We start from the raw sequence: 57,671 nt of genomic DNA, 5'->3' as shown, positions 1-57,671 counted from the left end.
AGCACACGAGCTCGCATTGCGCTGTGGACCCGCATGCGCCCGCGCTCAATCCGGCGCTGTGGGATGCGAGCGATACCGTGCCGAGCGACGAGCTGCGGGCGCGCATCAATGCCGGGGCCGCCGCGGTGGGTCTGGGCGAGCTCGAGCCGCTCGACATCAACGACGCTCCTGCCGGTGCGGGCCCTGCGCGCTATTGGCACTTTCCGGGCGCGGTGGGAACGGTCGGCTTTATTAGCGCCATGTCTAACCATTTTTGTGCGAATTGCAACCGTCTGCGCCTGACGGCCGATGGCAACGTGCGTCCGTGCCTGTTCAGCGATGCCGAGTATTCGGTGCGCGACGCCCTGCGCCGTGGTGATGATATGCAGGTACTTTCGATTTGGCGCGATGCCGTCGCCCACAAACCGCAGGAACACGCGATAATTGAGGGCACGCAACGATTTATGTCCCAAATCGGAGGATGATCATATGGCCAAGAGCAGGTACGCCGATGCCACCAAGGCCGCTCGCAGGGCCGCGATGTCTGCCCGCAAAGTCACGGCTGCGGCTGGCGATGCTGTCACTGCCGCACAGCCGACTTCCAGCGCTGCAGCCGAGCCCACCCGTGATGCCCGTCGCGACGAGCTGACGCACGTGGACGCCAAGGGCGAGGTACGCATGGTCGACGTGTCCGACAAGGCCGAGACCCATCGTATCGCCATCGCCGAGGGCACCATCCTCATGCATCCCGAGACGCAAGCCATGGTGCTGCAGGACCGCGCCAAAAAGGGCGACGTGCTTGCCTGCGCGCGCGTGGCGGGCATCATGGCCATCAAGCGCACGAGCGACATCATCCCCATGTGCCATCCGTTGCTCATTACCAAGAGTAAGTGCGACATTGCGCCCATCGCGCCGGCGGGGACGCCCGTCGAGGACGTGCCCGAGGGCTGGGCGCCGTCGCGCGCGGACGGGCAGGTCGGCTTTCATGTGCTGGTCACAGCCGGCGTGACGGGCAAGACCGGTATTGAGATGGAGGCCCTGACCGGCGCGAGCGCCGCGTGCCTGACCATCTATGACATGTGCAAGGCCGTCGATCGCGGCATGGAGATTGTCGACGTGCGCCTGTTGCACAAGGAAGGTGGCCGCTCGGGCGTGTGGGATCGTTCAGAGCGTCAGGCCGCTGCTGCTGAGGCCGTGGCCGCTGACGGTGCCGCGATCGCGAGCGCACCCGTCGCCGTCGCGCCTGCGGCCCTGACCCCGGCCGTCCCCGCGATCGCGTTTATCGGCTACCAAAACTCGGGCAAGACCACGCTCGTCGAGAAGGTCATTGCCGAGCTCACCCGCCGCGGCCTGCGCGTGGGTTCGCTCAAGCATCACGGGCACCACGGCTTTGATATCGACGTGCCCGCTAAGGACACCTGGCGCCATCACCAGGCCGGATCCAAGCACGTGGGCCTCATCTGCGCCACGCGCTGGGCGGAGTACGCCGACACGCGCGAGGAGGACGAGATGCCCGCGCGCGAGCTGCTGTCACGCTACAACGATGTCGACGTGGTGATCATCGAGGGCTACAAGACCGAGGGCTTCGACAACATCGTCGTCGCGCGCTCCGGTGTCGACCGTCTGCGCGGCAAGAGCTCGCTCGACCTGGTCGACGGTCACACGCTAGCCCTTGCCTGCAACGAAGCCCTGGCACGTCAGGCCTTCGACGCCGGCTTTGCGACCCGAGCCATCAACATCAACGACGCCCGAGCCATCTGCGATCTTATCCAAGACCACCTTTAAGGCTTGACGCTGCGCCGGCCCCAAGCACTCCATCTCGCCCCTCAAGCCGTCGCTCGCGTACCAAAGTACGCGTCGCTCCTCTTTCGGGGCGACCTGGGGCACTTGGAACCGGCTCGCTGCGCTGCCATAACATGCCAAAAAGGGACAGGTTTATTTTGGCAGGTTTTATCTGGGCAAACGTCATTTCCACCACAAAGGGGCCAGGCACCTTTGTGGTGGTTTTTGCTTTGGTAGATGTGTGGGACATGCCTTACAATCTACCAAGTAGTTCATGACGGGCGAAAAACGGAGAAAAGGGGCTTGATGTGTCCTTAACGTTTCATGCGGATAGATTGATTTGACAGACGGTGGCGAATGCCCACCGCCCGTATTCGTATGAAACAAGGAGTCTCCATGCTCGCATCTCTTTTCTCAAAGCCTCAATCGTCGCTGTCCGTGCAGGCCAAGCGCCTGGTGGCAATGCGCTTCCTCATCTACACCGGTTTTCAGACCAGCTACTTTATCGGCGTCATCGGAACGCTCACCTATGCAGACGATGCCTCAGTCGTGGCGACATCGCTGGCCGTCCTGTTTATGAATGTATTTGTGATCCTGGGGTCCTTTGCGGGCGGCGCGGCGTTCGACGCCTGGGGTCCGCGCCGCCATTTCTTGCTGAGCATCATCGGCGCTCTTGCAACTGGCGCGGCAATCATCGCCTTTGGTAGCGCGACCGGCGTCGTCCTGCTCGGCGCGGTGTTTCTGGGCTTTACGATGGGATTCGCCCAGCCCATCGCCACGTCCTATCCGGCCTACCTCACCGACGATCCTGTCGAGCTCAAAGACATCAACTCCGCCATCGCCATGTTTTCAAACGTGAGTATCATCGTTGGCCCCACGCTGGGCGGCTTTGTCGCGGCGGCTGCGTCGTCGCGCGCGGTGTTCGTGCTTATGATGCTCTTTACCGTGCTGGCGTTCGTCGTCGGTTGGGGCTTTAGGCCGCAGACCAGCCATATCGTCGGGCATGCGGATACCGATTCGACAGAGGAAGGGGAGCGTGCGGGACGAAGCTCCAACCCTAGCACGCCCGCCCGCGCCACCTTCGCAGCCAGCATCAAGACGGTCTTCACCAACAGCGTCCTCGCGCTACTTTTCTGCATCATTTTTCTTTCGAACTTTGGCTACGGTGCCTTCGATCCGCTCGAGTCGTTTTTCTATCGCGATGTTCTGCACGTTGGCGTTGAGTGGATGGGCTGGCTCTCGTCTGCCTGCGGTGTCGGCGCGGTGCTGGGTGCCGTGCTCGCGCTCCGCTTGCCGCCGCACCTGGTCAACCTTAAAACGCTGCTCGTGGCGCTTATGTCCGTGGGCCTGGGAAGTCTGCTCTATGTGGGGACACCGTACGTGGGCGTGGCCCTTGTCGGCCAGATCGCCCTGGGTATAGCTTGGGGTGTCGTCAACCCGCTCCACAACACCATTGTGCAGACGACGGCTCCGCTCGAGCAGCTTGGTCGCGTCAATTCGGTCATGGGCTTTGGCAATATGTTCGCTGGTGTGGCCCCTCTGGCGATTGCCCCGTGGCTGGCGGCAACATTTGGCGTACAACGGACACTCGTGGGGGCAGGCATGGTCGTGACGGCGGTTCCCGCGGCACTGCTGCTGTTTGGACGCAATCACTTGGAACGTGCCGTAAAGCAGTAAGAAACCATCACAACATTCGGTAAAAATCGCGATTCTGCCGAAAAACGTCGAATGTTGTGATGGTTTGGCCCGTAGACGCCGCGATCACCACAAAGGGGCCAGGCGCCTTTGTGGTGGTTTTTGCTTTGACAGGCCGCGCCTGCGCCTTGGTATACCATGTACACCATTTCTGACCTCATCCAGCACCGCCGCACAACTCAGAAAGGCTCCCATGGACACCACCTTCAGCCACATCAAAGCCGTGTTCTGCGATATCGACGGTACGCTGCTCACGAGCCAGCACACGGTGTCCCCGCGCACCGTGGCGGCGATCCGCGCCCTGCGCGAGCGCGGCGTGCTCTTTGGCCTGTGCACCGGGCGCGACGCCCACGCGACCGAGGCCATGTACGAGCTCTGGGGCATCGAAGGCCTGGTGGACGTGCTGGTGGGCTGCGGTGGCGCCGAGGTCATCGACCGCGCGCACGACATCAACGAGCTGAGCTATCCGCTGCCGGGCGAGACCATCGCGCGCATCTGCAAGCACATGGCGGACCTTCCGGCAACACCCGTCTGCCCCCGAGACGGCGTGTTCTACGTGCCCGAGAGCAACGCGTGCGTCGAGCACCTGTCGCGCGTCGACGGCGTGCCCTACCAGGTGGTCGATTTTGCCGAGTTCTTGCGCGAGCCGCAGCCCAAGGTGATGTTTACCATGGCGCCCGAGGTGATGCCGCGGGTGATTGAACGGGCGTCGACGTTTGCAGATAACACTGTTAAGGCGGCGGCCCTGCAGACCACGCAGCGGCTCTACGAGTTCATGGATCCGCGCGTGTCCAAGACGCGCGGCCTTGGGCGCGTGGCGGAGCTCAACGATATGGAGCTCCAGGACATCTGCGTGTTTGGCGATGCGGACAACGACACCTGCATGGTGGCCGACGCCGGCGTGGGCGTGGCTATGGCAAACGGCAGCGACGCCACCCGTACCGCCGCGGACTTTGTAACCGCGAGCAACGACGAGGACGGCATCGCGATCTTTATCGAGGAACATCTGCTGTAGCGCCGGGGGGCAGCCACAAAGAGGGCAGAGCGCCTTTGTGGTGGTTTTCCAAGCGTCCCAACAGTCGATTGTTGGGACGCTTTTTTGTAGCGAGGAGATTTGCGGCCGGTAACATGCGATGCCATTCAAGTGTCGATGTATGAACATATCGGCACACGCTAGTTGTGCAGTAATTGACCAATTAGCTCATAACTAATATTTCCAGGTAGATATACTGCCATTCACGGCGCAATTTTGACCGTTCACAGATTGAGCGGGTTAAAACAAAGTGTTGTACAAACAATGATAAAGTGTCATTTATCTAGATTTGCTAACGAGTTTACCAGCGTCTTTCCGAAATTTAACCCTCGAAAAACAATGCATAGTTTGAATAATTGTCAAGAAGTTAAGGCAACGTAAAGCAAAACTGACATTGTTAGGCTTGCGCTGTTTAAACAAAGAGTAATAATATGCATATCGAGCGCGAGCAATTATAGGTTGCGCGCCCAAGTTTGATGGTGAAAGAGCAAGATCGCGGTCTCTTGGGGAGGAGACATCGATGAAAGCGAATTCGGATAAATCTAAGCAGAGTAATAAAGCGACGCGCCGTGTGCTGGCAGGCGTTTTGTGCGGAGCCTCCGTTTTGAGCCTGGTACTGTCGCTCGTCATGCCTCCGATCTCGCAGGCCATTGCCAACGATGCCCAGACGGTTTCTACCGAGGAAACTGTGATGGGGGGGGGGTTCCTCAAGTGAGTCTACTGATGTAGGCAACACCAACAACGGGGATACCGAAAACCAGAATAGTGACGATGCTGCGGGCGACGACGAAATCCAGCAGGAGGAGCAGCCCAAGGACGAGTCGCAGGCAGAAGAAAATGAAGCGATCGACGATGGCGCTGGTTCGTCAGCCGAGGAGGCTGTGGCGAGCGAAGAGACAGCCACGGACATCAAGAATGCCGGTGACTTGCAGGGAAAGCTTCTAGGCGTTGAGGAAAATCAAACCGCCAGCTTTACGCTTGCGGCTGATATTGACTTTCCTGGTGAAATCACACTTAACAAAGGCGGCAGCAATATCACCCTTGACCTAAGTGGTCATAAGATTAAGCACTCGAGCGCCGACAAGCCGTTATTCAATGTTGCCGGTGGTGCGTCACTTACAATTAGGGATTCTGCACAGGTGGGTGAGACGGTCAGCGAGGGCCAGCAGCTAGCTGATCAGGGGCAGAGCCTGAATGCCGATAATTATGACAAGAATGCCGCCAATTATGGCAAGAATGCCGAACTGACTTACGATAACGATAACATTCCATCTAATCTTACCTACTACGTGACCGAATCGTCCCCGAGCGGAACAGGCACAACCGAGACACTTGTCAAACATGACGTTGAGATTAAAGGCGCCATCGTGGCGTGCGGCGGCAACGCAAATCTAAAGCTCATCAATCTATATAACAACAACGGCAAGGGCGGCACGTTTAACCTTGTGAGCGGCGTGATCACGCAAAAACAAGGCGGCAGCGTTAGCAGCTTGGTCTATGCCGAGAACGGCTCTACCGTCAACATGCGCGGCGGCTATGTGTGTGGAGCTTCTGGCTCGGGTGCGGGCGGCGGAATTGAAATACACGGTAATTCGACCCTCGAGGTTTCCGGTGGCGTAATTGCCGGCAACAGTGCTCCTAGTGGCGGTGGTGTGTATGCTAAAGACTCCACGGTCAACATAACTAATGGCGTAATCTCCGGCAACAGCACGCTTGCTACTGGTGTTGGTTTCGGCGGCGGCATCATGGCCGAAGGCGGCAGCGTTACTGTTTCTGGTGGCTACATTACTAACAATAAATATGCCAATTACTGTGGTAACGATGGTAATGGCGATCATGGCGGTGCTGGACTTGCCGCTAAAAACGGTACTCATGTCACCATTTCGGGCGGCCAGATCACGGGCAACTATTCTGAGGAAGCCGGCGGCGGCGTCTATGTGACCGACATCGAACACCAAGGGGCGAGCTCGCGCAAGACAATGGCATGGCTCAACATTACGGGGGGAACTATTGCCTCTAACGTGAGTTTTCGCTCTGAGGGTGCCGGCATTCGCGTGGGCCAGATGGTTGACGCGATGATAAAAGGAACGTCAAATTCAAATCCAGTCTATATCACTAATAACCACTGCATGTCTCGCTTTGACTGGGGTGGAGGCGGCATCTTCGTCCAGGGCGATTCTAAGGTCGCGTCTAATGCTGGTAGGCTATTTGTCTATAACTCCTATATAAGCAGCAATGAGGCCGGTGGCTACGGTGGCGGCGTTGCGGTTTGCCCGACGGGTAAGACTTTGGTGACAGGCACCGACGGCACGGCGATTTTCGGTAATACTTCTGCCGGAAATGAGCAAAACGCGAACGACTACGAATCCGTGAGTAATACAGGCAATAACGGCACCCCCCATCTTTCCGGCGGTGGTCACGGTAAGGACCAGGACTCCGACGCCTACAATGCCGAAGTGTTTCGCGAAAACGGCCACGCGGACTTCTTCCTTGCGGCGGAGGGTCATACGACTCCGATCGCGGCGGTGATTGGCAAAATGCTTGGCGGCGGCGATGCTAAGTATCGGGGAAGCTTAGAGCTTCAGAAAGCCATTACTGTCCCCGCTAACGGTGGCGTGCAGGTATATAACAGCATCGGCCTGAGTTCGAATGTTAAGGCTCAAGACCCCGAGGCGATCAATGCGCGAAAGGCTGCGCTAGAGGCGGGCGCGACGTTTATCACGGGCAATTATTCCTGGAACCATGGCGGCGGCATCATGTCGAACGGCGACCTGTACATGGGCGCGCCTGAGGACACGTATGTCTATCCGAGCCTCAAGCTCAAGGCGACCAAGAAGCTGGAAGGCCGCAAGCTCAATGATGGGGAGTTCTCCTTTACGGTGTATCGCAAGGATTCAGACGACCCTTTGGCTGGCACGACAGCTGGCACGACATTCAATCGCGACGTTTGCACCGAGGTTGGAACAGCAGCAAATGATGCAGAAGGCAGCATTACGTTTGACCTTGGTGAACAATTCGCATCGAGTGGCGCGGGTAACGAAATCACATACTACTTGGTCGAAGATCCCGGTGGTGATTCTGGCATCACGTACGACTCCAGCGTGTATAAGATTGTGGTGACGGCCGAAGATACCAAGACCTTGCTCATGTCTGTTCCGAGTAAAGAAAACTCAAGCCAACTGAAGGATCTTTACATCCATAACTACACGATTAAAAACGTCGGTGTAACCAAGTACGAATTCCGCGAGTCGTCTGGGAAGTGGGAGAACGTAAAAGCGAGGAGCAAGGTGCAGAAGAGTGGAGACTATTATCCAATTATCTGTGAGGGTGACTCCACGACTTTCACTAACAAGTTCACTCCGTACGACTCGAAGGGCTCCTGGACGCCTATGGCGACTAAGGTCGTTGAGGGTGGCGAGATGAAGGAGTTCACGCTCCAGCTTGCGACCGACACAGATTTTACGGATATCGTTAGCAGCAAGTCCACCACTGCCGACGGCGACAAGTCCCAGACCCTGAGCTTCGACAAGATTGATTACAAACTCGATCAACTCGACCAGCTCGCGTCTGGCCCCACTGGCCGTGGTGCTTCCAAGACCTTCACGTACTACGTGCGCGAGAAAGACGACGGTTCGCTGTTCTCGCACTATACGTACGACAAGTCGGTCTATCAGATTACGGTTAACGCGACTGACGACTCTAACCACCATATCGACGTCACTGCGACCTACAAGCAGATTCAGGATCGTGATGGCAATGAAGTGACCACTGACACGCCCCACGACCTCACCGGCAAGTCCACTCCCACCTTCACCAACACCTACTCCACCTCTTTGCCCCTTTCTGGTATGTCGGGCGTCACTCTGACGTACCTTGCCGGCGCGGCGGTGCTTTGCGCTGCTGCGGCCTGGATGCACATTCGTCGCAAGGCGAATGCGAAGGGAGGTGAGCGTCGTGAATAAGAAAGTTTGCTCCTTCCCGATCTTGTTTGCGCTGCTTGCCCTCCTGATCGGCATCTGCGCGGTTGTGTTCCCCGCATCCGCGCAGGCCGCGCCGACCTCGACCGGTTCCATCACGGTGAGCGGCGCCGTGGCGAGCAACTACGACGCCTACCAGATCTTTAGCGCCAACGTCGTCGACGGCGACGGCGACGCCAAGACCTTTACCGACCTCGCTTGGGCAAGCGACGCCGCGCGCGACGCTGTCCTGCCTGTGCTGCACAGCGCCGGCATGCCCGATTCCCAGACCACCGCGCAGGAAGCTGCCGAGTGGCTCAACACCGATTCCCACCTTACGAGCGCGCTGAGCGCACAGCTCGCTCGTTCCCTCCAGAGCTCTGGCGCCGTGCCCGTGGCCCTTAACGCGGGCACGGCGGCCGAGCTGCCCTGCGGCTACTGGCTCATCGTCGCCAGAGACGACGCCATCGCCCAGGGCGAGGCCGGCACCGCGCCGATCATGGCGCTGGTGGGCGGCAACGCCGTCACCGTCAAGCCCAAGGCCGCGACGCCCAAGGTCGCCAAGCACGTGCTGGAGGACAACACCGCCGCATGGCAGAAGGCCGCCGACGCCACGGTCGCCGACGACCTGTACTGGCGCCTCTCGGCCACGGTTCCCGCGGGCCTTTCCGCCTATGACACCTACGCGGTGCAGTTCGTCGACACCATGAGCGCGGGGCTCGACCCCTCCAAGGTGGCCGCGAGCATGCGTGTGTACGTGGCGGCGGGCGCGGATGGCACCTTCGACGCCGTCTCGAACGGTAAGGACGGGCGCGCCGGCACCGAGCCCGCGCAGGGCTGGACCGACATCACGGCCCAGTGCGCCACCAAGGTGGCGGCGGACGGGACCTTCACTGTGCGCACCGGCGACCTGATCGCCGCGCTCGGCGGGGCCGACGCCTTCGCCGCGGGCGCCCGCGTGGTCGCCGTGTACAACGCGCCGCTCAACAGCGCGTGCAACCGCGGCATCGCGAAGGGCAACCCCAACGAGGTCTATCTGCGCTACCCGCGCTCTCCCTTTGCCGACCAGTCCGGCGATGCCGGCTTCACCCGCACGCCGAGCGACGATGCGTGCGCCTACACTTGGGATCTCGCGCTCACCAAGCGCGGCAGCGACGGCGACAAGCCGCTTGCCGGGGCGGTCCTGAGCATCGCCGACGACCGCGGCCGCACGCTGGCGGCCGACGGCACGTGGGATGCGGAGGGCAAGGCCACCGTCACCACGGGCGAGGACGGCCGTGTGACCGTCTCGGGCGTGGACTCGGGCAAGCTGGAGGTCCGCGAGCTCAAGGCGCCCAAGGGCTACACCGCCTTTGAGGGCACGCGCTCCGTGACGGTCAAGGCTGAGGGCCTGGACGTCGACCAGGTGGCGGCCGCCAAGCCTAAGGTGACCGTATCGGCCGAAAGCCCTCTGCGAGTTGATGCCGCCGATGCCGGGAAGGGTTTAGTCGAGTTGTCGGTGCTTAACACCCCAAGTAACGAAGTGAGTCGAGGCTTTATGCCCTCGACGGGAGATAGAACGTTGGTGTTGGTAACGGCTTTGGCCGTCATCGGAGTAGTGGCTATTGTCGTCGCGCTCGTCATCAAGCGGGGAGGAGGTCGCCATGATAAATAATTGTCCCCCCCCCCCTGCTCAATGGCGTACTGCCTCCGTAGCGATTAGAGCGCAGGGAAATGAGCCTGCTGACTTTTGGTGATGACGAGAATTAAAGCAACCTCCAAGAAAGAGGTCCCAACATGAAAACAACCAAGAACATCGCACGCCTGGCAGTAACCGCCGGCCTCACCGCAGCCCTGAGCTTCGGCGGCGTTATGGCGACAGTCACGATGGCGTTTGCTGCGGAGGGTGCTGCCCCCAGCTATTCGCTCACGATTAACAAGTCCGTGGACAATGACTCCACTTCGTTCAAGGCGTATCAGATTTTTAAGGCTGACGTTATTGACGGAAAGTCCGGTAAGGTTGCGTCCAACATTGAGTGGCCGAGTGATGACGCAGAGACTGCGGTCCTGAAGGTGCTTGTTGATAATAATGTCCCAGGGATTACCTTAGACTCGACCGCTTCTGACGTTGCCGACTACCTTTCCAAGATCACTGATACCACTGATACCACGAGTCTGCCGCAGAGCAGCATCCTTAACAAGATTGCCTTGGCTGTAGAGAAGAGTGTTACCGCTACGGGCGATTCCTTTGCCGCCGGTCGCGCTTTCACCACTACGAGCGCTGGCTACTACCTGTTCATGACCGATACCGACTCGCTCAGTGCGAATGAGAAGCAGACCGGTACCTCGCCGATCTTTGCAGTCGTGGGCGGCAACGCAGTGGTCGTTACCGAGAAGACGAGCATCCCGACCGTGACGAAGCAGGTCAAGGACGATGGTGCGGACAACGACTGGAAGTACAAGGCGGACTCCCAGATGGGTCAGACCGTTCAGTACAAGCTGACCGGCACGGTTGCAAGCAATGTCGACACGTTCAACACCTACTATTATGAGTTCCACGATGAGCTGTCTGCCGGTTTGACTGTTGATAAGTCCACTGTCAAGGCCGTGATTGGTGAGACTCAGATCACGCCTACTTCTGTGACCATGTCTGATCCCGATTCAAATGGCAGAACGGTCTTGAGCGTAAAGTTTGACGATCTTAAGGCTGCCGCCACGGCGGCCGGCGTCACTGTCGGCGAGCATACAAGGGTCGTTGTCACGTACAGCGCCAAGCTCGACCCGAATAAGTCCCAGCATGTCGTTGTCGGTGGCACGGGCAACTCCAACACCGTCAAGCTCATCTACTCCAACAACCCTGGCCACGATTCCCGGGGTGAGTCTGTGCCCGACACCGTGCGCGACTACACCTATGCGCTCAAGCTCGTCAAGAAGGACGCGACGGATGAGAATAAGATACTTAAGGGCGTAAAGTTCACCATCCGTGCCACTGATCCCGACGATATTGCATCCAAGGACATGTATGTCCAGGAGAATGGCTCCCTCGGTACTGAGGCTTCTGAGTTCACGACCACCGACTCCGGCGAGATTAACGTCAAGGGCCTCGATGCCGGCACCTACACCGTCAAGGAGACCCATACGCTCGCCGGCTATAACACCATCCCCGAGTTCACCTTCACCATCAAAGCCATTGGATTCAACCAAGCAGAGGGAGAGGGAGAAAACAAGATTACGGTCAAGACGAGCACCAGGGGTTCCAATTTGGTCGAGGTTGACACGACTAACACGGACAACGGTACTGCTGCCTTGATCGTCAAAAACAAGCAGGGTTCCGGCCTCCCGCTCACCGGCCTTAACGGCGTGACGTTCACTTGGATCGCTGGTGGCGCGGTGCTGTGCATCGGCGTGGCTCATCTCATCCGCAGCCGTAAGCAGGCTGAGGAGTCCGAGCAGGAGTAACGCTCGCTCACCCATCCCTTTGGCAGGTGGGATGTGATGGCCATGAGACTTGCGGACACTTTTCTCGTCCATCCACGTTCTTGCTTTGTCATTTTCTTTTCGGGGCAGACTCCGCACTGGATTCTGCCCCGTTTTTTGGGATAACGCAGCCAGCCTCCACCGTCCGATGCGGGTACGTTCGTCATCGCGTTTCTTGACTCGTATGAGGTTCGGTTTAAGGTCCGTAGGCGCACGCGCGGTGCGGACGGTGGACGGCATTTGCGCCGCAAGCGCAAATAAGAATGCCCGGGGGTCGGATCCCGGGCATTTAACAAAACCAGAAAACTAGGCCGCCCGCGCTCCCAAACATTTACGCGGGATGCGTCGTTTTCTATTGACATTGTATCCCGAATCGCCCAGCCGATCTGGGACATTTTGAAAACTCAAATGCTGGCTTATCCTCGACTGGACGGTGCAGTCTAGCTGCGTTGTTCGGCGCGGAAGCTCGCTAATCGGCTATTATTTGTTTAGACAACTTGAGTTGTAGAGGAGTGACCGGCGATGGTGCAGGGCGCCAAACATATGAAGGGCAATAACGCCGCGGACAACGGCGGCTCAAGCCCTCAGCCCAAACCTCAACCAAAGCCCAAGCGCCGTCGCAAGCGGCTGCCGCGCTGGGCCGATCGGCTCATCACCATCGTCATCATTCTTATTGGCGTGGGCCTTATGACCTGGCCGTGGATCTTGGACCGGCTCGAGGCCTCGGGCGTGTTCAACCAGATCAGCACCGTGTCCAGCACCGTGGACGCGCTGTCTGCCGAGGAGCGCGAGCGCATCCTGCTCCAGGCGCGCTCCTATAACGAGCAACTTGCCGGCGAGGCCACCGAGCTTCCCGCCGACCAGATCGAGCCCTACGCCCAGCAGCTCATCTTTGACCGCGACCCCATGATGAGCTGGGTCGAGATCCCCTCCATCGACGTGAGCATGCCCATCTACCACGGCACGAGCGAGGAGGTCCTCATGGCGGGCGTCGGCCACCTGGAGGGCACGAGCCTGCCGGTGGGCGGCACCTCGACGCATTGCGTGCTCACCGCGCACTCGGGCATGCGCAACCTGAGCATGTTTGACGACATCCATTCGCTGGAGCCCGGCGACCTGGTGCTGCTGCACACCATGAACAAAACGCTCGCCTACAAGATGGTGGACTCCGAGGTGGTGCTGCCCGAGGAGATGGAGTCGCTGACCATCGAGCCCGGCGCCGACAAGGTGACGCTCGTCACCTGCACGCCCTACGGCGTGAACGACCATCGCCTGCTGGTGCATTGCGTGCGCACCAAGTACAACAAGAAGGACGTCGACAAGCAAAAGTCGCTGGCCGGCCGCCACTGGGGCAAGCGTGAGTTTGCCGTGCTCATTGTGGTCGTGGCCATTGTGCTGTTGCTGCTGGACATCGTGATCCACGCGGTCCGCAAGCGCCGCAAGGCCAAAGCCTCGGCATAAGACATCGTTCAGAACCACCACAATGAGGACAGGCACCTTTGTGGTGGTCGGGGCTTCCAAACCATCACAACATTCGATGAAAATCGCGATTTTGGCGAAAAGCGTCGAATGTTGTGATGCTTTTCATTGCGGGCGGGACGGTTTTGCATTGTGACGATGCAGATTTTGCTGCATAACCGCCGGGACGCATCCGCCGCCCTCGTTACGTTTTCGCTGCATTTGGGTAAAGCACCTGCTCCAAGTGGCGTTGCCTTGTATACTAGAGCGGTTTATCTGTTATGCGGAAGGGAGCGCCTATGGCACTCAGCGAGAAAGACGTGCGCGGCATCGCCGAGTACGCAAAGATCGCACTGACCGATGACGAGCTTACCCAGATGACGTCCTACATGAACGACGCCGTCCAAATGCTCGAGCCCGTCTTGCAATATGACTTGCCCGACGTGGAGCCCACGTTCCATCCCATCGGAAGCCTGTCCAACGTGATGGGCGATGACCTGCGCGAGCCCGAGCGCGACCTGCCGCTCGACGTTGCGCTCGAAAACGCCGGCAGCGCGCGCGACCGCTACTTCCGCGTGCCGTCCATTTTGGGAGAGGGGGAGAGCGAGTAATGGCGCAGAGCTTCGATTCCCTTACCGCCGCCCAGATCGCCGCGGGCGTTGCCGCCGGCGACTTTACCGCTACCGAGGTGGCCCAGGCCTCCCTTGCTGCCATCGAGGCGCGCGAGGGCGGGGTCCAGGCATTCCTGCAGGTGGCGCCCGAGCTCGCGCTCGAGGCCGCCGCGCGCGTGGATGCCGACCGCGCCGCAGGCAAGCCGCTGCCCCCGCTCGCGGGCGTGCCGCTGGCCATCAAGGACAACATGAACCTCGTGGGAACGCGCACCACCTGCGCTTCCCGCATGCTCGAGAGCTACCAGAGCGTCTACACCGCCACCTGCGTCCAGCGCATGCTCGACGCCGGCTGCCTGCCCATGGGCAAGGCCAACATGGACGAGTTTGCCTTTGGCAGCTCTACCGAGAGCTCGGCGTTTCACCGCACCAACAACCCCTGGGATACCGAGCGCGTGCCCGGCGGTTCCTCGGGTGGCTCCGCTGCAGCCGTCGCCGCGGGCGAGGTCGCGCTCTCGCTGGGCTCGGACACCGGCGGCTCCATTCGCCAGCCGGCGAGCCTCTGCGGCGTGGTGGGCTTTAAGCCCACGTATGGCGCCGTGAGCCGCTACGGCGTGGTTGCCTTTGGCTCGTCGCTCGACCAGGTGGGCCCCTTTGGCCGCACGGTCGAGGATGTCGCACTGGCCATGAACGCGCTTACCGGCGCGGGCCACGATCCGTACGACTGCACCAACCAGGATTGCGCCGTCGACTTTACCGAGCACCTCAACGACAACATCGAGGGCAAGCGCGTGGGCATCATCCCCGCGTTTATGGAGGCCGAGGGCCTGACGCCCGAGGTTAAAGCCGCTGTTCAGCGCGCCGCCCAGGAGCTGCAGAACCAGGGTGCCGAGCTCGTGGAGGTCGACCTGCCGCACCTGGACGCCGCCATCGCCGCCTACTACGTCATCGGCCCGGCCGAGGCATTCTCCAACCTGGCCCGTTTCGACGGCATTCGCTACGGCTACCAGGAGGAGGGCTGCGCCAACCTGTCCGACCAGAGCTCGCTTTCGCGCGCCCACGGCTTTGGTGCCGAGGCCAAGCGCCGTCAGATGCTCGGCGCCTACTTGCTGAGCTCGGGCGTGTACGACAAGTACTACTACGCCGCACAGAAGGCTCGCACACTCATCACGCAGGACTACGACGCCGCGTATGCCAAGGTGGACACCATCCTCATGCCCGCCTCGCCGCGCACGGCCTTTAAGTTTGGCGAGATCAGCGACCCCACGCAGATGTACCTCTCCGACCTGTACACCATTTCGCTCAACATTTGCGGCAACGGCGGTATCTCGGTGCCGCTGGGCCTGGGCGAGGATACTCAGCTGCCCGTTTCTGCCCAGCTGGTGGGGCCTGCCTTTAAGGACCGTCAACTGCTCACGTTTGCCCGCGCCCTGGAGCGCGGCTTTGCCGATGCCGCCACGGGTGCGCCCGCGCTTTCCGTCGCGCCCGCTTTTGCCGGGAAGGGAGGCGAGCTGTAATGAAGGAGCTTTCCGAGGTCCTGCAGGATTGGGAGGCCGTGATCGGCCTGGAGATCCATACCGAGCTCACCGCACTCGATACCAAGATGTTCTGTAACTGCAAGCTCAGCCACGATGACGAGCCCAACGCCAACGTGTGCCCGGTGTGCCTGGGCCTGCCCGGTGCCCTGCCGGTGCCCAACAAACGCGCCATCGAGAGCATCGTCAAGGCCGGTCTTGCCACCAACTGCGAGATCCAGCGCCACTCGATGTTCTACCGCAAGCACTACTTCTATCCCGATATGGCCAAGAACTTCCAGACCACGCAGGGTCCGGTCGCCTTTGCCATGTACGGTCACCTGGACCTGGACGTGACCGGTCGCGGTGCCGCCGAGCGCCCCGATTGCGCGTTTGGCGAGGCCGAGGCTCAGAGTCTGGCGAGCGCCTCGGCCAACGCCGAGGGCCTGTCCACGTCCATGACGTCGACCATGCGCGAGGGCAACCAGCGCGCCGGCCACCTGGCCAGCTATGACGCGTCCAACCTGCAGATGCCCGAGCGTCGCGAGGACGGTTCCTACATGGTGCCCATCCGCATCCTGCGCATCCACATGGAGGAGGACGCCGCCAAGATGGTTCACGTGGGCGGTGCCGAGGGTCGTATTACCGCTGCGGCCGAGTCGCTCGTCGACTACAACCGCTGCGGCACGCCGCTCATCGAGCTCGTCACCGAGCCCGACCTGCGCACGCCCGAGGAGGCGCGCCTGTTTATGGAAAAGCTCCGTCGCATCTTTGTGACGCTGGGCATTTCCGACTGCTCCATGGAGAAGGGCTCCATGCGCTGCGACGGCAATGTGTCGCTGCGCCGCCGCGGCGAGACCAAGCTGGGCACCAAGACCGAGCTCAAGAACCTCAACTCGTTTAAGAGCTTGCACGATGGCCTTGCCTACGAGATCTGCCGTCAGGCCGAGGTGCTCGAGGAGGGCGGCATCATCTATCAGGAGACCCGCCACTGGGAGCCCAGCCGCAAGCGCACCGTGGTCATGCGTGTGAAGGAGACGGCCGACGACTATCGCCTGTTCCCCGATCCCGACTTGGCGCCGTTCGATCTGGACGACGAGTTTATCGACCGTTGCCGTGGCGAGATCCCCGAGCTGCCCGATGCCAAGCGCGCCCGCTTTGAGGCCGATTTTGGCATTAAGACGGCCGACGCCGAGCAGATTGCCGGCGACCCCGAGTTTGCCGACTTCTTTGAGGCTGCCGCTGCCGGTATGGCTGGCAAAGAGGCCCAGACGGTCGCAAACCTGCTGGTCAACGAGATGATCGCCTACCTTAAGGGCGCGGGCGTGTCGCTCGCCGAGTCCGGCATCGCGCCGGCTCAGGTGGCGGCACTCGCCAAGCTGCTGGCGACCGATGCCATCAGCTCCAACCAGGCTCACGAGGTTTTTGAGGCCATGGCCCAGACCGGTGACGACCCCAACAAGATCGTCGACGAGCGCGGTATGCGTCAGGTGAGCGATGCCGGCGCGCTGCAGCCGATTGTGGACGAGGTGCTGGCTAACTGTGCCGAGCAAGCGCAGCAGTATCGTGACGGCAACCAGAAGGTCATCGGCTTTTTGGTGGGCCAGTGCATGAAGGCGAGCCGCGGCAAGGGCAACCCGAAGCTCTTCAACGAGTTGCTGAGAACGTCGCTCTCGTAGCTGCGAGGCCGGGGAAGCCCCGAGTCGCCGGGGTATTTCCTCCAAATTTCAAACAGTCCTATGCAAGACGAAGGCCACATTTAGTGGCCTTCTTTGCATGCGGAACTCATTTGGAGCAAACACCCCGGCGACTCGGGGCTTCCCCGGCCAGACGACTCGGCCTTTCGGGTCAGGTGGGCTGAATGGAATTTGGTGAATGGGTGCGCCGTCGGCGCACCCATTTTTGTAGATGTGACAAAGGGACTTTCCCTTTGTCACACTGGCCCTCTGCCGTCTCTTTATTGATGCTGGGAACGCCAGGCGGTGGGGGTGGTGCCGGTGTGTTGCTTGAAGGCTTGGGCGAAGGCGGCCTGCTGAGGGTAGCCTAGACGCTCTGCGACCTGCGCTATCGTGAGCGAGCTATCGGCCAAAAGGTCCTGTGCTCGCTCCATACGGCGTCTGCGAATGTAGGCACCCAGGGACTCGCCGGTTTGGGCCTTAAAGGTGGCGCATAGCTTGGAGCGGCTTGTGTAGAGCCTCTCGGCTACCTCGTTGATACCCACACGTCTGCCTTTGTCGAGCGCGCGCTCAATCATTGCCGTTGCTTCTTCGGCAATGGTTATGCTGGCGCGTGTGTCTGCCGCCCGCCGCGCCTGCTTGTGGGCCGCGCGCGAACAGGCGAGCTCCGCGACCATGGTCTCCACGATGCCTTGCATATAGACGTGTCCGCCTACGGTGCGGGCGCGGTCCTCGTTAATCCGGCGCAGCGTGTGGCAGATGGCAGACGTCGCCTCCTCGTGCCACGACTCGGCAAACGCCTCAAAGACTCCCGCGAACTCAGTGGGATACCGATGCTCCAGCTCGTCAAAATACCCGGGCAAAAAGAGCACCGAGCGCGAGTGATAAAGCTGCCCTGCAAACAGCGGACTTAGTTCCTCGCCGCAGCTATCTTGGATAAAGCTGCACACCGCGCTGTTCGGCCACGGTCCATGCAAGGGTTTAAGGTTCGCAGGCGTTATGCCAGCCTCGGGCATGCATATAAGTGTGGGCGCGCTGACCTCGCTCACGCAGGCGTACGGTTCGGGTGTGTATTCGGCCAGGTACATATCGTGCATCGGGGTAATGAAATGCTCCATAACGATGCAGGCGGGGGAGAGAGGCATGATCCATGCGCGTCCGTGCGCCCGATCGTTTGCCACCTCGCCGGTAAAGACGGCGCCCTTGCCGGTAAGCTCCAGGCCAAACTGCTCAAACTGCGGTGCGTAGAGCTCGGTTATGTCGGTCGCTGCCCGCCGTATTTGCAAAAGCGTCCCTTTCCTTTGCAGAAACGTCCACGCCTGGCTCGATTGTGAGCCATGGCTAACACATCAATGATAAGTTCATTACGGTTAACTCTCAAGCCGTTAGAAAGGAATCTCATGGCAAAGGGATCAAAAAAGGAAGGCGGCGGTATCGGCGAGCTGCTTGCATATGCCGGCGACCGTAAATTCCTAACATATTTGGGCATGGCCCTCTCGGCGCTCTCGCAGCTGCTGAGCTTTGGCCCGTACGTGTGCATTTGGCTTGTCGCGCGCGATCTGATCGCCGTGGCACCTAACTGGAGCGAAGCCTGCGATATCGCGATGTATGGTTGGTGGGCCGTCGGTTTTGCCCTGGTGAGCATCGTGATTTATTTCGTGGGGCTCATGTGCACACACCTATCCGCGTTTCGTTGCGCGTCCAATATCCGCAAGGCTACGAGCGAGCATCTGCTTAAGCTGCCGCTCGGCTACTTTGACACGCACGCCACCGGTGAGCTGCGCCGTATCGTAGACGGATGCGCCGCCTCAACCGAGACACTGCTCGCGCACATGCTGCCCGATATCGCCGGCGCCACCGCCATGGTCGCAGGTCTGCTCGTGCTGCTTTTCGCCCTCGATTGGCGCTTGGGCGCGGCATGCCTCATCTCGGTGGCCATTTCGCTTGGCGCCATGGCCACCATGATGAGCGGCAAGGGTGCCGAGTTTATGAAGGCCTACATGGGCGCGCTGGTCAAGATGAACAAGACCGGCACCGAATACGTTCGCGGTATCCCCGTGGTCAAGGTGTTCCAGCAGACGGTCTACTCCTTTAAGGCGTTCCACGATGCAATCGCCGAATACGCCGACATGGCGCAAAACTATGCGGGTACATTCTGCCGAGGCCCGCAGGTGCTCAACCTTACCGCGCTCAATGGCCTCGTGGCATTTCTTTTGCCCGTGGCGTTGCTGTTGGCGCCGGGTGAGACGGACTTCGCGCATTTTATGACCAACTTCACGTTTTACGCGATCTTTTCGGCCGTGGTGCCGACGGCCATGACCAAGCTTATGTTTGTGGGCGAGGCGTCTCAGATGAGTGCCGATTCGCTGGCGCGTATCCGAAGCGTTATGGATTCCAAGCAGCTCTCCGTGCCTGCCCAGCCCAAGCATCCTGTTGGTAGCGATGTGCGCTTTGAGGACGTGAGCTTTACCTACGAGGGTGCCGAAGCGCCTGCCGTCGATCATGTGAGCTTTAGCGTTCCCGCAGGTAGCACCCTTGCGTTGGTTGGTCCCTCGGGCGGCGGTAAGTCAACCTGCGCAAGCCTGATCCCGCGTTTTTGGGATGTTTCCGCGGGTCGCGTGCTCGTAGGCGGCGTAGACGTTCGCGACATGGATCCCCACGAGCTTATGGACCAGGTTGCCTTCGTGTTCCAGACCAACCAGCTGTTCCGACAAACACTTGCCGACAACGTGCGCGCCTCCAAGCCTGGAGCCACTGACGACGAAGTGCGCGCGGCCCTCTCCGCGGCCCAGTGCGACGATATCGTGGCCAAGCTCCCGCAGGGCATCGACACCATGCTCGGCGCCGGCGGGGCGTACCTTTCGGGTGGCGAGGTCCAGCGCGTGGCACTTGCCCGCGCGATCCTTAAAGACGCGCCTATCGTGGTGCTCGATGAGGCCACGGCGTTTGCGGATCCCGAGAACGAGGCGCTCATCCAGCGCGCCTTTAGCAAGCTGGCGGCGGGTCGCACGGTCATTATGATCGCGCACCGGCTTTCGACCGTGGTGGGGGCCGACAAGATCGTGGTGCTCAATCAAGGTAGCGTGCAGGAGGCCGGCACCCATGCCGAGTTGCTGTCCCAAGAGGGTCTGTATGCCAAGATGTGGGCCGAATACGAACAGGCCGCGAGCTGGAAAATCACTGCAGCGACCGCGGATGCCGCCGTTACGAAGGGAGGCGAGGCCTAAATGTTCGCCTCATTCCAAAAGAAGTATTTCCTATCCGATAAAGGCGTCGCCGGCGTAAAACGCGGCATTTTCTGGACCGCGCTCACCAATCTCATTACCATGGCCGGCATGGGCTTATTGTTCCTGGTCATGGCCGGTTTTGTCGAACATCTCGCCACCGGTGCCGACCTGCCGGATGCCCTGCCGATTGTGGGCGGCCTCCTGGTCTTTTTCGTGTTGCTCTTTGCCTCTAACTGGCAGCAGTATTACTACACCTACTGCATCTTTTACGAGGAGTGCGGCAAGCAGCGTATGGAGATTGCCGAGCGCTTGCGCAAGCTGCCGCTGTCGTTTTTTGGCCGTCGTGATCTGGCCGATTTAACCGAGACCATCATGGGCGACGTCCAGGCCATGGAGCACGCCTACAGCCACGTGCTGGGAGAGCTTTGGGGTGCCATCATCGCAAGCGCCATTGTGTTCGTGGCGTCGCTGTTCTTTTGCTGGCAGCTGGCGATCGCGGCGTTTTGGAGCGTGCCCGTGGCCTTTGCCGTGCTGTATCTGACACGCGGCCCCATGACCCCGGTGTTCGACCATGTGCGTGCCGAGAAGGTCAAGGTTACCGAGGCGATCCAGGAGACGCTCGACTGCGTGCGCGAGATCCGCGCCACCAACCAGGAGGCTCATTATCTTGAGGGGCTCAACGCCGTGATCGATGCCGAGGAGCGCGAGACCACCAAGGGCGAGCTCGCCAATGGGCTTTTGGTCAACTCCGCCTTTGCCATCCTGCGCCTGGGGATTGCCACCACGTTGGTCACGGGCGCTGCGATGGTCGCCTCCGGCCAGGTCGACTTTTTGATGATGTTTGCCTTCCTGCTTATGGTGAGCCGCATCTATGCGCCCTTTGATCAGGCGCTGATGCTGATGTCCGAGCTGTTTGCCGCCGAGTCGTCGGCCAAGCGCATGCGTTCCATCATGGAAGAGCCCGTGGCGCGGGGCAGCGAGCAGTTTGAGCCCGTAGGCCACGATGTGGTGTTCGATCACGTGGCATTTGGCTATGGTGCGGGCGAGGACGGCCGCGCCGGCGAGAAAGTTCTTACCGATGTGAGCTTTACCGCCAAGGAAGGCGAGGTCACGGCACTGGTCGGTCCTTCGGGCTCCGGTAAGTCCACGGTGAGCCGCCTGGCCGCGCGCTTTTGGGACGCCACCGAAGGCACGGTCACCGTGGGCGGCGTGGATGTTGCGAGCGTGGATCCCGAGGCGCTGCTGCGCGACTACGCCATTGTGTTCCAAGACGTGCTGCTCTTTGACGACACGGTGATGGGAAACATCCGTCTTGGTCGTCGCGATGCCACCGATGAGAAAGTGCTTGCTGCCGCGCGTGCCGCCAACTGCGACGAGTTTGTGAGCCGCATGCCGCAGGGCTATGACACCATGATCGGCGAGAACGGCTCCAAGCTGTCCGGCGGTGAGCGCCAGCGCATCTCTATCGCCCGTGCGCTGCTCAAAGACGCGCCTATCGTGCTGTTGGACGAGGCGACGGCGAGCTTGGATGTGGAGAACGAGACCGTGGTTCAGCAGGCGCTCTCCCGTCTGCTTGCAGGTAAGACGGTTATCGTTATTGCCCACCGTATGCGCACGGTGGAAAATGCCGATAAGATCGTTGTACTCAAGGATGGTGTGGTTGCCGAGCAGGGCACTCCGGCGCAGCTCAAGGCGGCAGGTGGAGAATTCGCCCGCATGGTGGCGCTGCAAAAGGAAGCAGCTACCTGGCAGTTGTAAGAAGGGGCAAAGGGACAGTCCCTTTCTCACATTGACAATCGGTTACTCCGCATCGTTAATTTTCAAAAGGTTAGCCATGGCTGACCTAGATAGTTAGATAAAATTGAGATATTTCAAAAGCGTGCTCGAGCAAACTTGTTTACTCGGGTGCTGAAGCACCATGCCGCGTCCAATGCGGCAAAAAGGAGAAGCAACATGAAGAAGTCGACGTTCAATACCCTGCTTGTCGGTGGCGGTTTTCTGCTTGGCACGGCCGGCATCAAGCTGCTTACCAGCGCTCCGGTAAAGAGCGCCTGCGTGCAGGGTATCGCGTGCGGCATGCGCATCAAGAACGTTTACCAGGACATGGTCGAGCAGGCCAAGGCTAATGTCGACGACATGGTTGCCGAGGCTGCTTACATCACCCAGAGCGAGGCCGCTGCTGACGAGGCAGCCGAGTAACGCTCCCAGGCACAAACTATGAGATTCTCGATTATTAGCGAGATCCCCGGCAGGACCCGTCTTCAATTGGCGGGTCCTGTGCCAGAGAGCGATCTCGATGCACTTCTTAAGCTTGGCGGCGACATCGACGGCGTGCACAAGGTGCGCGTCTACGGCCGCATCGGCCAGATGGCACTCGAATACGACGAGTCGCGCCGCGATGCCGTGCTGGCCGCCGTCGGTGCGCTCGACGCTCAGGTCATCGCCGACGCAAAGACGGGTTACGTGATGCAGCTTGAGCCACGCAAGCACAAGCTCGTCATGGATCTTGCCACACTTATCGGCGCCCACTACGCGCGCCGCTGGTTCTTGCCGACGCCTCTGCGTGCTGTGTTTGTCGTGGCCGGTTACATGGCATTTTTGCGCGCCGCCCTCCGTGAGCTCGCGCAGCCGCGCCTGACCGTTCCCGTGCTCGATGCTTCGGCCATTGGTATCTCGTTTGTCAAACGCGACGTCGATACCGCCGGCCAGACGATGTTCCTGCTCAACGTGGGCGAATTGCTCGAGGACTACACGCGCGCCATGAGCGAAAACGAGCTCATCAACTCGCTGCTCGACGTGCCCGATAAGGCACAAAAAGTGGTCGGTGACACCGAGGTAAGCGTTGCCGCCACCGAGCTCGAGCCCGGCGACTTGGTAGCCGTGCGCACTGGCATGTCCATTTGCATCGACGGTGTTGTCGAGCAGGGGAGCGCTATGGTCAACCAAGCGACCCTGACCGGCGAGCCGCTGGCCGTCGAGCGTAGCGCAGGCGACGACGTGTTCGCCGGCACCGTCGTGGAAGACGGCAGCATCTTGGTGCGCGTGCGCGCCAATACGGCGCAAACCAAACTGCGCTCAATCGTCTCGCTCGTGCAGACGGCCGACTCGCTCAAGTCCGAGGGCCAGTCGCATATGGAGGACCTTGCCAACAAGATCGTCCCGTGGAACTTCTTGCTCGCGGGCCTGGTTGCGCTTACTACCCGCAGCCTCATCAAGACCTCGGCGGCACTGATGGTCGACTACTCGTGCGCACTCAAGCTCACGGGTTCCGTTGCCGTCATGACCGCTATGAGCGATGCTGCCAAGATGGGCGTCATGGTCAAGGGCGCGAAGTACTTTGAGTCGTTTGCCAAGGCCGACACCATTGTGTTTGACAAGACCGGCACGCTTACCGAGGCGCAGCCGCGTCTTGCCTGCGTGCTCACCACCGATGGCTGGAGCGAGGACGAGGTTCTGCGCCTTTCCGCTTGCTTGGAGGAGCATTTTCCGCATCCGGTGGCGCGTGCCGTGGTCAATGCGGCACGCGAGCGCGGGCTCGAGCACCGCGAGCGCCATGCTGCCGTCGAGTACATCGTGGCGCACGGCATCGCTTCGTCCATTGAAGGGCGTCGCGCGATTATCGGCTCGGCACACTTTGTGTTTGAGGACGAGAGCGCGCAGCTCGATTCCGACATTAAGGAGCGCATTGAGTCTCAGATGCAGGGCCTGTCACCGCTGTATCTGGCGGTCGATGGCAAGGTCGTCGGCGTGCTCGGTATCGAGGATCCGCTCAAGCCCGGCGTCCGTGAGGCCATCGCCGACCTACATGCGCTGGGCGTCAAGCATGTCGTTATGCTCACGGGCGATTCGGAGCGCACGGCCGAGCGCATTGCGCGCGAGGCGGGTGTCGACGAGTTTAAGGCCGAGCTGCTGCCCGAGGACAAGTACGCCTATGTGGAGCGCATTAAGGGTGAGGGGCGCCACGTTGCCATGGTGGGCGACGGCGTCAACGATTCGCCGGCACTCGGTTTGGCCGACGTGGGGCTGGCAATGGGTGGCGGAAGCGACATCGCCAAGGAGGTCGCCGATATTATCCTGACCGACACGGATCTGGCCGCGATCGTGCGTTTGCGCCGCATGAGCCAGGGCCTCATTGATCGTCTGACGAGCTCCTACTCTAAGGTGATGCTCACCAACTCGGCGCTGTTGGCATTGGGTATTACCGGCGCGATTACCCCGCAGACGTCGTCACTGCTGCACAACGGCTCGACGATTGCCTACAGCCTGAGCAACGCGAAGGCTTACCTGCGTTAGCGTTTTCGATTGAGTAAATGGCCTGCACCCTGACGACACCGCAGCCGCCAGGGTGCAGGCCTTCTTTTGTTTGACGAGATGTTAGCTCGGATATATGCTCGTGCTAGCAGAGCTAGCAATGCTGAAGGTGAGGTTGAGATGGCTACCGTTGGCAGCATGGCGCAGGTGAATGTTCGCGTAGATCGCTCGGTTAAAGAGCGCGCCGAGGAAGCGCTGCGGCTTTCGGGCGGGTCACTGCCCGAGCTCATCAAAAAGGTGGTGGCCAAGGTCGCGCAGGGTGGCGGGCAGTGCGAGGAAGTGCTTGCGGCCGTCGACGACCGGCGGCAGACCGTCGCGCCCGATACTCCGTTCGCCGCATCATGGGCGGCGGCAGATCAGCTTTACGCGGACCTGGGCATCGCTACGTCGCCCGTATCCGACGATCGCGGTTGGGAAACAATCTATTCCGAAGCCATGGACGAGCACTATCGCCAAAAGGGGATGATCCTGTGAGCGGGGCTCCCCTCAAAATAATGGTGGATGCCAACGTATGGGTTGATTCGTTTTGCGCCGACCATGCCGAGTCGCTTGCCGCACGCGCGTTTATTGGGCAGGCGACGGAGGCGGGGGCATTGCTGTTCTTTCCGGTGCATATCGCCAAGGACGTACTGTATGTTGTACAGCACGAACTGAAGCATAGCGTTCTTGCCAGCGGGGGAGCGCTCGATGAGGCATCTGCCCGCGCGATTGGCGATGCGGCGTTGGCGTTTGTTCGGAACATGACCGAAAACGCCACGGCCGTGGGTGCAGATGCGTCGGACCTTTGGCTGGCCGACAAATACTTAGCGCTCCATCGCGATTACGAGGACAACTTGGTACTCGCCGCATGCAAACGCGCCCAGGTTGATTACTTGGTGACCAACGATCGAAAACTGCTCGAACATGCCGATCTTGCAGCAAAGACACCTCGTCAAATGATGCCGATTCTTGCTTTGGCCAAACGCGGCGGCACGGCTATCGGTTGACGCGAGCTGTTCGCGGGCCCCTTGGACGACGATGCGCCAAGGGGCCCGCGTCTGCTATTTACAAAAGCTCGGCCTTGATGGTGGGACTTTCTGCGAGCTGCTCGGCTGCCTTTTCGTTGGAGCTGTCGAGTGCTGCCAGACTGCGGTAGACCCACTCGTTGACCTGGGTGTTCTTGACGCCTGCGGTCTGCATAAGGGCGCCTACCTCGCGGATTGCTGCGAACAGATCGGCCTTGGGACCCGCGAGCTCGACCTCGATACCGTGGTAGGCGGCCACGCCGCGGTTCTCACTCACGTGGTCGATAAAGCCCTCGACGGTCTCAAGCTGCTGGGCGAGAGCTGCATCATCGTCAACGTCCAGCGCGACGAGTGCGTTCGATACCGTGAGGGCGGGATGTCCGCAGGGGACAAAGCCCTCGATGACATCCATAGCTTCGGTAATGGTTGAGCCCAGGCCTGCGAGGGCATCGACGAGTTGCTGCTTGGTATCCATAACGGTCCTTTCGACGGGTCAATTTTGCTTGGCGAAAATATACGTGACGCGATCGGTAACAAAAGTGCGAAGTGCGGCGCACATTGGGGTCTTCACAGCTCGTGCATAGAACAGCTGTCCGCTTTCAGAACGTGGTAAGATAACACTCCACAAGCGGGGCTCGCCCCGTATGTTCCTTGAAAAGTCGACGGTTATCGGGTGTTTGCAGGCCCGATACCATCCAGACTTTCCCGACATTCGGGGGCGACTGGTTTCGACACGATAGCTCTGAGAGAGGAAGCAAGCCGAGGTCTCCTCGCCTCGTTAAACAGGGGTACCGTCAAATTGAATTGACAACAACTCTTCTTTTGAGCCTATGGCTCTCGCTGCTTAATTTATAGCGGCGCGTCAACCCGGTGATTTCCCCGACACCGGCGCGACGTCATCTTAGGGGAATGCTCCTGCGCACGTAATCGGTATGGCGCGGGCTAAGACCGAACCGGTTAGGACGTCGCGAGCGTGTCGCTGCGCGCAAGGCGTCCGAGACTAAACCAGCGACTGAGCTTGGAGATGCCAATCAGGGGGCTTTCGTGGACCGGAGTTCGATTCTCCGCGCCTCCACCATAAGTAACAGGCAGGTAGATATTCGTATCTACCTGTCTTTTTATTTCTAGTCCGTACCGCGGAGAATCGAACTCTGTGCAGGGCGCGGGCGTTAAGCAAACGCGAAGCGTTTGTAGCCCGCGGGCGAGGGCGGCGGCAGCCGGCCGAAGCCGGTGCAGCAAATACGCGGATTCTTCGCGCAAAGCTTCAGCCCAATATAGATGCGATGTTTATCGAATTTCAGCTGGCCTCGCCCAGCATCAACGGATCCCCCGTACCGCGGAGAATCGAACTCTATGCAGGGCGCGGGCGTAAAGAAAACGCCTCAGTGACGCAGAGTGGGACGCGTTTTCCCAATGACTGCCCAGGCGGAAACCGCATCCCGGAATCTAAGCTCGGAATGGGATACATTTTCCGGATGACGCCTCAAGTGGAAGCTGCGACCCGGAATCGAGCCGTAGAGTGGGACATGCTTTCCCCATGGCAACCCAGGCGGAAAGCGCATCCCGGAATCGCCCCTCAGAACGGGACGTGCTTTCCGCCAGCCGCCCCCTCAACTCCAAAACCCATGCGCCCTCCATCCCAAAACTGGGTAGAAGAAAGCCAAAACGCAATCGCAGGAGGTCAATATGACTGCAGAAGATAAGGCAAAGAACGCCGGCAAGGTCGCGCTCGTCTTGGAGGGTGGCAGTTTTCGTGGGCAGTTTACCGCCGGCGTGCTCGACGTTCTCATGGAGGCCGGTGTCGAAATTCCGGCGGTGTACGGCGTTTCGGCCGGTGCGCTCAACGGCGTCAACTACAAGTCGCACCAGATCGGTCGCGTCAATCGCATCAACCTGACCTTCTGCAATGACAACCGCTACATGGGTGCCGCATCCTTCGCATCCACGGGCTCCATCGTGGGTTACGACTTTATCTTCAACGATATCCAGGACCGCCTGGATCCCTTTGATAACGAGACGTTCGACGCCAGCCCTATCGAGATGTACGCCGTCGCGACGGACATGCTGTTTGGAACCGCTGCCTACCTGCCGGTCAAAAGCGCCGTGCTCGACCTCGATGCCGTGCGTGCCTCGACGTCGCTGCCGCTGGTGACGCCGCCGGTCGAGATCGACGGGCACAAATACGTCGACGGCGGCGTAGCCGATTCGGTCCCCATCGAGCACGTGCTGGAGGAGGCGGGCTTCGATCGCGCGGTTGTCATTGTCACGCAGGACCGCTCGTACGAGAAAAAGCCCTACGAGTTTATGCCTGCCGCGCGCGCCCGCTATGTCGACTACCCCTATCTGCTCGAGGCTATCGAGACGCGCCACGACCGCTATAACCTCCAGCGCATGCACCTGTGGAAGTATGAGCGCGAGGGCCGCGCGCTGGTCATTGCTCCGCAAAAGCCGGTCGAGGTCGGCCATGTCGAGCACGATCCGGCAAAGCTTTTGGACCTGTATATCCAGGGCCGTCAGGAGGCAAAGCGCTTGCTGGGAGATATCGAGGCGTTTGTCGAGCGTTAACGCTGCGACATCACGGCTCGTGGATGACATGTGCAGAAACTCTGGTCGGAGCCAAAATACCTGTTGACTCGTACGGCGAGCGGGGTAATATGGACGGGTTACTTGCAGAGCCCCGTGAATCTCTGTAACAACACGTACTGTACATGGAGGAGTCTAAGTGATTTCGAAATCGACTCACTACGCCAAGCAGGGCGAGGTCCAGCGCAACTGGGTTCTCGTCGACGCCGATGGTGCTGTCCTGGGCCGTCTTGCCACCCAGATCGCAATGATCCTGCGCGGTAAGAACAAGCCCCAGTTCACGCCCAACAGCGACTGCGGCGACTTCGTTGTCGTCATCAACGCCGATAAGGTCCAGCTTACCGGTAACAAGGCCGACACGAAGACCTATTATCGCCACAGCGGCTACAACGGCGGCCTCAAGGCTGAGAGCTTCCGCCAGGCTATGGAGAAGCACCCGGAGAAGGTCATCGAGCGCGCCGTTCGCGGTATGCTGCCCAAGACCACCCTCGGCCGTGCCCAGATGACCAAGCTTAAGGTCTACGCTGGTGCCGAGCATCCGCATGCTGCCCAGAACCCCACGAAGATTGAGCTGGAGGCTTAAAGATGGCTGAGAACACCGTTGTCTACCAGGGTACCGGCCGTCGTAAGAACGCCGTCGCCCGCGTCCGTCTCGTCCCCGGCACCGGCAAGGTGACCATCAACAAGCGTGACGCCGAGCAGTATTTCGGCCGTCATCAGCTCGTTGAGAACGCCCTTGCTCCCTTCAAGGTGACCGACACCGCCGGTCAGTTCGACGTTATCGCTCTGTGCGATGGCGGCGGCATCTCCGGTCAGTCCGGCGCTCTGCGCCTGGGCATCGCTCGCGCTCTTCTGAACGCTGGCGACTACCGTGCTGACCTCAAGAAGGCCGGTTTCCTTACGCGCGATGCTCGCGTGGTCGAGCGCAAGAAGTACGGCCTCAAGAAGGCCCGCCGCGCTCCCCAGTTCTCCAAGCGCTAAGGTTTTATCTCCTTTCGAGATACAATGTACAAGCGGGGCCTGCCGATTCCTCGGCGGGTCCCGCTTTTCTTTTTCGACTAGGGTGGGCGGTTGCATATCGCCTGCTAGGGAAGGAGCGATCCTATGCCCCAGAACATCTTCGGTACCGACGGCGTCCGTGGCGTCGCCAACGCCGATCTTTCGTGCGACCTCGCGTTTCGCCTGGGCCGCGCGGCGACCAAGTTCCTTGGTCCGGACATCTGCATCGGCCGTGACACGCGCCTTTCGGGCACCATGCTCGAGAGTGCTCTGACCGCCGGCATCATGGCCGAGGGCGGCCGTCCGCACTGCTGCGGCGTTATCCCCACGCCTGCCGTGGCGCTGCTCACTGTTCAGAACGAGCTCGATGGCGGCATCGTCATCTCCGCTTCGCACAATCCGCCGGAGTTCAACGGCATCAAGTTCTTTAGCCGCAAGGGCATGAAGCTTCCCGATGCTGTCGAGGAAGAGATCAGCGCCTGGGTCATGTCCGAGGAGGCCATGGCTGCCGATACGCTGCCGACCGGCGCCGGTGTGGGTCACATCATCAAGATGAAGGACGCCCGCAAGGCCTATGTCGATCATGCCATCAGCACGCTCGACGGCCTTAAGCTCGACGGCCTGGTTGTTGCCGTCGACTGCGGTCACGGTGCTTCGTGCCAGACCACGCCTGCCGCGCTCCAGCGCCTGGGCGCCACGGTGCATGCCATCAACACCGATTACTGCGGCACCGACATTAACGTCGAGTGCGGCTCCACGCACCTTGAGCCCCTGCGCGAGCTCGTGCTGCGCACCCACGCCGATATCGGCCTGGCCCACGACGGCGACGCCGATCGTGTGCTGTTCGTGGACAGCGAGGGCAACGAGATTGATGGCGACTACATTCTTGCCATCTGTGGCTCCGACCTTGCTGCTCGCGGCAAGCTCGCCAACTCTGAGATCGTCTCGACCGTTATGTGCAACCTCGGTTTCTCCATCGCCATGAAGGAGCAAGGCTTCGAGATGGTCCAGACCGCCGTGGGCGACCGCTATGTTCTTGAGCGCATGCTCGAGGACGGTGCCGTCATCGGCGGCGAGCAGTCCGGCCACATCATCTTCCTGGAGCATAACACCACCGGCGACGGCTTGGTGACGGCCCTGCAGTTGCTGGCCGTGCTCAAGCGCACCGGCCGCACCCTCACCGACCTTGCCGGCATCATGAAGAAGTACCCGCAGGTGCTCGTCAACGTGCATTCGGACAACAAGGCCGGCCTGGACGATTGCCAGCCCATTTGGGACGCCGTCGCTGCCGCCGAGAAGGAGCTCAACGGTCGCGGCCGCATCTTGGTGCGCCCGAGCGGTACCGAGCCGCTGGTTCGCGTTATGGCCGAGGCCGAGACGCACGAGCTGACCCAGCGCGTTGTTGACGATATCGTCGAGGTTGTCAAGCGCGAACTTCCCTAATGGCCAAAAACGGGTGCCAAGTGGTAAACTGACAAGGTTATTTTGATTGATTGGTATGTCCGAGGGGGAGCATGTTCACTAAAGTCCTAAGGTCTTTTGGTATGCGTGGTCGAGTCCTTACGCTGGATGCTCCCATCTCGGGCGACGTCATTCCGCTCTCCGAGGTAAACGATCAGACGTTTGCCACCGGCCTTTTGGGCCAGGGCGTGGCGATTCAGCCTACCGGCACGCGCGTGATTGCGCCGGCAGACGCCAAGGTCGAGGCCATTTTTCCCACGGGACACGCCGTTGCGCTCAACACGGTCGATGGCTTAGACGTGCTCATCCACGTTGGTTTGGACACTGTTCAGCTCGAGGGCAAGCACTTTACCGTACATGCGCAAGTGGGTGACATCGTCCATAAGGGCGATGTGCTCATCGAGTTCGATCGCGAGGCAATTGCTGCCGAGGGCTACGATGTGACGGTTCCCATCTTGGTGTGCAACTCTGTTGAGTTCTCGAGCATCAAGGGTTCCGTTGGCGAGCATGTCGAGGAGATGGACCAACTCATCGTCGCTCGCGAGCGCTAGTGAGCGCGCTCGGCCTTTAGCCTACAATTCAAACACGTTTACGGAGGGCGCCCTTGAAAGAGGGCGCCCTCCGTGGCAAGATGGGATTTGTCCGAAGCTAAACAGCTTTGGGTCACCGTGGACGGGCAGGGGCCTCGACGCGGCTAGACACGAGACACATACATTACGCGACCTCGCCCTGGTGGCCGCACACGTTGGTTGCGGCCGACGCGGGCCGCGGGCAAGTGCTTGTAAGGGAGCCTTGCCTCTCTTGTACGAGAAAGGACGCGTAATGAAGATCATTAAAGCTAAAGACTACGAGGATATGAGCCGCAAGGCCGCCAATATCATCTCGGCCCAGGTTATCCTCAAGCCCGATTGCGTGCTGGGTCTTGCCACCGGCTCCACCCCGATTGGTGCCTACAAGCAGCTCGCCGCTTGGTACGAGAAGGGTGACGTCGACTTTGCCGAGGTCAGCACCTACAACCTCGACGAGTATCGTGGCCTTTCGCACGACGATCCCCAGAGCTACCATTACTTTATGCGTGAGAACTTCTTCGATCACATTAACATCGACCTGAACAACACACATGTGCCCGATGGCTCCAATCCCGACGCTGCCGCTGCCTGCTCCGAGTACGACAAGATCGTCGCTGCCGCCGGTTACCCTGATCTGCAGCTGCTCGGCATCGGTAACAACGGTCACATTGGCTTCAACGAGCCCGATGACCACTTCTCCAAGGGTACGCACTGTGTCGACCTCACCGAGAGCACCATTCAGGCCAACAGCCGCCTGTTCGACAGCATCGACGACGTGCCCCGTCAGGCCTACACCATGGGCACTCAGACCATCATGTATGCCCGCATGATCCTGGTTGTCGCCAACGGCGAGGCCAAGGCACAGGCCGTGCATGACATGTGCTATGGTCCGGTTACCCCCGAGTGCCCTGCCTCGATCCTGCAGCTGCACACCAACTGCGTTGTCGTTGCCGATGAGGCCGCCCTTTCGCTCTGCGAGTAGCGATAGCCTATCATCTCGACATAGCTTTGCCGAAGGCCTCCGCTTTGCGGGGGCCTTTTTGCTGAGCGCGCGCCGTGTGCTTGACGAAAATCTGGCCGCGAACTGGACGGGTGCGTCTGGTGCAGCATGATTCATTCCATAACAGATACTATGCATAAATGCTATGAAAAGGTCGCAGACGGTAGCTGACGTTAGGTGAGTTGCGCAACACAATTGAACAGCGCTCATTTGAGGTACACTGCCAAAGGATGGGACAAGCTGGCAAGCGCATTGACCTGCGCAAAGACTGATTGGTTGGGGGATAAGTTTCAATCGGACCACGCTGAACAAAAACTTGCCATTTGCGTACCAACAAACATCCTAAACCGTAGCATCGCTCTATTCATCTAGCGATACATATGGTCTAGCGTTACGGTGTCCATGTGGTCGAGTTGAGGAGCGGGCATGGTTAACGATTTGGGCAATACGGACGACCTCGAGCTTATGCCGCTGGGCAGTAGTTATACGGTGCGGCGCGATCGCTTGATGAACGAACTTATCGCCAAGGGCCGAAAGGCCGGCGTCGTAGTCCTCTACGCGCCTGATGGCTTTGGGAAAACCTCGGTGCTGCTGCAGTATGCCCAAGAGGTTAAAAACGATCCGACGCGAGGTCCCGTGCGGATCATTGAGGCAGACCGCGCCATTGGGCGCGAGGTGTTTATGCAGCTCGAGGTCGTTACCGAAGAGCTTAAGGACAAGCCGCACTCCCTGATCGCAATCGATAACGTGCCTAACCTCAGCCAGAGCGAGACCGAGGAGCTGATCGACCGAATCCGAAGCCTGCGTGCTATGGGGGTTGGGGTCTTTATGAGCTGCCGTCCCTCGAATCGCCAGCTGATTCATGGACTGGGCGATTCGATTAAAGTCAACGCGCAGATGCTCAAGGTGCATGCCTATGAGTATTCGGCGTGGGCATCGGCGTTTTCGATCAGCACATCGCTCGACTTCTATCAGCTTACGCAGGGCGTGCCCGAGCTCGTCTCGGCTATGCAGTCGGGACTATACGGGCAGGGAGACGTTGCCCAGATGCTCGAAAACGAGATCGTCAATATCTACGGTGCGGCACTTGTTGATCTGGCGTCGCTCGAGAACAACGCCCTGTTTAGCGTGGCATGCTTGATGGTCTTAATGGGTGAGGGCAATATTTCGGAGCTCGAGGCTTGCGGTGTTAGGCTTTCGGCGATTGACCAGTCCTATCTTGTCCGCGATTATCCCATTTTTGGCGTTGATCCGGCAGACCGGAGCTTTACCTGCTTGGGTACCGAGGACAACGCGCGCCTGCGATTGCGCAAGCTGGTCGCCGAAATTCGCCCCGAACTCGTTGTACGGGCGGCGCGTATATTGATTAAAGCGGGGCGCTGCGATACCGCGATGGACCTCGCCGACGCGTTTTTGGACCGCAGTGCGGTGTTGGAGCTTGCCGGGCAGTATGGGGTCGATCTGGCCCTGACGGGGCATGGAGGGGATGTCTGCCGCGCGGCGCTGGGAAAGACTGAGGCAGATGGCCGGGTATCGGAGCCGACGCCTGACGAGGCGCTCGGCATCTATCTGGCGGCGGTGAGCGTCTCCAATACAAAGCTCGCGCGGTATATGGCCTCAATTATCGAGCATGCGGGCGAGCAAGCGATTTGCGAGCTCGATCCCGTGTCGTGGAAGGTGGCGCACGCGTTTACGGCCGCCTGTTATGGAGATAGCGGTCTGGGGCTTCCGGCAAGCCATACAGCGCTGGAAAGTGAGGCGTCTTGTGCCGCACTCGACATGCTGTCCGCACATATCGAGATAAAACATGGGCTGACCGAGCGGGCGAAGGGCGGTGAGATCCTCGCGGGGCTCAAAACGGATAAGGCCTACGATTGCGAGCTCGATATCGCGGGGACGTTTGTGCGAGCGGACCGCATGTTGACGGAGCTATTTGATGGGTCGTATGCAGGGACTGACGAGCGTGATGACGAGATGGCCCTGACACTCGAGGCGCTCGAAGCGCGTGGCATCCGAGCACTCGCCATCTGGGTGCGCATGGTATTATCGGCGCGGCGCCTGCTTGCCGGCATGCCGGTGACCGACGAGCAGGCATTCAATGAGCTCGACCGTTTTGCCGTGCGCGTGCGTGACAATCAAGTCCAGTTGTTTGGCTTGATACTGGAAGGCTGGCAGTCGCTGGCTGAGGGGCGTCCGGTCAATGCCAAATTCCGTGCGGTGCAGGTGCTCAGGCTTGCCGAGGAATCGATTGGATACATACGCGACAACGCACTGCTGCTAGAGCGCGCGGCATACTTACGCAATACATCGATGGTATCGGTGCGCGAAGAGGCAGAGCTGCTCGATTTGAGTCGGACGCAGGTCGGTGGTGCCGAGGCTTGGATGGTGGCGCTGCATTTGGCCTCCGCGGGCCGCGATAGCGACCTTGCAGCCTGGATGTCCATGAACCGCCCGGGGATTTTAAATCCGTCGTATCGGCTGTTTGCGCGTCTTGCGATGCATTGTCTGGGTGAGCCGGCTGCTAGAATTCGAAAGAAGCTCCCGGTGCGCGAGCTGTCGCGATATTCGCTGCGTGACGACTTTGAGGGCGAAGGCGAGCGTCTGTTCCAGGCCGGCGATGCCGAGGGTGTCGATGTGATTGGCCATATCGAGATCCGCATGTTTGGGGCGTTTCGCGCCGAGCGCGACGGGTTTCCCATCACGGATAAGATGTGGCGCCGCAAGAAAGCGGCGACGCTTGCCGAGCGGCTTGCGCTGGGTATGGATGCACTGGTCGACCGCGAGACGCTGGCCATGGAGCTGTGGCCCCATGCCGAGTTCAATAGCGCCCGCAACAACCTGTACTCGACGATATCGCGCTTGCGTTCGGCCTTGGGGCCGACACCGGACGGCAAGTCGTGTGTGCTGATCCAAAACGAGTGCATTGGGCTTAATGGCGATTACGTCAAGACCGACGTGCGGTTGTTTGATCAGATAAGCCGCGAAGTTTTGGGAAATCGCACGGGTGCGCGCGGACCCCATCTGATCGAGCTGTGCCTTAAGATCGAGCAGCTCTACGCCGGCCCGCTGTATGTTCCCAATGGCTGTAATCCCACCTACTTTTTGCGTATGCGGCGCATTATGGAATCGAAGTATATCGACTGCATGATTCGGGGCGCGAATGCCGCCCTAGAAGAAAACGATCTGCAGTCGGCGGTATGGCTGGTGGAGTCGGGGCTGCGGCAAGAGACGGCGCGCGAGGATATGGTGCGTTGCGCTATGCGCGTCTACGGTGCGGCGGGGCGACGACGCGATATCGTCGAGCTGTACAGTGGGCATATGCATCACCTGAGGGAGCAGGTCAATGGCGTGCCCGAGCCCGAGACGCGGCGTCTGTACGAGCGCTTGGTGGAGGGCAGGCTTAACCGCGTGCTCGTCGAGCGATAAAAAAATGAGCGTCCGAATTGCTCGGACGCTCGCAAGCTTGATGTATATTGGCTCGCCGGATCGTTGGCTCTTAGACGAGCTTAATCTTCTCGATGTCCTTGCGCGAGGACTCGCGATACAGCGAGAACTTGCGGCCGATAACCTGGACGACCTCGGCATGGCAGCGGTCGGCGAGCTCTTCGGCGGCCTCGCGGGCGGAAAGGCTGGAACCATCGAGTACGGAGCACTTAACGAGCTCGTGCTTCTCCAGGTAGGCGACCGTCTGCTCGACGGTGCCCTCGTTGATGTCGGACTTGCCGATGATGATGGCGGGGTTGAGGTGATGGGCCATGCTGCGAAGCTGCTTGACCTGGGCTCCTGTCAGTGCCATGGGTTCTCGCTTTCTATGTTATGGGGCGCCCCGCGATGGGGCCTTAATCTACGTGAGCTGTCCCACGATAGCGCAGGAACGGCGCGGTGTGGGGCGTGTTTGCCCAGTTCAAAAAGAATGCGGATGCCGAGCGGGAGAACAGCGCGAGTTGCAGGCGGACGTGTACGGCAGCCGAAAGCGGTCTATGGGCGGCACGAAGAGACCGGCTCCCATGCAATAAACGCCCAACGAACCTTGCGGACATGATCGAGCATATAGCGCCCCTGCGGCACGCCCTTGGAGCCCGGCTCACCGGCATGGGGGTTCTCAATCATGTGTTGAGCGATGTAGTCGCGCAGGCGGTCGATCTTATCCTCGTTACCGTGCTCGAGCATACGGGAGAAGTCCTCCACGCCCGCCTCAAGGCTATCGAAGGTATCGCGACGAGGCGATTCAAAGTACGTAACCTGCGGCAGGGCACCCATCTGAATGAGGATATTAAAGGCATACACAAAGCCATTACTGCAGGTAACCGAGGCACCGATGGCGTTCATCAGGTGCAGGTCATAGCGCGGGCTGGAGTTGGCGACCATCGTGACGGCACAACGCCGACGAGCCGTTCGATCAAGCTTGGCAAGCGCGCCTTTAAGGTTGGTCGTGGTGACAGAGCGACTGGCAAAGGCAACATCTACCGCTTTCGCGACCGGTCCAACCAAATCCCAATCATCATCCCAAGCAAGCTCAAGCGGTGTAATGCGATCCTCGAGCCCATAGTACTCAATGCCAGCATCAAGCGTGCCCAACATAGCAGGGGAAAAGTCAGCAGCAATCACAGGATGTCCAGCCTGAGCAAGCGGAATAGCAATCGACCCAGCCCCACACCCCATATCCAGCACGGACTCACCAGGCTTTAACGCCAACAGCTTCATAAAGTCCCGGGCATACGGAGCAGTCTCAAGCGGCCGAAAATGCCGAGCCCGCTTATCCCACTCAAAAGAATCATCAGCCCGCCGCCGACCAGCCTGCAGGCGCATCCATTCCTCATTCCAATCCGCAGAAAGCAGCTCAGATTGAATTACACCATCAGCCACGGGCCATCCCCCTCACAACAAAAAAGCGACTCCTCCCAAAAGAAGAGCCGCAACCAGCATATATCAGAAAGAACCGATCCAACGCCAAACCGCAATATCGACCATGCGGTGCAGGAGCGAAGCGACTGCAACCGGGATAGAACTCAACCGAGGTCCCGTTGTGCGGGAGCCCCGGGGAGGGCAAATATATAAGGTCGATCGCGAGTTCCGCACGAGCCGGAGAGCACTTAATGTGCTCTCCGTGCGAGTCAGGACTGTCCGAGCAGGCGACCTTATATATTTGCCCTCCCCGGGGCTCCTCGCCAGCACCCCTCAGCTAGTTCTTGAGCGAGTTCAGCGGTGCCGGGAAGCGTCCACCGCGATGGGCAAGCACGGTGCCGGCGTTGGGGTTCACCGGCATGATGGGTGCACGGCCGAACAGGCCGCCGTACTCGACGCAGTCGCCCACGCCCTTGCCGATGGCAGGGATCACGCGGACGGCCGTGGTCTTGTTGTTGATGACGCCGATGGCCATCTCGTCGGCGATGATGCCGGCGATGGTCTCGACCGGGGTGTCGCCGGGGATGGCGATCATGTCCAAGCCAACGGAGCACACGCAGGTCATGGCCTCGAGCTTCTCGAGCGAAAGCGCGCCGGCCTCGACGGCGGCGATCATGCCGGCGTCCTCGGACACGGGGATAAAGGCGCCCGAGAGTCCGCCCACGCTGGAGCTGGCCATGACGCCGCCCTTCTTGACGGCATCGTTGAGCATGGCGAGCGCGCAGGTCGTGCCGGGGCCACCGCAGGTGCCCACGCCGATAATCTCGAGGATGCGCGCAACGGAGTCGCCGATGGCAGGCGTAGGTGCCAGCGACAGGTCGACAATGCCCTTCTCGACACCCAGACGATGGGCGGCCTCGCGGCTCATGAGCTCGCCGGCACGGGTGATTTTAAAGGCAGTCTGCTTAATCTTCTCGGCGACTTCCATCATCGATGCGGAATCGGGCAGTTTCTCCAGGGCTGCGGCCATCACGCCGGGGCCCGAGACGCCTACGTTGATGACGGCGTCGGCCTCGCCGCCGCCGTGGACGGCGCCCGCCATAAACGGGGAGTCCTCGACCATGTTGGCAAAGCAGACAAACTTGGAGGCGCCGACGGAATCCTCATCGGCCGTAAGCTTGGCGGCATCGATGATGGTCTGCGCTGCCATGAGCACGGCGTCCATGTTGATGCCGGCGCGCAGGCTGGCGACGTTGACGCTGGAGCAGACGCGGCTGGTGGTAGCGAGCGCCTGGGGGATGGACTGGATGACGCGGCGGTCGGCGTCGCCGATGCCCTTTTGGACGAGCGCGGAGAAGCCGCCCAGGTAGTCGATGCCGAGCGTCTCTGCCGCGCGGTCGAGGGCGTGCGCGATGGGGGTGAGGTCCTCATCCTTGCAGCATGCGGCAATCTGCGCCACCGGGGTGACGGAAACGCGCTTGTTGACGATGGGGATACCGTACTCGCGCTCGAGGTTCTCGGCGGTCTCGACCAGGTGCTCGGCCGTGTGCGTCACGTGGTCGTAGATCTTCGTGCACATGCGGTCGAGGTTCTCGTCACCGCAACCCATGAGCGAAACACCCATGGTGATGGTCCTGATGTCGAGGTTCTGCTCCTCAACCATGCCGCGGGTTTCCGCGATTTCTGCGGGCGTGATCGCCATCCTTGCGCTCCTATCTGCCAAAACGAGCATAGTCCCCTCTATTCTAACGTGCCGCACGTGCCAAGTGGCGCATGCGGCACGTTTTGGTGCGGGGTTGTTTCCGTTGTGTTACCGTCCAAAGACCTCTTCGGCGATACGGGCGCTTTCGGCGGCATCCTTGGCGTAGTAGTCTGCGCCGATCTGCTTGGCGTATTCGGGGGTGAGCACGGCGCCGCCCACGATAATCTTGACGCCCGGGACCTCGGCATGAAGCAGCTTGATGGTCTCCTCCATGGCGACGACCGTGGTGGTCATAAGCGCCGAGAGGCCGACGAGCTTAATGTCGCGCTCCTTGACGGTTTTGAGCACCTCCTGCGGATCGACGTCGCGGCCAAGGTCAAAGACGGTATAGCCGTAGTTATCGAGCAGCATCTTGACGATGTTCTTACCGATGTCGTGGATGTCGCCCTTGACGGTGGCCACGCAGATCTTACCCTTGTCGGCAATCTCGCCGGCGGGCATCAGGCGTTTGATGGTATCGAAGCCCACGCGCGCGGCCTCGGCCGAGGCCATGAGCTGCGGCAAGAAGAACTTGCCCTGGTCAAAGAGGACTCCGACCTCATCGAGGGCGGGGATAAAGTGGTCGTTGATGAGGTCCATGGCGTCGTGGTCGGCCAGCAGGCGTTCGGTCTCGGCCGCGATTTCGCCCTTGCGTCCCGAGACGACCATGTGGCGGATGGGGTCGTCATCGGCGCTTGCGGTGGTGCTTGCGGTAGGCGCGGCATCGATCGATGCTGACTGGGCGGCCGCCGGGTTGGCGGCAATCTTATACGGATCGGTCCAGCCGGCGTAGCGCTCGATGTATCCGGTCGAGCCCTCGTCCTCGACGCTCAGCACGCGATAGCTGTAGACGGTATCCATAAAGCGCTTGGAACCTGGGTTCATGATGGGGGCGTCCAGGCCCGCGCCAAAAGCGGCAGCCAAAAAGACCGAGCCCAGCAGCGGGCGGGCTGGCAGGCCAAAGCTGATGTTCGATACGCCGAGTGCGCATTTGACGCCCAGGCGCTCCTTGCACATAGACATGGCGCGCAGGATCTGCTCAGCCTGGCGCTGGTTGGTCGAGGCGGTCATGACCAGGCAGTCGATGAGGATGCGGTCCGGGCCGATGCCGTAGCGGGCGGCCTCGGTCACGATGCGCTCGGCGATGGCGAAGCGAGCCTCGGCGGTATCGGGGATGCCGCCCTCGTCGAGCGTGAGGCCGACGACGTTGGTGCCATAGTGGGCGACCAGCGGGAAGATTTCGTCCATGATCTGCTGCTTGCCGTTAACCGAGTTGATGATGGGCTTGCCGGCGTAGCGGCGCACGGCGGCCTCGACGGCGGCGGGGTCGGTGGAGTCGATCTGCAGTGGCAGCAGCGTGGAGCCTTGGAGCTGCTCGGTCGCTTGCTGGATGACCTTGACCTCGTCGATCTCGGGCAGGCCGACGTTGACGTCCAGGATGTCGGCGCCCTGCTCCTGCTGGCTGATGCCCTGGCTCACGACGTAGTCCAGGTCGCCGTCGCGCAGGGCCTGCTGCAGGCGCTTTTTGCCGGTGGGGTTGATGCGCTCGCCGATGACGGCGATCTTGTGGCCGTCGCAGGGGAGGTCCACGACCGTCTGGGCGCTCGTGACCGACATGCTGGGCTTGCGGTGACGCGTGCAGGGCGTGTGGTTGTCGATGAGGGTGCGAAGTGCCGCCATGTGCGCCGGCGTGGTGCCGCAGCATCCGCCGACGACGCTCACGCCGTCCTCGATCATGCCGGCGACGGCCTCGGCGTATTCGGGTGCCTGGATATCAAAGACGGTATTGCCGTCATCGTCCACGCGGGGCAGTCCCGCATTGGCCTGCACCATAACGGGCTTGTCGGTGACGGTGAGCATGCGCGCGGCGAGTCCTCGGAGCTCGGCCGGGCCCTGGCTGCAGTTGATGCCCAGGACGTCGGCGCCGATGGCGTCAAGGGTGATGGCGGCGACCTCGGGGCTCGTGCCCAAGAAGGTGCGGCCGTCTTCCTCAAAGGTCATGGTGGCAAAGACGGGCAGGTCAGAATTCTCGCGGCAGGCGAGGACTGCCGCCTTGATCTCGGCAAGATCGGTCATAGTCTCGATAATAAAGAGGTCCACACCCGCAGCGACGCCGGCGCGCACCTCCTCGGCAAAAAGGTCGTAGGCCTCGTCAAAGCTGAGGGTGCCCAGGGGGCGCAGCAGGGCGCCGATGGGGCCGATGTCGCCGGCGACGTAGCGGGCGCCGGCCACGCGGGCGCAGGTGACGGCCGCGGCAAAGACGTCTGCAACGGTGGCGGCGCCGTCGAGCTTGTGGGCGTTGGCACCAAAGGTGTTGGCGGTGATCACGTCACAGCCGGCGTCGACGTACTGACGCTGAATATCGGTGATGACCTGGGGCTCCTCAAAGTTGAGCAGCTCGGGCAGGGCTCCGGCTTTCATGCCGGCCGCCTGCAGCATGGTGCCCATGCCGCCGTCGAACAGCAGGTGTCCCGTGCCCTCGATGGCGGCGCGCAGACGATCGTTCTTAATGCGAAGGTCGTCGATTGTGCGCGTCTTGTATGCAGCGCCTTTGCGGCGTGCGGCATCAACGGGAGCCGCCAGCGCAGCACCGTCAGAATCATGAGTGATAAGCGGGGTAAACATCGGTGGGCTCCTAGTGGCTGGAATAGCAGGTGGTGTGGGCGGCGCGGAAGCGGCAGTGCTTACGCATGCGGCAGATAGTGCAGGTGGGGCGACTCTGGGCGTCGTGGACCTCGCCATCAAACAGGCCGATCACCGCGGTCACGCTCTTGGTGGGCATGAGCAGGCTGGTCGGTGTGACGGTAAGCCCAATGAGCCGCGTGGCGTTGAGTGCAGCCACGATCGAGCGCTGGGCCGTAAGCGGGCAGTCGCCGTAGCCGGGACTGAAGCGCCAGTTACCGGCGAGTCCGTGTGCGGCGGCCGCAGCCTTGACCTGCTGGTCCATCTGCTCGACGGCGGCTTCTACATAGGCAGAGCATGCAGCGTCGAGCACGGCTCCCTCTAGGGGCTGCTGGGCTCCCGTGGTACGCAGGCGACGCTCGGCGTCCATGCCGAGGGTGCATGCCATGAGCGCGGCAAAGCGGGCATCTTTGAGATGTCGATAGATGTCGCGACCCCGCAGCTCAACGTTGGTGCCAACCAAGCGAATGCAAGGCTCGCCCTGTTCATCGACGCCCGTGGCATCGATGGCAAATACGCGGCGCACGCCACGGGGCTCAATGTCTAGCTCCAGACGCTCAACGACAAGCTCAATTCGTCGTGACAGCTCGGGCTCAATCTGCTGGCCGCCGTAGCCCAGATAACGCAACATCTCGGCACGGTCGATGCGAGGGTGGTGGGCAGCGTCGATACGGTAAAGCGCCGGCGACGCAAGGTCGGCCGGCACTTCGACAACGGTTGTATCGATGTGCGGTTTTTCCATTACCCCAGGCGCTCCATAATGGTTGCGGCGATTGCAGGACGATTCATAGTGTACAGGTGCAGACCGGCGGCGCCGTGCTCCTTAAGGTCGCAAAGCTGACGGGCGGCATAATCTACACCGGCTGCCTGTAGGCTCTCGGGGTCGTTCTCGTACTTGGCGAGGATCTTGATGACGGGGGAAGGTAGCGATGCACCGCACATAAAGACCATGCGGCTGATCTGTGACTTGCCCATAAACGGCATGATGCCCGCGGTAATGGGCACGGTGATACCGGCCTTGTCGGCAAGCTCACGAAAACGGTAGAAGCACTCGTTGTCAAAGAAGAGCTGCGTCACAAAGAAGCTCGCGCCGACATCTTGCTTTTGCTTGAGGTATTCGACCGAAGCGTTGAGATCCTCACAGGCAATGTGGCCCTCGGGGTAGGCCGCGGCGCCCACACAAAAGCCGGCGTCGACGAGCTCGGGGATGAGGTCGCGGGCGTAGGCGTAGTCCGAGGCGGGCTTGTCGTCCTCGGTCGCGCCGGCAGGGAGATCGCCACGCAGGGCCAGGATGTTTTCCATGCCGGCCGAGCGATACTCGTCGATCTTGGCGGCGATATCGGCGTGCGACCGGCCCACGCAGGTAAGGTGTGCCACCGAGGGTGTATCGAATTCGCTCGTAATCATATGCGCGATGGGGGCGGTGGTGGCACCGTTGCCCGAGCCGCCGGCCGAGCAGGTGACCGAGACAAAGCTCGGCGAAAGCTTGCACAGATTGCCTGCCACTTCGCGAGCCGTGTCGAGGGTCAGCTCGCCCTTGGGCGGGAACATCTCAAACGAAATGGGCGCGGTGCCCTGGGATGCTGCCTGCTTAAAAACCTCGTCGACGCGCATATCGTGCTCCTTTAGATACGTAATAGTGTGATGTGTTGTAAGGATTCTACAGCACCACTGTGTCACGGTGGAGTTTCACTCGCTATTTGAGGATACTAATCAAAGATGCCTTGCTATCGGCTTTATCTATAACAGAGCGGCTAATCTAGGCACGGACTATAAAGACTGGTATTTGATGCGAAATACCAGTCAATTTAGCCCCGTCCTAAATTGACTACCCTTAAACCATGCGGGGAGGTCTGCAATTTATACAGTTCATTGGCTGTTAAGGGTGGCAATACTGCCGCGATGCGGTAACCTCATTGATTGGTTTCGCGACAGCAACACAACGGTAATGTCGCGGAAACACGGCGAGCCTAAGCTATGACTCGTTCGTTAGTAATCAACACCGCTTCTCACGCGGTGCCGATACGAAGGGAGTTCCGTATGGCCGATCTTACTGACCGCTTCGGGACCATGGTGTTCTCTGAGGAAGTCATGAAGGACTACCTCCCCAAGGACATTTGGAAGCGCCTTGCCGCAACCCTCGAGGAGGGTGAGCCGCTCGACCTGGATGTGGCCAACGCCGTCGCTCACGCCATGAAGGTTTGGGCCATCTCCAAGGGTGCTACGCACTACGCGCACTGGTTCCAGCCGCTTTCGGGCATTACTTCCGAGAAGCACGATAGCTTCCTCGAGCCCAACCACGACGGCACCGCCATTACCAAGTTTACGGGCAAAAACCTCATTCAGGGCGAGCCGGACGCCTCCAGCTTCCCCAACGGCGGCCTGCGTGCCACCTTCGAGGCCCGTGGCTACACCGCTTGGGATCCCACCAGCCCCGCATTCATTAAGGACGATGTCCTGTGCATCCCCACAGCTTTCTGCTCCTACACGGGCGAGGCCCTGGACAAGAAGACCCCGCTGCTGCGCTCCATGACCGCGCTCTCGCGTGAGTCCAAGCGCGTTTTAGCGCTGTTTGGCAAGACCCCCAAGAAGGTCGTTCCTTCCGTGGGCGATGAGCAGGAGTACTTCCTGATCAAGAAGGACGCTTACCGCAAGCGCAGGGACCTGGTCATCACCGGTCGCACCCTCTTTGGCGCTGCTCCCTGCAAGGGCCAGGAGCTCGAGGAGCACTACTTTGGCGCTATCCGCCCCACCGTCTCGTCCTATATGAAGGACCTGGACGATGAACTGTGGGCGCTTGGCATTCCTGCCAAGACCAAGCACAACGAGGTCGCTCCCTGCCAGCATGAGCTCGCCCCTGTCTACGGCGAGGTCAACGAGGCCATCGACCAGAATCTGGTCATGATGGAGAAGATGAAGCTCATCGCCTCCCGCCACGACTTGGTCTGCCTGCTGCACGAGAAGCCCTTCGAGGGTATCAACGGTTCGGGCAAGCACAACAACTGGTCGCTTGGCACCGAGTCCGAGAATCTGCTCGATCCGGGCGACACCCCGCTCGACAACCTGCAGTTCATCGTCTTCCTCACCGCGGTGATCGAGGCCGTCGATAACTATCAGGAGCTCCTGCGTGCCTCCGTTGCCTCTGCCGGCAACGACCATCGTCTGGGCGCCAACGAGGCTCCTCCGGCGATTATGTCCATCTTCCTGGGCGACCAGCTTACCGAGGTCGTCGAGAAGATCATCGATGGCAAGGCTTCCGTCCATGCCACGCGCGGCGTGCTCGACCTGGGCGCCGATACCCTGCCCAAACTGATGCAGGACAACACCGACCGCAACCGTACCTCCCCGTTTGCCTTCACCGGCAACAAGTTCGAGTTCCGTGCCTGCGGCTCCGAGCAGAACGTCTCCGACTCCAACCTGGTGCTCGATGCCGCCGTGGCCAAGTCGCTCAAGTCTTTCGCCGACGCGCTTGAGGGTACGCCCGAGGATGAGTTCCAGGACGCTGCGCTCGAGTACTGCAAGAAGGTCCTGACCGACCACCAGCGCATTCTCTTTTCCGGCGATGGCTACTCCGACGAGTGGCCCGTTGAGGCCGAGAAGCGCGGCCTTGCCAACAACAAGACCACGGCCGACGCCCTGCCCGCCTTTGTTTCCGATAAGGCCATCGCGCTCTTTGAGGAGACGGGCGTCCTGACCAAGGCCGAGGCCCAGTGCCGCTACGACTGCAAGCTCGAGAAGTACAACAAGCTCATGAACATCGAGGCCACCACGATGGTTCGCGAGGCGCGTCGTACCTATCGCCCGGTCATTACCGCCTATGCCACCAAGGTCGCTAAGGGCCTTGAGACTATTCGTGCCGCTGGTGCGGAGGCCGCCATGCAGTGCGAGCAGAACACGCTCAACAAGCTCTGCAACGGTATCACCACCATCAACGACTCCATCAAGGCGCTCGACGCCGTGCATCAGAAGGCCGAAGCCCTCGATGGTCAGGAGCAGGCCAACGTGTATGCACACGAGGTCGTTCCCGCTATGGATACGCTGCGCGCCGCCGTGGATGCCATGGAGGAGATCGTGGCCGCCGACTACTGGCCGGTCCCGACCTACGATGACATTCTGTTCTATGTGTAACAGACACGTTTGATTTTGCGTGCGAAGGGGTCTCGCCTGTGCGAGGTCCCTTCTTTTTTGTCGCCACTGGCGAAGACGGCAGAGGTTCTTGGCTGATTTGGCGCACATTTGGCGCACATTTGGCGCACATTTGGCGCGCATGCGCCGAAACGAAAACAGCCAAGACAAAAAACGAACCCGCACGACTTAACATCGCACAGGTTCGCACATTTTCGGGTTGGTGCCCCCAGCGGGATTCGAACCCGCGATATCCACCTTGAAAGGGTGGCGTCCTTGGCCGCTAGACGATGGGGACAGCGGGAAAGAGTATAGCAGACTTTTCTATCCGTTCACAAATCGTTGGCAGATTGAAAAACCACCACACAGGAGTGGGTTTCTATTCCGATTTTCAAATATCTCAATCTGTAACATCTGGGCGGGCAAATCGGCTCTATCTGTTACAGATCGAGACAGACGGCGGCAGTCGGGGCGAACATCTCAATCTGTAACAGTAAGATGACTTTTAACGGTCTAAATGTTACAGATCGAGACAAACTACCGTGGCGGGTCGAAACCACCACAAAGGTGCCTGTCCACTTTGTGATGGTTAGGGGAGGAGCTTCATCGCGGCGTCGTGGGCGACGTGCTCGTAGGTGTCGTCGAGGGGCTTGAGCGGCAGCAGGGCGGCGGCCTGTGCGTCGCCACGGCGCTCAAGGGCGTGGGCGATGAGCCAGTCGGCGAGCTCGGGGTTCTTGGGTAGCGCTGGTCCGTGCAGGTACGTGCCGATGACTCCCTTGTAGATCAGACCCTCAAAGCCATCGTCGCCGTTGTTGCCGGTGCCCACGACGACGGACGTTCCGAGCGGCGTGGCCTCTGCATCGAGCAGGGTGCGGCCGCCGTGGTTCTCGAATCCCACAAAGGGCTCGGGTGCCAGGTTGGCCTTGACGGCGACGTTGCCGATCAGGCGATCGGAGCCGCGCACGGTTTCGGCGGCAACGACGCCCAGGCCATCGATGCGATTCTCGCCCATATAGTACGAACGGCCGAGCAGCTGATAGCTGCCGCAGATAGCGAGCAGCGAGCCGCCGTCCTCAACATAGGCTGCGACCTTGTCTTTTTGAGCGAGCAGCTCGTGTGCCACGGCCAGCTGGTCGCGGTCGGAGCCACCGCCCATCATGACGATGTCGGCGTCGGTGAGATCGAGCGTCTCGCCCATACGGACTTCGTCCACGCGCACGGGAATGCCGCGCCAGGCGCAGCGGCGCTCGAGGGCAATGACGTTGCCGCCGTCGCCGTAGAGGTTGAGGGCATCGGGGTACAGATAGACGATGCGCAGGGGGCGCGAGAGCTCGACCGGCACAATGTCGGTGGGGACAGCGCTGCCATCGGCGCGCGTTACGGCGTGGGAGGCAACCGAGCTCGCATCGGTGCCCTTAAGCTCGTCGAGCTCCTTGACCAGCGGCGGGAAGGCCGTGTAGTTGGCGACGGCGTAGAACGTATCGCCAGCCTCCTCGTCTGCCACGGCGCCGATCGCCTGCTCGATATTCGAGATGATGGCGGCGTCGATGCCGGCGTACTTCAGGCGTACCTGCATATCGTGCGCGCGCGTACCCCCGACAAAGGCGATAAGCCCTGGGGTATCGGCGATGCGCTCGAAGTCGACGTCGTAGATCCACGAGACATCGTGGCCGTCGGCGTCGTTGTCGTTCAGGAAGAAGGCGCAGAGCCTGCCGCCTGCCGTTTTAATGGACTGGATCTGGCGATCGAAGCCCACGGGATTTTTGGCCAGGTTGGCCTCGACGGTACGGCCGGCGATCTCCCAGCGGCCCATGCGTCCGCCGGCGGGGACGTAGGCATCGAGCGTTGGCTGCAGATGTGCCGCGTCCACGCCCAACTCGCGCGCCGCAAAGAAGGCGGCGGCAACGTTGTAGACCATGTACAGGCCGTTGTAGCGCGTGGCGATGTGCGTTGCGGGCGCTTGTGCCTCGGGTCCAAAGTTCAGGTCAAAGCCGTAGCCGTCGCAGCCGAGTTCCACGCCCGTCACGCGACGGACAAGCCCAGGGCGGGCCCAGCCGCACGAAGGACAATGATAGGCGCCGAGCTGGCCGTACTGCACATAGTCGTATTCCAACGGCGCGTTGCACTGCGAGCAAAAACGCGAGTCGCTAATGCGATCGGACTCGGTGCCCGTGGCACCGTCGATGCCAAAGGCGATGCTCGTGTTGGGGACGCGTGCGGCGATCGAGGCGCACAGCGGATCGTCGGCGTTATAGATGAGCGTCGTTGCCGGCGAAAGCTCCAGCGCGTGGGCGATGACGTCCTGGGTGTGGTCGATCTCGCCGTAGCGGTCCAGCTGGTCGCGGAACAGGTTGAGCAGCACAAAGTAGGTCGGCTTGAGCTTGGGCAGGACGCGCACCGTGTAGAGCTCGTCGCACTCAAAGACGCCTACGCGCTTGCCGCTTCCGGCACGCTTAAGATCGCTGCGGCTCTCGAGCAGGGCGCCCACCACGCCCGGCTCCATGTTGTTTCCGGCACGGTTGCATACCACGGTGACGCCGCTGGCGGCAACGGCGTCGGCGATGAGGTTGGAGGTGGTGGTCTTGCCGTTGGTGCCGGTGATTACCACGCTGCGGTCGACAAGGTCCGCGAGGTCGCTCAGCAACTCGGGGTCGATCTTCATGGCGATGCGGCCGGGGAGTACGCCGCCCTGGCGCTTAAGGACGGAGCGCAGCCCCCAGCGGGCGATATCGCTCGAGGTGCAGGCGAGAGATGAGCGGAAGTTCATGAAGCCGTTCCTAACGTGAATGACATGGTCGTGACGTTTGCGCCGTTAAAAGCCGTAACGGCGCGCAAATTCCTGGGCAAGCTGCGATACGTCTTCGCAAGCGCTGGCCCAGGGGGCAAAGTCGGGAGTATCCGAGATGATGCCGTCGGCTTCCCAAACTGCCTGATGCGAAAGGTCCCAGGGGTCGTGCGGCTCGGGCCGGCAGGGAAGGTACGGTGTCTGATACATGGGGTTCAGCAAAAAGAACGCGCCGCCCTCGCAGCGGTTGGCAAACTCGCGCAGCGCGCGTGTGGCCGGGCGCATCTTGTTCGTTTTGAACAGCAAGATCGTGCGGGCGAGCAGGTACCAGGGGGAGTCCTCGAGGACATCGGCCCCCATCTGTTCCTCGAGCTGGTGGGCCAGGGCAAAAAAGCCGTCCTCGTCTTCCAGACGAGCGAGGGCGAGTAGCACGGTGCCTGCAGCTCGGGTGGGATAGCCCTCCGCCTTAAGAACACGGCGAGAATAGTTGGCGGCGGCACGGTAACGAGCGCTCGCCATGCACAGCTGCGAGATGGCCTCGAGCGTGTGGAGCCACCCGATAAGCGCCGGCTCGCTTACGGTGAGATCGGCCGCCGTCACGCCGTCCGTCAAAACCTTGTTGGCCCAGTAGTGTGGGGCCTCCATGTCGAACCCGGGCACGCTTTGCTGCAGGTAATCGGCCGTGGTCGCCTCGAGTTTCATCAGGTCGCCCAGGCAGGCGTCGACGGGCGTGTCCGCCAAAATGATGGCGAGCAGCTGGGCATCGACGACATACGCATCGATGCGGACAATCTTGAGCAGCTCATCGCGCATATCGTCGAACAGGCGGTTGCGTGTCTTCTCAAACTCCTCGTCGCTGCCCATGTCCTCGATGCGATGGAGTTCGTCGAGCAGGTGGCGGTGGACGCCGGCATAGGACAGCAGCGCCTGGGCATGCTCGGTCTGCGCATACTTGTGAGGGCTGACGCTCACGTCGTTATGGACAAGATCGCGTGCTGCATCGGTGAGTTCGGGGTGCGACGCAACGTAGGCGCGCTCCAGGTAGGCGGGGATGTAGACGCTCGGATCCATTAGAGGTCTCCTCCCTTAAACGGCAAGCCCTGCTCGGCCGCTCGCAGGATGCGCTCGTCGATCTGGGAACGCACGATATCGTTGGTGGCGACCCAGGCGGCAAAGCTGGCGTTGTCGGGGGCACCCAGGCCCTCCTGCAGAACCGGCGTCGCTTCGGACAGCGCAAGGACAAGCTCGTCGGTGGAGCCCGCATCCACGTTGACGCGGGCATAGACGCCATCGGGAAACTCGGTTTGGAAGTAGAGCGCCTCGGCTGCGTGCGGGCACGAGCGTGCAAGGATGCGCAAGTAGTGCTCGGCACCCTCGTAGTCCAGCTCGCGCCAGGCAGCGCTCATCAGCGCGATGAGCGTCCACGGGTCCAAGTCACGCTCTGCATCCTTGGGACGACGGCGTAGCGGCGTGTTGGCGAGATAGGGGACGGAGTGGGCAGAGCGAAAGCGCTTGAGCTCCTCGGCGGGGTATTCGAGCTTTGCCATGGCAAGCATCGCAGTATGGCGGACGCCGGCGGGGTCGTTGGGCGCAAAGTCCAGGCTGCGATTCGCGGCTTCGAGCGACATGCGATAGCGGCCGCTAATGAGGGCGCGCGACGCAAGGGCGGCAAGCCAGCGCAGGTAGGGGCGGCGCATAAGGTCGCCAGCGGCCTCGCGCTCGTAGGGGTCCTGCGCCGAGGCGATCTTGAGTGCCAGGTCGTGCTCGACTTCATCGCGCTTGGATACCAAATACTGTACGTACTCCTCGTTGGAGTTGGCGGTGAGGGCGGTCAGCATGCGCTGGGCATCCCAGTTGGTGGGGTCGAGCGCGGCTGCCTCGCGAAGCATGTTTTCGGCTGTGGTCTCTTCTTGCTCTGCCTGGGCATCGTCAGGGATAAAGGGAATGCGGTAGTCGACAGCCTCGACCACCTTGGCAATAAGGTGCCCGGCGCGGTCGCGGTCGTGCACGATGAGCGGCGCGGGGTCGCGGGTGAATTGTTCCATCAAACGCTCTACGGCGGCACCGTCGGTGAGCGGGATATTGTCGCGGCGCAAGGCCTCAAGAACGAGGCGATGGCAATCCTCTTGAATGGGATCGAATGCCATGGGGCCTCCTTTGCTGCGGTTAGGGTTCAAATGTCTCTATATAAGGTTCTAGTTTACCCGCATGTGGCACACCGGGGGTGCCGCACTTGGACATGCACCTTTGCACCACGAAGACGGATGTCGCACAAATGTCGGCACCTTGGACGACTGAGTGGTATCACGGTGCCGCAAACGGTCGATTTTTGGCGGCGAACGGGGCGCATTTTGGAGGGGCACAGTCCTGCCCGGGATATGTGGTCAACCTTGATAAAACGTTTGCCCAGCTTGGGAGTATGAATGCCCCACAAGGGTCTTCAGGGATAGAAAAAACGTTTCATCATTGTCGGCTTTAGGTGAATAACTGACCAACCAGAACGGTAGAATAGTGTTTGTCTGAGCGTTGAGACGTTTAGACATCGCGCATTGTCATCGCCGGCAACGCGCAAAACGGTCCTAACGGAGCCAATCGGGTGCTCCGTTATATACGCAAGTCTAAGAGGGGCTTGTTTAGGAGGCACAGTATGGGACGTTTTACCAATCCTCGCGATCTGTACTTTGGTGAGGGCGCTCGCCACGAGGTGAAGAACCTCAAGGGCAAGAAGGCCATCATCGTTTCTGGCGGCAGCTCTATGCGCCGCGGCGGGTTCTTGCAGGACGTTGAGGCCGACCTTAAGGAAGGCGGCTTCGAGGTCAAGCTGTTCGAGGGCGTCGAGTCCGATCCGTCCATCGAGACGGTCATGAAGGGCGCCGAGGCCATGCGCGAGTTCGAGCCCGACTGGATTATCGCCATCGGCGGCGGCTCGCCCATCGATGCCGCTAAGGCCATGTGGGTCTTCTACGAGTATCCCGAGGAGTCCTTCGATAACATCATCCAGCCGTTCAGCTTCCCCGAGCTGCGTCAGAAGGCTCATTTCTGCGCCATCTCCTCTACCTCCGGTACCGCTACCGAGGTCACTGCCTTCTCCGTCATCACCGACTACGCCAAGGGCATCAAGTACCCGCTGGCCGACTTCAACATCACCCCGGATGTCGCCATCGTCGACCCCGAGCTCACCTACACCATGCCTGCTAAGCTTTGCGCTCACACCGGCATGGACGCTCTGACCCACTGCATGGAGGCCTACGTTTCCACCTGCGCTTCTATGTTCACCGATGCCAACGCCCTGCACGGCATCCGCGAGATCGTCGAGTGGCTGCCCAAGTCCTATGCTGGCGACCATGAGGCTCGTCAGCACATGCACGAGGCTCAGTGCATCGCCGGTATCGCCTTCTCCTCGGGTCTGCTCGGCATCGTTCACTCCATGGCTCACAAGACCGGTGCAGCCTTTGAGAACGGCCACATCATCCACGGTGCTGCTAACGCCATGTACCTGGGCAAGGTCATCCAGTGGAACTCCAAGGATCCCCGTGCTGCCGAGCGTTACGCTTACGTGGCCAAGGAGATCCTGCACCTTCCCGGCGAGACCAACGAGGAGCTCATCGCTGCGCTCGTCCAGAAGATCCGCGACCTCAACGACCAGCTCAACATTCCGCAGTCCATCAAGGATTACGCGAATGGCGGCGTGAAGGTCGACGCCGAGAACCCGCAGATGGTTTCCGAGGAGGAGTTCCTCGCCAAGCTGCCCGAGATCGCCGCGAACGCCGAGACCGACGCCTGCACGCCGGAGAACCCGCGTGAGACCAAGGCTGCCGACTTCGAGAAGATCCTCAAGGCCTGCTACTACGACACCGACATCGATTTCTAATCGACTCTTGTTATCGTAACGAGGGGCTCCGCACGTATCTGTACGGAGCCCCTTTCTTTTTTCTTTTAGAGAATGGGATAGTTATGGCTGCAATTTTCAATAGCCCCAGCAAGTACATCCAGGGTCCGGACGAGCTCGCCAAGCTCGGCTCCTATGTCGAGCCGCTCGGCGCTAAGGCCCTCGTCATCGTGACGCCTTCGGGCAAGAAGCGCGTCGGTGCCAAGATCGAGGGCGGTTTTGCCGAGGCTAAGGCCGAGCTGCTGTTTGAGGACTTTAACGGCGAGTGCTCCAAGAGCGAGGTCGATCGCCTGGTTGCACTCGCTCACGACAACGGTTGCGACATCATCGTTGGCGTCGGTGGCGGCAAGATCCTCGACACCGCCAAGGCCGTCGCCTACTACCTGGAGTCCCCGGTCATCATTTGCCCCACCATCGCTTCGACCGATGCCCCGTGCTCGGCGCTCTCCGTGCTCTATACCGATGACGGCCAGTTCGATAAGTACCTGTTCCTTAAGGCGAACCCCAATATCGTTCTTATGGATACGACGGTTATCGCGGCGAGCCCGGTACGCCTGACGGTGGCAGGTATGGGCGATGCGCTCGCAACCTACTTTGAGGCCCAGGCGACGCACGATGCCGACGGTGGCACCTGCGCCGGTGGCAAAGGCGGCATGGCCGGCCTGGCGCTCGCCAAGCTCTGCTACGAGACGCTTATGGCCGATGGCGTCAAGGCCAAGGTCGCGCTGGAGAAGGGTGCGCTCACGCCTGCCGTCGAGCATATCATCGAGGCCAATACGCTGCTTTCGGGCATTGGCTTTGAGAGCTCGGGCCTTGCTGCTGCTCATGCCATCCACAATGGTCTGACGATGCTGCCCGAGTGCCACGGCATGTACCACGGCGAGAAGGTCGCCTTCGGCACCATCGTCCAGCTGGTACTCGAGGATGCCCCGACCGAGAAGCTCGAGGAAGTCTTGGGCTTCTGCATTGAACTGGGCCTGCCGGTCACGATGAAGGAACTTGGCGTTGCCGAGCTTACACGCGAGCAGGCCATGATTGTTGCCGAGGCCGCGTGCGCGCCCGATGACACCATGTGCAACATGCCGTTTGAGGTGACGCCCGAGATGGTCGCAAACGCCATCCTGGGTGCCGACGCTCTGGGCCACTACTATCTCATGGATGAGTAAATCAAGCTATGGAAGGGGCAAAGCAAGCAGATGGCTTTGCCCCTTTTTGCTATGGTGCAAACTAACCTGACCCCATCGCACCAAGTTGGTGCAAGGGGGTCAGGTTACTTTGCACCAATCGTTGTTTGATGAAGGGCGGATTCTCGTATGGCGCTTCCTATGGTTTACGGTGGTCCTGGCCGGTATGTTCAGGGGCCGGGCGAACTTTCGCGTCAGGGCAGGTATTTGTCATGGTTGGGCTGCGCTGCCTATGTCTTGTTTGACCAGGGCACCGAGGATCGGCTGTGCAGGCAGATTGTCGATGGATTTCTGGACGACGATCTGAGTGAGCCATTCTTTAAGATTTATGACGGTCCGTGTACGGAAGATGCCGTTGTCGAAATGGCCAAGGAAGCCCGGGCCGAGTATTGCGACATGGTGGCGGGCATTGGCGGCGGCAAGATGCTCGATATCGCAAAGGCCGTTGCGTTTTATGCTGAGCTGCCGTTGTGCGTATGTCCCACGGCGGCTTCGATGGACGGTCCGTGCAGCGCGATTTCGGTGTTGTATCACGAGGACGGGTCGTTCGACCGCTATCTGATGCTCGAGAAGAATCCAGACCTGGTCGTGGTCGATACCAACGTGGTCGCGGCGGCCCCACTGCGCATGACGGTCGCCGGTATGGGCGACGCGCTGGCAACGTACTTTGAGGCACGTTCGTGCGCCGCGGCGAGAGGTGCGAACGAGCACGGTGGCGCACCGGGGCACTTGGCACTGGTCGCGGCACGTGCCTGCTACGACACGCTTATGGAATGCGGCATCGCTGCCAAGCGCGATCTCAAAAAGGGACGTACATCGCCAGCGGTTGAACGCCTGATCGAGTGCAACATCCTGCTCTCGGGCGTCGGCTTTGAGAGCGGTGGCTTGGCGTTGGCGCATGCCATCGCCAACGGTCTGACGATTCTGCCCGAGTGCAAGGCCATGCATGGTGAGGCTGTGGCATTTGGCCTGGCGGTGCAGCTGCGTCTGGAGCGTGCGCCCGAGCTTAATCAGGTGCTCGAGTTTTGCCAGCGCGTTGGTCTGCCGACGACGCTCGAGGAGCTGGGCCTCGGCGAGATTTCCGATGCCGACCTGATGAGCGTTGCGGATGCGGCCTTTAGAAACGAACGCAATATGGCCAACGAGCAGGCCAAGGCGACCAAACAAAAGCTCGTGCAGCTCATGCGGGAGGCATAGCTTGGCGCTTGATCGACCTTGTGCAATCGAGGCTGCGATAGGCCATGGGTTATTTGCCTCAAAGGTGCTCCGCGTGTAATTTGCCCGAGGCGTGGGCTCATAGCGTATCATTATCTCTTGCTTGTTTGCACTGCTCAGGGAGGGGCCGCGCATGGCGCAGGAACACGATCTATTTGATGACATTATCGAGATCAGCAAGGGTTTCGACTTTCTTAAAAATCCGCTTGGCGGTGTGACCGATGCACTCGATCCGTCGGCACCGCAGTGGAATCCTGCCGACTACAAGGAGCGTCCGCGCGGCAACACCATTCCGTGCCTGACCTGCAAAAACGAAAAGAGCGGCTGCACCGCGTGCGTGGACGTGTGCCCGGTCAACGCTATCGAGGTCGAGGAAGACGCCATCGAGATCCTCGACTCCTGTCGCAAGTGCGGCCTGTGCGCCGCCGCCTGTCCGACCGAGGCGATCATCTCGCCACGCCTGGCGCCCAAAAACCTGTATGACGACATTGTCTCGGCAGCTACGAGCCACGAGACCGCCTACGTCACCTGCACGCGCGCCCTTAAGCGCATGCCGCGCGAAAACGAGGTCGTCGTTGCCTGCGTGGGCGATATTACGGCCGAGACCTGGTTCTCGGTGCTGGCGGACTATCCCAACGTGAGTGTGTACCTGCCGTTGGGCGTGTGCGATAAATGCCGCAACACCGGCGGCGAGGACATTCTGGGCGAGGCGATTGCGAAGGCCGAGGAATGGGCCGGTACGGGCATGGGTCTTGAGGTCGACCCCAAGAGCCTCAAGTGCCATAAGCGCCGCGAGTACGAGCGCAAGGAATACATGGAAAAGATCGCCCGCACCACGGGCCTGACCGTGACTAAGCTCAACCCGGCGACGGCGGCGCTAGCTTCGGTGACACAGAAGCTCAAAGCCCATCGTCATCAGATTACCCAGCTGGAGCGCACACTCAACACCATGTGCGGTACCACGACGACCAAGCGTCGCCGTTCGCTTACGCACGGGCGACAGCTGGTGCTCTCGACGCTGCAAAACCACCCCGAGCTTGCCCAGAACATGCAGGTGAGCACGCCGGAGTGCGATTTTGACAAGTGCACGTCGTGCGGCGAGTGCGTCAATGTATGCCCCACGTTCGCCTGCGATTTGATGGGAAGCGGCCGCTTTGCGTTGGAGTCCACGTATTGCTTGGGCTGCAGTGCCTGCGTCAAGGTGTGCCCCGAGCATGCGCTCAAGCTGGTTGAGCATGACGCGTCCAATCTGGTCGTCGTCGATCCCGAAGCCGAGGAAAAGGCTGCCCAGAAGGCGAAGGCTCACGAGGAGGCCGAGAAGGTCAAGGCCGAGGCAAAGGCCAAGCTCGATAAGATGCTCGATCAGGTGGAAAAGCTCGCAGACTAGTCAGCGACCCCTATCTCTGCTTCATTTGCGCCGCCGTGGCGTCCGGGTTCGCCTGGATGCTGCGGCGGCGCTATACTTATGCAGTTTGAAGTACCTGTATCAAAAGGAGCTGTCGTGTCCCTTTCCATCGGTATCGTGGGCCTGCCCAACGTGGGCAAGTCGACGCTGTTCACCGCGCTTACCAAAAAGACCGGCCTTGCCGCCAACTACCCGTTCGCCACGATCGACCCCAACGTGGGTATCGTCGATGTGCCCGATAGCCGCCTGCAAAAGCTCGCCGACATCGTCAACCCGGGTCGCATTGTGCCGGCTACGGTCGAGTTCGTCGACATCGCAGGTCTGGTGAAGGGCGCTAACGAGGGCGAGGGTCTGGGCAACCAGTTCTTGGCAAACATCCGCGAGACCGACGCCATCTGCGAGGTCGTGCGCTACTTTAAGGACCCCAACGTCATGCGTGAGGTGGGCCGCACCGGCGAGTTCGTCGATCCCGCCGGCGATGCCGACACCATCATGACCGAGCTTATCCTGGCCGACATGGGCACGCTCGAGAAGCAGCTGCCCAAGCTCGAGAAGGAGGCCAAGCGCGACAAGGAGCTCATGCCCAAGTTTGAGGTCGCCAAGCGTCTGCTTGCCTGGCTCAACGAGGGCAAGCGCGCCGCATCCATGGAGATGACTGACGAGGAGCGCGCCGCCGCCAAGGGCCTGTTCCTGCTCACCATGAAGCCCATCCTGTATGTGGCCAACGTGGACGAGGATATGCTCAACGAGGACCTGGCGCCCATCGATGGCGTCAAGCCGCTGCCGATCTGCGCCAAGATTGAGGCCGAGCTTTCCGAGCTCGATCCCGAGGACGCTGCCGACTACCTGGAGAGCCTGGGCCTGGAGCAGCCCGGCCTGGACGTGCTCGCGCAGGCCGCCTACAAGCTGCTTGGCCTGCAGTCGTTCTTTACGGCTGGTGAGATGGAGGTCAAGGCCTGGACGGTTCGTCAGGGCGCAACCGCTCCGCAGGCCGCCGGCGTCATCCACACCGACTTTGAGCGCGGCTTTATTAAGGCCGAGGTCATTGGCTACGACGATTACATCGAGCTCGGTGGCGAGCAGGGCGCCAAGGCCGCCGGCAAGCTGCGTATCGAGGGCAAAGAGTATGTCATGGCCGATGGCGACGTCGTGCACTTCCGCTTTAACGTGTAAGGACGACGCATATGTTTAAATATGGCAAAAAAGCTGGCTACATGGGTATTGCGTTGCTCGTACTTGCGGTGATTCCGCTGGTGGTTGCAGCGTGTGTTATCCCCAACATTGGTCCCGAGGTGGCAACGAAGTTTAACGCGGCCGGTGAGGTGACGCGCTGGGGCAAGAGCTACGAGCTGCTGGCGCTGCCGGTGCTCAACCTGCTGCTGAGCGTGGCGACGTACTTTACGGCAGGACGTCAGGCTAAAAACAATGATGACTCCGCCGCCATGGCGCGCATCGTGTGCGAGCGCTACCTGCGAAACGGCTGCATCAC

At 60.6% G+C, this 57,671-nt stretch carries 43 protein-coding genes, 1 tRNA gene and 1 other RNA gene (2 of these 45 running past the window's edge); 33 read left to right on the top strand and 12 right to left on the bottom strand.

The window, feature by feature from the left end:
* From moaA to gatB, 12 genes are all read left to right on the top strand, one after another.
* A protein-coding gene (moaA, locus tag DXB53_RS03660) for a GTP 3',8-cyclase MoaA (RefSeq protein WP_233503793.1) crosses the window boundary here: on the top strand, positions 1-464 show its final stretch. 592 nt of this gene lie to the left of the window's left edge; the window shows 464 of its 1,056 coding nt (coding positions 593-1,056); its start codon lies beyond the left edge, outside the window; it ends in the stop codon at positions 462-464.
* A 4-nt stretch (positions 465-468) separates the two neighbouring features.
* Entirely contained in the window at positions 469-1,764 is a 1,296-nt protein-coding gene (mobB, locus tag DXB53_RS10190) for a molybdopterin-guanine dinucleotide biosynthesis protein B (RefSeq protein WP_117583354.1), read from the top strand.
* A gap of 393 nt (positions 1,765-2,157) precedes the next feature.
* The gene (locus DXB53_RS03650; protein WP_158556486.1) at positions 2,158-3,438 is read left to right on the top strand and encodes an MFS transporter; all 1,281 of its coding nucleotides are present in this window, start codon (positions 2,158-2,160) and stop codon (positions 3,436-3,438) included.
* Between the two features lie 211 nt (positions 3,439-3,649).
* On the top strand, positions 3,650-4,471 hold the full coding sequence (locus DXB53_RS03645; RefSeq protein WP_117583352.1) for an HAD family hydrolase: 822 nt from the start codon (positions 3,650-3,652) through the stop codon (positions 4,469-4,471).
* A 538-nt stretch (positions 4,472-5,009) separates the two neighbouring features.
* Positions 5,010-5,204 carry a hypothetical protein gene (locus tag DXB53_RS03640; RefSeq protein ID WP_117583351.1) on the top strand — a complete coding sequence of 65 codons (195 nt, stop codon included), beginning with the start codon at positions 5,010-5,012 and terminating at the stop codon, positions 5,202-5,204.
* 166 nt (positions 5,205-5,370) lie between these two features.
* Positions 5,371-8,451 (top strand): Spy0128 family protein, encoded by a 3,081-nt coding sequence (locus tag DXB53_RS03635; RefSeq protein WP_117583350.1) that lies wholly within the window; start codon positions 5,371-5,373, stop codon positions 8,449-8,451.
* Entirely contained in the window at positions 8,444-10,099 is a 1,656-nt protein-coding gene (locus DXB53_RS03630) for a SpaA isopeptide-forming pilin-related protein (protein WP_158556485.1), read from the top strand. Before DXB53_RS03635 ends, DXB53_RS03630 begins: the two co-directional genes overlap by 8 nt.
* A 122-nt stretch (positions 10,100-10,221) precedes the next feature.
* Positions 10,222-11,883, top strand: coding sequence for an isopeptide-forming domain-containing fimbrial protein (locus tag DXB53_RS03625; protein WP_117583348.1), 1,662 nt, complete (start codon positions 10,222-10,224; stop codon positions 11,881-11,883).
* Positions 11,884-12,444: 561 nt separating this feature from the next.
* Positions 12,445-13,362, top strand: coding sequence for a class C sortase (locus tag DXB53_RS03620; protein ID WP_158556484.1), 918 nt, complete (start codon positions 12,445-12,447; stop codon positions 13,360-13,362).
* Positions 13,363-13,658: 296 nt separating this feature from the next.
* A complete protein-coding gene (gene gatC / locus DXB53_RS03615) occupies positions 13,659-13,970 on the top strand; it encodes an Asp-tRNA(Asn)/Glu-tRNA(Gln) amidotransferase subunit GatC (protein WP_055250987.1) in 312 nt (103 codons plus the stop codon).
* Positions 13,970-15,484, top strand: a complete 1,515-nt coding sequence (gene gatA, locus DXB53_RS03610) for an Asp-tRNA(Asn)/Glu-tRNA(Gln) amidotransferase subunit GatA (RefSeq protein ID WP_117583346.1) — start codon at positions 13,970-13,972, stop codon at positions 15,482-15,484. The genes gatC and gatA overlap by 1 nt, the downstream gene beginning before the upstream one ends.
* Positions 15,484-17,160, top strand: a complete 1,677-nt coding sequence (gene gatB, locus DXB53_RS03605; protein ID WP_117583345.1) for an Asp-tRNA(Asn)/Glu-tRNA(Gln) amidotransferase subunit GatB — start codon at positions 15,484-15,486, stop codon at positions 17,158-17,160. Before gatA ends, gatB begins: the two co-directional genes overlap by 1 nt.
* Before the next feature lie 278 nt (positions 17,161-17,438).
* Here gatB and DXB53_RS03600 read toward each other — a convergent pair whose 3' ends face one another.
* Entirely contained in the window at positions 17,439-18,443 is a 1,005-nt protein-coding gene (locus DXB53_RS03600; RefSeq protein ID WP_117583344.1) for an AraC family transcriptional regulator, read from the bottom strand.
* A gap of 114 nt (positions 18,444-18,557) precedes the next feature.
* Here DXB53_RS03600 and DXB53_RS03595 point away from each other — a divergent pair, with 114 nt between their 5' ends.
* The 6 genes from DXB53_RS03595 to DXB53_RS03575 all read left to right on the top strand — a co-directional run bounded on the left by DXB53_RS03595 (position 18,558) and on the right by DXB53_RS03575 (position 25,681).
* The gene (locus DXB53_RS03595) at positions 18,558-20,384 is read left to right on the top strand and encodes an ABC transporter ATP-binding protein (protein ID WP_199409674.1); all 1,827 of its coding nucleotides are present in this window, start codon (positions 18,558-18,560) and stop codon (positions 20,382-20,384) included.
* Positions 20,385-22,142, top strand: coding sequence for an ABC transporter ATP-binding protein (locus DXB53_RS03590; protein WP_117583343.1), 1,758 nt, complete (start codon positions 20,385-20,387; stop codon positions 22,140-22,142).
* 195 nt (positions 22,143-22,337) lie between these two features.
* Positions 22,338-22,583: a DUF6110 family protein gene (locus tag DXB53_RS03585; protein WP_117583342.1), complete on the top strand. Its 246-nt coding sequence runs from the start codon at positions 22,338-22,340 to the stop codon at positions 22,581-22,583.
* A gap of 78 nt (positions 22,584-22,661) precedes the next feature.
* Positions 22,662-24,677 carry a heavy metal translocating P-type ATPase gene (locus DXB53_RS03580; protein WP_233503792.1) on the top strand — a complete coding sequence of 672 codons (2,016 nt, stop codon included), beginning with the start codon at positions 22,662-22,664 and terminating at the stop codon, positions 24,675-24,677.
* Positions 24,678-24,815: 138 nt separating this feature from the next.
* Positions 24,816-25,169, top strand: coding sequence for a hypothetical protein (locus DXB53_RS09925; protein ID WP_158556483.1), 354 nt, complete (start codon positions 24,816-24,818; stop codon positions 25,167-25,169).
* Positions 25,166-25,681: a type II toxin-antitoxin system VapC family toxin gene (locus DXB53_RS03575; protein WP_158556482.1), complete on the top strand. Its 516-nt coding sequence runs from the start codon at positions 25,166-25,168 to the stop codon at positions 25,679-25,681. The genes DXB53_RS09925 and DXB53_RS03575 overlap by 4 nt, the downstream gene beginning before the upstream one ends.
* A 58-nt stretch (positions 25,682-25,739) precedes the next feature.
* Here the strand turns inward: DXB53_RS03575 and DXB53_RS03570 are convergent, their stop codons facing one another.
* Positions 25,740-26,174: a hypothetical protein gene (locus DXB53_RS03570; protein WP_117583339.1), complete on the bottom strand. Its 435-nt coding sequence runs from the start codon at positions 26,172-26,174 to the stop codon at positions 25,740-25,742.
* Positions 26,175-26,413: 239 nt separating this feature from the next.
* Between DXB53_RS03570 and ssrA the strand changes: the two genes are divergently transcribed.
* From ssrA to DXB53_RS03530, 8 genes are all read left to right on the top strand, one after another.
* Positions 26,414-26,777: a transfer-messenger RNA gene (gene ssrA / locus DXB53_RS03565) on the top strand.
* Positions 26,778-27,385: 608 nt separating this feature from the next.
* Positions 27,386-28,264, top strand: coding sequence for a patatin family protein (locus tag DXB53_RS03560; RefSeq protein ID WP_117583338.1), 879 nt, complete (start codon positions 27,386-27,388; stop codon positions 28,262-28,264).
* 157 nt (positions 28,265-28,421) lie between these two features.
* A complete protein-coding gene (gene rplM / locus DXB53_RS03555; protein ID WP_022094635.1) occupies positions 28,422-28,865 on the top strand; it encodes a 50S ribosomal protein L13 in 444 nt (147 codons plus the stop codon).
* A gap of 2 nt (positions 28,866-28,867) precedes the next feature.
* A complete protein-coding gene (gene rpsI / locus DXB53_RS03550; RefSeq protein ID WP_022094634.1) occupies positions 28,868-29,263 on the top strand; it encodes a 30S ribosomal protein S9 in 396 nt (131 codons plus the stop codon).
* Between the two features lie 123 nt (positions 29,264-29,386).
* Positions 29,387-30,724 (top strand): phosphoglucosamine mutase, encoded by a 1,338-nt coding sequence (glmM, locus tag DXB53_RS03545; protein WP_117583337.1) that lies wholly within the window; start codon positions 29,387-29,389, stop codon positions 30,722-30,724.
* A gap of 101 nt (positions 30,725-30,825) precedes the next feature.
* Positions 30,826-31,293 (top strand): PTS glucose transporter subunit IIA, encoded by a 468-nt coding sequence (locus DXB53_RS03540; RefSeq protein ID WP_320676340.1) that lies wholly within the window; start codon positions 30,826-30,828, stop codon positions 31,291-31,293.
* A gap of 271 nt (positions 31,294-31,564) precedes the next feature.
* The gene (nagB, locus tag DXB53_RS03535; protein WP_117583336.1) at positions 31,565-32,293 is read left to right on the top strand and encodes a glucosamine-6-phosphate deaminase; all 729 of its coding nucleotides are present in this window, start codon (positions 31,565-31,567) and stop codon (positions 32,291-32,293) included.
* Between the two features lie 444 nt (positions 32,294-32,737).
* Complete coding sequence (locus DXB53_RS03530) at positions 32,738-35,737, top strand: BTAD domain-containing putative transcriptional regulator (RefSeq protein ID WP_117583335.1); 3,000 nt, start codon at positions 32,738-32,740, stop codon at positions 35,735-35,737.
* Between the two features lie 70 nt (positions 35,738-35,807).
* On the opposite strand, the gene DXB53_RS03525 is transcribed toward DXB53_RS03530, so the two are convergent.
* The 6 genes from DXB53_RS03525 to DXB53_RS03500 form a co-directional block, all read right to left on the bottom strand.
* Positions 35,808-36,107, bottom strand: coding sequence for a YhbY family RNA-binding protein (locus tag DXB53_RS03525; RefSeq protein WP_117583334.1), 300 nt, complete (start codon positions 36,105-36,107; stop codon positions 35,808-35,810).
* A 182-nt stretch (positions 36,108-36,289) separates the two neighbouring features.
* Entirely contained in the window at positions 36,290-37,177 is an 888-nt protein-coding gene (locus DXB53_RS03520) for a methyltransferase domain-containing protein (RefSeq protein WP_233503791.1), read from the bottom strand.
* A gap of 316 nt (positions 37,178-37,493) precedes the next feature.
* The gene (locus DXB53_RS03515) at positions 37,494-38,858 is read right to left on the bottom strand and encodes a PFL family protein (RefSeq protein WP_117583332.1); all 1,365 of its coding nucleotides are present in this window, start codon (positions 38,856-38,858) and stop codon (positions 37,494-37,496) included.
* A gap of 108 nt (positions 38,859-38,966) precedes the next feature.
* Complete coding sequence (locus DXB53_RS03510; protein WP_199409673.1) at positions 38,967-41,522, bottom strand: homocysteine S-methyltransferase family protein; 2,556 nt, start codon at positions 41,520-41,522, stop codon at positions 38,967-38,969.
* 10 nt (positions 41,523-41,532) lie between these two features.
* Positions 41,533-42,321 (bottom strand): hypothetical protein, encoded by a 789-nt coding sequence (locus DXB53_RS03505; protein WP_117583331.1) that lies wholly within the window; start codon positions 42,319-42,321, stop codon positions 41,533-41,535.
* Positions 42,321-43,193, bottom strand: coding sequence for a methylenetetrahydrofolate reductase (locus DXB53_RS03500; RefSeq protein ID WP_117583330.1), 873 nt, complete (start codon positions 43,191-43,193; stop codon positions 42,321-42,323). Before DXB53_RS03500 ends, DXB53_RS03505 begins: the two co-directional genes overlap by 1 nt.
* Positions 43,194-43,619: 426 nt before the next feature.
* Between DXB53_RS03500 and DXB53_RS03495 the strand changes: the two genes are divergently transcribed.
* A complete protein-coding gene (locus DXB53_RS03495) occupies positions 43,620-45,707 on the top strand; it encodes a glutamine synthetase III (RefSeq protein WP_117583329.1) in 2,088 nt (695 codons plus the stop codon).
* A gap of 218 nt (positions 45,708-45,925) precedes the next feature.
* On the opposite strand, the gene DXB53_RS03490 is transcribed toward DXB53_RS03495, so the two are convergent.
* The 4 genes from DXB53_RS03490 to DXB53_RS03470 all read right to left on the bottom strand — a co-directional run bounded on the left by DXB53_RS03490 (position 45,926) and on the right by DXB53_RS03470 (position 50,636).
* Positions 45,926-46,002, bottom strand: a tRNA-Glu gene (locus tag DXB53_RS03490).
* Positions 46,003-46,293: 291 nt separating this feature from the next.
* Positions 46,294-48,471, bottom strand: a complete 2,178-nt coding sequence (locus DXB53_RS10085; RefSeq protein WP_233503790.1) for a MurT ligase domain-containing protein — start codon at positions 48,469-48,471, stop codon at positions 46,294-46,296.
* 45 nt (positions 48,472-48,516) lie between these two features.
* Positions 48,517-49,560 (bottom strand): hypothetical protein, encoded by a 1,044-nt coding sequence (locus DXB53_RS03475; protein WP_117583328.1) that lies wholly within the window; start codon positions 49,558-49,560, stop codon positions 48,517-48,519.
* Positions 49,560-50,636 (bottom strand): hypothetical protein, encoded by a 1,077-nt coding sequence (locus DXB53_RS03470; RefSeq protein WP_117583327.1) that lies wholly within the window; start codon positions 50,634-50,636, stop codon positions 49,560-49,562. The genes DXB53_RS03475 and DXB53_RS03470 overlap by 1 nt, the downstream gene beginning before the upstream one ends.
* A 500-nt stretch (positions 50,637-51,136) precedes the next feature.
* On the opposite strand from DXB53_RS03470, the gene DXB53_RS03465 reads away from it, so the two are divergent.
* The 6 genes from DXB53_RS03465 to DXB53_RS03440 form a co-directional block, all read left to right on the top strand.
* A complete protein-coding gene (locus tag DXB53_RS03465; RefSeq protein WP_117583326.1) occupies positions 51,137-52,360 on the top strand; it encodes an iron-containing alcohol dehydrogenase in 1,224 nt (407 codons plus the stop codon).
* A gap of 83 nt (positions 52,361-52,443) precedes the next feature.
* A complete protein-coding gene (locus tag DXB53_RS03460; protein WP_117583325.1) occupies positions 52,444-53,544 on the top strand; it encodes a glycerol dehydrogenase in 1,101 nt (366 codons plus the stop codon).
* A gap of 147 nt (positions 53,545-53,691) precedes the next feature.
* Positions 53,692-54,759 (top strand): glycerol dehydrogenase, encoded by a 1,068-nt coding sequence (locus tag DXB53_RS03455; protein WP_117583324.1) that lies wholly within the window; start codon positions 53,692-53,694, stop codon positions 54,757-54,759.
* Positions 54,760-54,910: 151 nt separating this feature from the next.
* On the top strand, positions 54,911-56,164 hold the full coding sequence (locus DXB53_RS03450; protein ID WP_117583323.1) for a 4Fe-4S binding protein: 1,254 nt from the start codon (positions 54,911-54,913) through the stop codon (positions 56,162-56,164).
* 114 nt (positions 56,165-56,278) lie between these two features.
* Positions 56,279-57,355, top strand: a complete 1,077-nt coding sequence (ychF, locus tag DXB53_RS03445) for a redox-regulated ATPase YchF (RefSeq protein WP_089572784.1) — start codon at positions 56,279-56,281, stop codon at positions 57,353-57,355.
* 11 nt (positions 57,356-57,366) lie between these two features.
* Positions 57,367-57,671, top strand: partial view of a DUF1648 domain-containing protein gene (locus tag DXB53_RS03440; protein ID WP_089572786.1) — the 5' portion only. 79 nt of this gene lie beyond the right edge of the window; the window shows 305 of its 384 coding nt (coding positions 1-305); the start codon lies at positions 57,367-57,369; its stop codon lies beyond the right edge, outside the window.

This window comes from Collinsella sp. OM04-5, assembly GCF_003439125.1.
Taxonomy (GTDB): Bacteria; Actinomycetota; Coriobacteriia; order Coriobacteriales; family Coriobacteriaceae; genus Collinsella.
The sequence above is the reverse complement of the archived record's forward strand: the minus strand, read 5'-3'. Positions and strand labels throughout refer to the sequence as shown.

What these genes read in the sequence shown, in the direction of transcription:
- mobB (WP_117583354.1), top strand. Translation starts at nt 469, where the DNA reads ATGGCCAAGAGCAGGTACGCCGATGCCACCAAGGCCGCTCGCAGGGCC.
- DXB53_RS03505 (WP_117583331.1), bottom strand. Translation starts at nt 42,321, where the DNA reads ATGGAAAAACCGCACATCGATACAACCGTTGTCGAAGTGCCGGCCGAC.
- DXB53_RS03640 (WP_117583351.1), top strand. Translation starts at nt 5,010, where the DNA reads ATGAAAGCGAATTCGGATAAATCTAAGCAGAGTAATAAAGCGACGCGC.
- DXB53_RS03560 (WP_117583338.1), top strand. Translation starts at nt 27,386, where the DNA reads ATGACTGCAGAAGATAAGGCAAAGAACGCCGGCAAGGTCGCGCTCGTC.
- DXB53_RS03450 (WP_117583323.1), top strand. Translation starts at nt 54,911, where the DNA reads ATGGCGCAGGAACACGATCTATTTGATGACATTATCGAGATCAGCAAG.
- DXB53_RS10085 (WP_233503790.1), bottom strand. Translation starts at nt 48,471, where the DNA reads ATGAACTTCCGCTCATCTCTCGCCTGCACCTCGAGCGATATCGCCCGC.
- DXB53_RS03530 (WP_117583335.1), top strand. Translation starts at nt 32,738, where the DNA reads ATGGTTAACGATTTGGGCAATACGGACGACCTCGAGCTTATGCCGCTG.
- DXB53_RS03525 (WP_117583334.1), bottom strand. Translation starts at nt 36,107, where the DNA reads ATGGCACTGACAGGAGCCCAGGTCAAGCAGCTTCGCAGCATGGCCCAT.
- DXB53_RS03455 (WP_117583324.1), top strand. Translation starts at nt 53,692, where the DNA reads ATGGCGCTTCCTATGGTTTACGGTGGTCCTGGCCGGTATGTTCAGGGG.
- DXB53_RS03460 (WP_117583325.1), top strand. Translation starts at nt 52,444, where the DNA reads ATGGCTGCAATTTTCAATAGCCCCAGCAAGTACATCCAGGGTCCGGAC.
- DXB53_RS03540 (WP_320676340.1), top strand. Translation starts at nt 30,826, where the DNA reads ATGCGTGGTCGAGTCCTTACGCTGGATGCTCCCATCTCGGGCGACGTC.
- DXB53_RS03620 (WP_158556484.1), top strand. Translation starts at nt 12,445, where the DNA reads ATGAAGGGCAATAACGCCGCGGACAACGGCGGCTCAAGCCCTCAGCCC.
- nagB (WP_117583336.1), top strand. Translation starts at nt 31,565, where the DNA reads ATGAAGATCATTAAAGCTAAAGACTACGAGGATATGAGCCGCAAGGCC.
- DXB53_RS03595 (WP_199409674.1), top strand. Translation starts at nt 18,558, where the DNA reads ATGGCAAAGGGATCAAAAAAGGAAGGCGGCGGTATCGGCGAGCTGCTT.
- gatB (WP_117583345.1), top strand. Translation starts at nt 15,484, where the DNA reads ATGAAGGAGCTTTCCGAGGTCCTGCAGGATTGGGAGGCCGTGATCGGC.
- DXB53_RS03470 (WP_117583327.1), bottom strand. Translation starts at nt 50,636, where the DNA reads ATGGCATTCGATCCCATTCAAGAGGATTGCCATCGCCTCGTTCTTGAG.
- DXB53_RS03625 (WP_117583348.1), top strand. Translation starts at nt 10,222, where the DNA reads ATGAAAACAACCAAGAACATCGCACGCCTGGCAGTAACCGCCGGCCTC.
- DXB53_RS03645 (WP_117583352.1), top strand. Translation starts at nt 3,650, where the DNA reads ATGGACACCACCTTCAGCCACATCAAAGCCGTGTTCTGCGATATCGAC.
- rpsI (WP_022094634.1), top strand. Translation starts at nt 28,868, where the DNA reads ATGGCTGAGAACACCGTTGTCTACCAGGGTACCGGCCGTCGTAAGAAC.
- gatC (WP_055250987.1), top strand. Translation starts at nt 13,659, where the DNA reads ATGGCACTCAGCGAGAAAGACGTGCGCGGCATCGCCGAGTACGCAAAG.
- DXB53_RS03515 (WP_117583332.1), bottom strand. Translation starts at nt 38,858, where the DNA reads ATGGCGATCACGCCCGCAGAAATCGCGGAAACCCGCGGCATGGTTGAG.
- gatA (WP_117583346.1), top strand. Translation starts at nt 13,970, where the DNA reads ATGGCGCAGAGCTTCGATTCCCTTACCGCCGCCCAGATCGCCGCGGGC.
- DXB53_RS03475 (WP_117583328.1), bottom strand. Translation starts at nt 49,560, where the DNA reads ATGGATCCGAGCGTCTACATCCCCGCCTACCTGGAGCGCGCCTACGTT.
- DXB53_RS03510 (WP_199409673.1), bottom strand. Translation starts at nt 41,522, where the DNA reads ATGTTTACCCCGCTTATCACTCATGATTCTGACGGTGCTGCGCTGGCG.
- glmM (WP_117583337.1), top strand. Translation starts at nt 29,387, where the DNA reads ATGCCCCAGAACATCTTCGGTACCGACGGCGTCCGTGGCGTCGCCAAC.
- DXB53_RS03585 (WP_117583342.1), top strand. Translation starts at nt 22,338, where the DNA reads ATGAAGAAGTCGACGTTCAATACCCTGCTTGTCGGTGGCGGTTTTCTG.
- DXB53_RS09925 (WP_158556483.1), top strand. Translation starts at nt 24,816, where the DNA reads ATGGCTACCGTTGGCAGCATGGCGCAGGTGAATGTTCGCGTAGATCGC.
- DXB53_RS03465 (WP_117583326.1), top strand. Translation starts at nt 51,137, where the DNA reads ATGGGACGTTTTACCAATCCTCGCGATCTGTACTTTGGTGAGGGCGCT.
- DXB53_RS03650 (WP_158556486.1), top strand. Translation starts at nt 2,158, where the DNA reads ATGCTCGCATCTCTTTTCTCAAAGCCTCAATCGTCGCTGTCCGTGCAG.
- DXB53_RS03495 (WP_117583329.1), top strand. Translation starts at nt 43,620, where the DNA reads ATGGCCGATCTTACTGACCGCTTCGGGACCATGGTGTTCTCTGAGGAA.
- DXB53_RS03590 (WP_117583343.1), top strand. Translation starts at nt 20,385, where the DNA reads ATGTTCGCCTCATTCCAAAAGAAGTATTTCCTATCCGATAAAGGCGTC.
- DXB53_RS03570 (WP_117583339.1), bottom strand. Translation starts at nt 26,174, where the DNA reads ATGGATACCAAGCAGCAACTCGTCGATGCCCTCGCAGGCCTGGGCTCA.
- DXB53_RS03500 (WP_117583330.1), bottom strand. Translation starts at nt 43,193, where the DNA reads ATGCGCGTCGACGAGGTTTTTAAGCAGGCAGCATCCCAGGGCACCGCG.